Below are 57,241 nucleotides of genomic sequence, written 5' to 3'. Positions count from 1 at the left end.
CAGAATCGACAGGATCACCAGCGCCGGGTTCAGCTCACGGCCACGACCGGACATCAGCTTGATGGCGGTCCAGGAAATGAAACCGAAGGCGATGCCATTGGCGATGGAATAGGTGAACGGCATCGCCAGCGCGGTGATCACCACGGGCGCGGCGACGGTAATGTCGTCCCAGTCTATTTCGGCCAGGCCGGATGTCATCAGCACGGCGACGAACAGCAGGGCCGGTGCAGTGGCGAAGGCTGGAACACTGGCGGCCAGTGGCGAGAAGAACAGCGCCAGCAGGAACAGGATCGCGACGACGACGGCGGTCAGGCCGGTGCGGCCACCGGCACTCACGCCAGCGGCGGATTCGATGTAGCTGGTGGTGGTCGAGGTGCCCAGCAGGGAACCGGCCATGGCTGCGGTGCTGTCGGCGATCAGCGCGCGGCCCATTTTCGGCATGTGGCCGTCCTTGCCCATCAGGCCTGCACGCTTGGCAACGCCGATCAGGGTGCCGGAGTTGTCGAACAGGTCGACGAACAGGAAGGCGAAGATCACGCTGACCAGACCGATGTCCAGTGCGCCCTTGATGTCCAGTTGCAGGAAGGTCGGGGCCAGCGACGGCGGCATCGACATCACGCCGCCGAACGGGGTGAAGCCCATCACGATCGAAACGATGGTTACCACCAGAATGCCGATCAGCACCGCACCGCGTACGGCAAGGGCCTCAAGTGCGACGATCAGGGCAAAACCGAGGGTGGCGAGGATCGGAGCCGGTTGTTTCAGGTCGCCGAGGCCGACCATGGTCGCCTGGTTGCTGACCACGATGCCGGCGTTGTGCAGGGCGATCAGCGCCAGGAACAGGCCGATACCCGCAGCAATGGCCGAACGCAGTGGCAACGGGATGCTGTTGATGATCCATTCACGGATGCGGAAGATCGACAGCAGGAAGAAACACACTGCCGAGATGAATACCGCGCCGAGCGCCACTTGCCAGGTATGGCCCATGTGCAGGACCACGGTGTAGGTAAAGAAGGCGTTCAGGCCCATGCCCGGCGCGAGGGCGATCGGGTAGTTGGCGATCAGGCCCATGGTCGTCGAGCCGATGGCAGCTGCCAGACAGGTGGCGACAAACACCGCGCCCTTGTCCATGCCGGTCTCGCCGAGGATGCTCGGGTTGACGAACAGAATGTAGGCCATGGCCAAAAAGGTCGTGACGCCCGCCAGAATCTCGGTCCGCACGTTGGTGTTGTGTGCCTTGAGTTGAAACAGCCTTTCCAGCATGTCTGCTCCCCGTGGCGCGCCGGGCGCCGTGAATGTATCGACCTCAACAGCAAAGCACAGGCAGCAGAACGCGCCTGGAAATTACTGTGGGCCGGAAAAAGCCGCGCATCATACCAGTAGCTTGGGAATATGGCTGCTTATGGCGGTGATCGTCGTCGATGTTTTGCGACAAAGCCAAGTGCGCCATACTGCGCGCTGGTTTTTCGGGGTGGAAAGGACTGCATGAAAAGGCGTCTGGTTAGCGTGTTCGGCGTATTGATGGCGTTGCTTCTCGGGGCCCAAACGGCCACGGCGGCATCGGCCCCGCCATTGAGTCAATTGAAAGTGCTCAAAGTCGCGTCGCCTTCCTGTGGCGTTGAAAATATCGACGAAGGGCAAACCCGGACGCGCTGCGATCACAATGGCCCGAACATCACGGTGTACGTGCTGGAAGTGGGTTACGGGCGTGAGGCCCATGTCGCCCTGGACGGTTTTGAAGTGAATGGCACCCGCACACCGGTCTGCGCGTTCAAGAACGGCAACCTGACCAGTTGCACCCCCAGGGAAAAAACCGTTGGCTATTTGTATGCACTCGATCTGGCGGGTAAGCAGGAAGGCACATTGACCTTCAGCAATACCTCGATCAATGCGCCCGGCAATACGATGTCGACGCAGCTTTACATCCAGTAGCCACATGTCTCGAACAAGGCGCGGGAAAGCTGACTACGCTTAAAAGATCATTCCGTGGACAGTACCTGATGACCTTTAGAGCCTTGATTGCCCTCGCCGAGGGTACCGATGACCTGCAGACCGTGACCCTGATCGACGTACTGCGCCGCGCCAAAATAGAAGTGGTGGTGGCCAGTATCGAAGGGCGGCGCATGCTCACTTGCGCCCGCGGCACTCGGCTGACGTCCGATGCCATGCTGGTGGACTTGCTGGCGCAGCCTTTCGACCTGATTGTCTTGCCGGGTGGCGCCGTGGGGGCGCAGCACTTGGCAGCCCACCAACCGCTGCAACAATTGATCAAGGATCAGGCGGCCGCCGGCCGCCTGTTCGCCGGTATCGCCGAAGCGCCCGCCGTGGCGCTGCAAGCCTTTGGCGTTTTGCGTCAACGGCGCATGACCTGTCTGCCATCGGCCAGCCATCAACTGTTGGGCTGTAACTTCGTCGATCAACCGGTAGTGGTCGATGGCAACTGCATCACCGCCCAGGGCTCGGCTGGCGCATTGGCATTTGCCCTGGCGCTGGTGGAACAACTCTGTGGAAAAGCCACGCGTGCGGCGGTGGCGGGGGAGTTGTTGGTGTAGCCCGCTTAGACTTTCGCCTCTTGCTTCTCTTCATCTTTAGCCACGTGCATGCGATCGCGGCTGGCCAGGGTCGGGAATAGTTTGACCCACACCCCGGTCACCACCAGCGTGCCGATCCCGCCCATGACCACGGCTGGCACGGTGCCGAACCAGTGGGCAGTCAGGCCCGATTCGAATTCGCCCAACTGGTTCGAGGCACCGATGAACAGACCGTTCACAGCGCTGACCCGGCCGCGCATTTCGTCCGGGGTTTCCAGTTGAACGAACGAGGCGCGGATCACCATGCTGATCATGTCTGCCGCGCCCAACACCACCAACACCGCCAGGGAAAACCAGAACGAGGTCGACAGACCGAACGCGATGGTTGCCACGCCGAAGATGCCCACGGCGGTGAACATCACCCGCCCGACGTTGCGCTCCACGGCAAACCGCGCCAGGAACAGCGACATCAGCAGCGCACCCACTGCCGGTGCCGAGCGCAACAGACCCAGCCCCCACGGGCCGGTCAGCAGAATGTCCTTGGCGAACACCGGCAGCAGTGCCGTGGCACCCCCCAATAGCACCGCGAACAGATCGAGGGAGATCGCCCCGAGAATGTCCGGACGACTGCGGATGAAGCGGATGCCCGCGAGCAGTGAATCCAGCGTGGCCTTGCCCTTGTTCAGCGGCGTCTGCCGGGCCGGCAGGTTGAGCATCAGCGAACAGGCGATGACATACAGCAGCACCGTGGGGCCATACACCCAGACACTGCCGAAGGCGTAGAGCAAACCGCCGAGGGCCGGGGCGACGATGGTGGCTGATTGCTGGGCCGATTGTGCGGTGGCCACGGCCCGGGGAAACAGCGCGCTGGGTACGATGCTTGGCAGCAGGGCCTGGGTGGTCGGCATTTCAAAGGAACGCGCGGCGCCGAGCAGGAAGGCCAGGATAAAGATCATTTCCCGAGTGACATGGTCGGTCGCGCTGCCAATGGCCAGCGACAGGGCGATCAATGCCTGCAGGGACTGGCAGATCGCCGCGACCTTGCGCCGGTCATAGCGGTCGGCGACGTGCCCTGTGTGCAGCATGAACAGCACGCGCGGGGCGAATTCGACCAGGCCGACCAGACCCAGGTCGAGCACATTGCCGGTCAATTGATACAGGTTCCAGCCGATGGCCACGGTGAGCATCTGGAAGCCGCTGGCGGTAAAGATCCGGGCCAGCCAGAACGCGAGAAAAGGGCGATGGTGACGTAACAGCAAGGGCTCTTGGCTGGGCATCTGCGGGGAAATCTGGGGGGAGGGGAACAGCGAGATTATCACCAACCTGTAACAAGAAGTTGCCATGACTAAAAATTTAGTTAGCCAGACATCGATTTTCCTGTGGGAGCGGCGGTGCGACGATTCGACTTGCTCGCGAAGGGGGCATCAGCTTCAACATCAATGTTGACTGACACTCAGCCTTCGCGAGCAAGCCCGCTCCCACAGGAAATGTATTTCAGCTCGTGACCAAGGCCATGAGGCAACTTGTCACGCGGCAATAGACCACGCGGTTCATCCCCGAAATTGGGACTACTCTTTCAACGTTGATTGATCCAGATCAAAACCCGCAAAAGGAATTGATCCGGCGGCCGCAAGGCCAGACTCCCTGCGTAGTGATGCGTGCAAAAAAAGAACAAACAGAGATTCGCCACACTCCATTTCCGTGGGGGCCGTGGGTGCAGGCTTCCAGCCAGCAGCCGTACTACCTGACAGAGGAAGACTTATGTTCGGTTTAGAGGCACTTGATCTCGCCCGAATCCAGTTCGCGTTCACCATCTCGTTCCACATCCTGTTTCCGGCCATCACCATCGGCCTGGCGAGTTACCTGGCGGTACTCGAAGGCCTGTGGCTGAAAACCCATAACGACACCTACCGTGACCTCTACCATTTCTGGTCGAAGATCTTTGCCGTCAACTTCGGCATGGGCGTGGTTTCCGGCCTGGTCATGGCCTATCAGTTCGGTACCAACTGGAGCCGCTTCTCGGACTTCGCCGGATCGGTTACCGGGCCGTTGCTGACCTATGAAGTGCTCACGGCGTTCTTCCTCGAGGCGGGGTTCCTGGGGGTCATGCTGTTTGGCTGGAACAAGGTCGGGCGTGGCCTGCACTTCTTCGCCACCGTGATGGTGGCCATCGGTACGCTGATCTCGACCTTCTGGATTCTCGCGTCCAACAGCTGGATGCAGACCCCCCAGGGCTTCGAGATCGTCAACGGGCAGGTCATACCCACCGACTGGCTGGCAGTGATCTTCAACCCGTCGTTCCCCTATCGCCTGATGCACATGGCCACTGCGGCGTTTGTAGCCACGGCCTTCTTCGTGGGGGCCTCTGCGGCCTGGCATTTGCTGCGTGGCAAAGACAACCCGGCGATCCGCAAAATGCTCTCGATGGCCATGTGGATGGCATTGATTGTCGCGCCGATCCAGGCGGTCATCGGCGACTTCCACGGCCTCAATACACTTGAACATCAGCCGGCGAAAATCGCCGCGATCGAGGGGCACTGGGAAAACAAGGGTAACGAGGCGACTCCGCTGATCCTGTTCGGCTGGCCGGACATGAAGGAGGAAAAAACCAGGTTCGCCGTCGAGATCCCGTACCTGGGCAGCCTGATATTGACTCACTCGCTGGACAAGCAAGTCCCGGCGCTCAAGGAGTTCCCGCCTGAAGACCGGCCAAATTCGACCATTGTGTTCTGGTCGTTCCGGATCATGGTGGGCCTGGGTTTGCTGATGATCTTCACCGGTTTGTGGAGCCTGTGGCTGCGCAAGCGTGACACCCTCTACACCTCGCGGCCGTTCCTGTACCTGGCGTTGTGGATGGGGCCGTCAGGCCTGATCGCGATCCTCGCCGGCTGGTTCACCACCGAAATCGGCCGTCAGCCGTGGGTGGTCTACGGCCTGATGCGCACGGCGGATGCGTCGTCCAACCATAGCGTCATGCAGATGAGCATCACCCTGATCCTGTTCGTCGTGGTGTATTTCGCCCTGTTTGGCGCCGGTCTTGGCTACATGATGCGCCTGGTGCGCAAGGGGCCGAAGATCGACGAAGGCAAGGAAACCAACGACGGAGGCCCAGGCCAGAAACGCACACCGGCCCGTCCGCTGTCCGCAGCCGATGACGATCACACCGATGCCGGCCACAGCCTGACCAAGGAGATTTGAATCATGGGTATTGATCTTCCGCTGATCTGGGCCGTGATCATCATCTTCGGCATCATGATGTACGTGGTCATGGACGGTTTCGACCTGGGCATCGGCATTCTCTTCCCGTTCATTCCGGGCAAGACCGATCGCGATGTGATGATGAACACCGTCGCCCCGGTCTGGGACGGCAACGAGACCTGGCTGGTGTTGGGCGGCGCGGCATTGTTCGGCGCGTTTCCGCTGGCCTATTCGGTGGTGCTCTCGGCGTTGTACCTGCCGCTGATCCTGATGTTGATCGGGCTGATCTTCCGCGGTGTGGCCTTCGAGTTCCGCTTCAAGGCCAGGGACGACAAGCGCCACCTGTGGGACAAGGCGTTCATCGGTGGCTCGGTCACCGCGACGTTCTTCCAGGGCGTTGCGCTCGGTGCGTTCATCGATGGGCTGCCGGTGGTCAACCGGCAGTTCGCCGGTGGTTCACTGGACTGGCTGACACCGTTCACGATGTTCTGTGGCGCGGCACTGGTGGTGGCCTATGCGCTGCTCGGTTGCACCTGGCTGATCATGAAGACCGAAGGCAAGTTGCAGGAGCAGATGCATGACCTGGCACGGCCATTGGCCTTCGTACTGCTGGCGGTGATCGGCATCGTCAGCATCTGGACCCCGTTGGCCCACCCGGAAATTGCCGCACGCTGGTTCACCATGCCGAATCTGTTCTGGTTCATGCCGGTGCCGATTCTGGTGCTGGTGACGATGTACGGCCTGATCCGCGCCGTGGCCCGCAACGCGCACTACACGCCGTTCCTGTTGACCCTGGTGCTGATCTTCCTCGGTTACAGCGGGTTGGGCATCAGCTTGTGGCCGAACATCATCCCGCCGTCGATCTCGATCTGGGACGCCGCCGCGCCGCCGCAAAGCCAGGGTTTCATGCTGGTGGGCACGCTGTTCATCATCCCGTTCATCCTGGGCTACACCTTCTGGAGCTACTACGTGTTCCGCGGCAAGGTCACCCATGAAGACGGTTACCACTAGCCCTGTTGTGGGAGCGAGCTTGCTCGCGATGGCGTCCTGACAGACGCCATCGATCTAACTCGGAGGATTTATCAATGAACGGCAAACATTCTCTGCACGACATCGAAGAAGCCGAAAAAAAACCGCTGTGGCAGCGGCTTGGCTGGTTGGCCCTGATCTGGGTCGGTAGCGTGGGCGCCTTGTTCATCGTCGCCAGCCTGATGCGTCTGTTCATGAACGCGGCCGGCCTGACGACGCACTGACATCTCTCCCGCAGCCTCAAGGCGCGGATTTATAACCCTCCGAGCGGAGGGTTTTTTTTGCCTGTTACTTGCGCGCCTTGAAAATCACGAATTTCGGATTGGCCGCCACTTGCTCGACGCCACGGAACAATCGCGCCAGCTTGCTGTGGTAACCCAGGTGACGATTGCCGACGATGTACAGCGCGCCGCCCACAACCAGCGCTTCGCGCGCTTGCTGGAACATCCGCCAGGCCAGGAAGTCGCCCACGACCTGTTGCTGGTGAAACGGCGGATTGCACAGCACCACGTCAAGCGATTGCGCTTCCTGGCCGGCCAGTCCATCGCCGGCACGCACGATCACTTCCCGCTCACCCAACGCTGCGCGCCAGTTTTCGGCAGCCGATTGCACGGCCATGAACGATTCGTCCACCAGCGTGTAGTGGGCCTCGGGGTTTTGCAGGGCGCTGGCGATGGCCAGGACGCCGTTGCCGCAGCCGAGATCGGCAACCCGCGCCGAGCCAAGGTTTTTCGGCAGGTGTGGCAAAAACGCCCGGGTGCCAATGTCCAGGCCTTCGCGGCAAAACACATTGGCGTGGTTGAGCAGTTCGATAGCCGGTTCGTCGAGTCTGTAGCGTGTCGGGTAAGGCGACTCAACCGAGGGTTTGTCTTGCGCCGTGGCAATCAACAACCGCGCCTTCTTCACCGCCAGCGAAGCTTGTACGGGGCCGATGTAACGCTCCAGCAAATCGCCCGCTGCCCGAGGCAGGTGCTTGATCATGGCCGCGGCGACCACTTGGGCGCCGGGTGCCAGTTGGCCTTGCAGGCGGATCAGTTGCTCTTCCAGCAATGCCAGGGTTTTCGGTACGCGGATCAGCACGCAGTCGAATGGCCCGACGGGGGGCTCGCTGGCGGGGACGCTCGGTACCGCATCAAACGCCAGGCCGTTGCGCACCAGGTTCTTTTCAAGACCCTGCAAGGCCAGGAATGAATCACCGCTGCTGACTACCCGCACCTTGCCCGCCAGGCTGGCCGCCAAGGCGCCGAAACTGTCGTTGAGCACCAATACCCGGGTATCGGCCGTCGGTTGCTGTTCGGCCAGATGGTTAAGCAGGTATTCATCAGCCGCATCGAAAGCTTGCAACGGTTCGTTCTGCTGTTCAGGCTGGCGGATCAGGTCGAGGCTGGCGAAGGGTGTTTCGAGCAAAGGCATGGGGCGGGGCTCTGGGTAATCAACGGATGTCCCGCTGCCCTCAGGCGTTGGTGCGGGCGGAGCCGTCCGAGTGTACTGCGTCGTGAAGGTTTACACGCCATCACTCAGGAGGGACCGCAAATGGTACGTTTTTTTTGTCTGGATTACCCGCAGGTTTTCCCGCAGTCGGGCGTTTTCAGATGACTTTGGCCCGGACCGCGGCCATGACTGCCGCCATCTTGTTGTTGACGCCGAGCTTTTCGATAGCCCTGTGCACATGAAAGTTGACCGTGCGTTCACTCAAATTGAGGATCCTGGCAATTTCATAAGCCGTCTTGCCATCGGCCGACAGTTTCAATACTTCGATTTCCCGCCGTGACAAGGGGGGCGCTTGAGTGCGAACCGGTTTTTTCGGTTGCATCCCGATCGCCAGGGCGTGCAGGTGGCGACTGATGAACACCGAGAATCCAAGATTCTCGTACAGCTCATAGGCTGAAATCGGGCAATGGCTTCGGGCCAGGCTGAGAATGCTGCGCAGGCCGGTTTCTTCATCGTGGATTGCTTGCGACCAGCCATGCGCCAAGCCTTGCTGTTGCAGCAGTTGCCATAACCACGGGGTTGCGCAGAAGAGCTCTTTGCTCCAAAGCACGGGTAGCATGGAGTGATTGCAATAGGCCGCTACTGGGTCAATCTCGCTGGCATTGCTTTGTTCATACTGTGTGTTCCAGTTGTGTGGATAGTTGTTCAGGTTGACGGGGCAGCAATCAGTGCGACTGTTGGCTGAAATGGTTGAAAAGGCACAAAATTTATATCCAAGGTTCCTGACGAAATTCAGTGATATTCGATAGGCCGTATTAATGTCCTGTGTTTGAGAAAGCAGTTGAAGCTGTGACTCCTTCCAGATTTCCATATACGGGGTCTCCAACAGTATGTTCCCGGAGGGTGCCGGTTTTGGATCCGAGATCCGGCACGTGACGGAGTGTAGGACATTTCCGAAAACTGTAGTCCAACGAATTTGCTCTTTTAACTGCTGAAAAACTGTGTGCCGGGTTCTTAAGTCGTGCGTGAAATGTTAAATGCCATATGTCATTTTAAGTTGGCTGGTGTTTCTCGATTCGAATAATCAATAAGTTGCACATTCAATAACACTACAAAATGTCTGTGTTTATGCTGCCGTCTTTGCGGGACACTGAGGTATCTATTGATTGGAGCCTTCCATGTCCGTCAGCGAAGAAAAATTTACCCGTCAGACCTTGCTCGAGGTTCATCCGTTGACCCCGAACCTGTTTACCCTGCGTGCCACGCGGGATGCGGGGTTTCGTTTTCGGGCGGGGCAGTTTGCCCGGTTGGGCGTCACCAGGGCTGATGGCAGCACGGTATGGCGCGCTTACTCCATGGTGTCCTCACCCTTTGACGAGTTCCTCGAGTTCTTTTCCATTGTCGTACCGGGCGGTGAGTTCACCAGCGAGCTCAGCCGGTTGGTTGTTGGCGACAAATTGCTGGTCGACCGCCAAGCCTTTGGCTACCTGACGCCGGACCGTTTTGTCGATGGGCGCGATCTATGGCTGTTATCCACCGGGACCGGCGTGGCGCCGTTCCTGTCGATACTGCAGGACTTCGAAGTCTGGGAGAGATTCGAGCGGATTATCCTGGTCTACAGCGTTCGTGAAGCCCGGGAACTGGCTTATCAGGAGCTGATCGCGGGGCTGACGCAACGTGACTATCTGGCCGAGTACGCACACAAACTGCAATTGATCACCACGGTCACTCGTGAACAGCATCCTGGCTCATTGAACGGGCGTATCACCACACTGATTGAAAGCGGCGAACTGGAGCGCACCGCGGGTGTTGCGCTGACGCCTGAACACTCACGGGTCATGCTGTGCGGCAATCCGCAGATGATCGATGACACGCGCAAGCTGCTTAAACAGCGGGGCATGCACTTGAGCCTCAGCCGGCGACCCGGTCAGGTGGCGGTGGAAAACTTCTGGTAAAAAAAAACGGCGCCTCGGAAAGGCGCCGTTTTTATGCGGGTGCGGTCAAGGCCGGTTGTTCTGGACCTTGAGCAAGTCGCGGATCTCGCCCAGCAACTCTTCTTCCTTGGTTGGAACTGGCGGCAGGCTAGGGGCCACGGCCTCTTCGCGCTTCAGGCGGTTGATGGCCTTGACGCCCACGAAGATCGCGAGGGCGACGATGATGAAGTCGATGATGGTCTGGATGAATTTGCCATAGGCCAGCACCACCGCCGGAGTCGTACCCTCTGCTGCCTTGAGCGTTATGGCCAGATCACTGAAGTCCACGCCACCGATCAGCATCCCGATTGGCGGCATGACCAGGTCTCCGACAAACGATGTAACGATCTTGCCGAAGGCCGCGCCGATGATGATGCCGACGGCCATGTCGACCACGTTGCCTTTGACCGCGAAGGCCTTGAACTCGTTTAGCACGCCCATAGGTTATTTCCTTGTTACAGATGAGGTTGATGTGCGCAGTGTAAATCAGCCAATCGCATTCTGCTCGAGTCAACGGCGTGCCGTGCTTGCCGGCAATCGATCCGGGTGGTCATGGAGAACTCGCCGATTGATCTCATCTGTGGGCCGGTCAGCCCGTCTGCGGCGGTTCGCTTTTGGATTTTTTTCAGCGATATGACTTCGCTGTATGAGCGAACCAGGTTGAAGGACCATCCTTGAGTTGGGGTTTTGAAATTGTTCGGGTAGTTGTTAAACAAAAAGCCGCCATTGAAATTGACTGCAGTGCTGTTAACTGTTTTGTTAGTTTGGACTCGGTTTTGTTTGAGTGTTTTTAAGTTGTGCATCAGGTATGAAAGTGAATAAATCTTGTATAAGTTTTTAAGGCAGTAGTGAGGCTCGTATCAAGAGTTTTTTGAGTGTGTTGGGTGGAAACTTATACAAGGTTTTTGTATGGCGGTCGTGTTTCAACAAAACACGAATGTAATAAGGCTATTTGACATCATTCAAGGGATTATAAAATATCTGGCCGCACTCGCGAGCCTCAGCTGAGCTATCATCGCGTTTTTTTCCGGGAGTTCCGATGGCCAAGGCCAAGCGCATGTACGGCTGCACCGAGTGCGGCTCAACCTTCCCCAAATGGGCCGGCCAGTGTGGTGAATGCGGGGCCTGGAACACGCTCACCGAAACCATGGTGGAAAGCGGCGGGGCAGCCGCCCCCAGCGGTCGGACCGGCTGGGCCGGGCAGCAGGCGCAGATCAAGACGCTGGCCGAAGTCAGTGTCGAAGAAGTTCCTCGCTTCTCCACCGCTTCCAGCGAACTCGACCGGGTTCTGGGTGGTGGCCTGGTGGATGGCTCTGTGGTGCTGATCGGTGGCGATCCGGGCATCGGCAAGTCGACCATTCTGTTGCAAACGTTGTGTAACCTCGCCAAGAGCATGCCGGCGCTGTACGTCACCGGTGAAGAATCCCAACAGCAAGTGGCCATGCGTGCGCGACGCCTGGGTTTGCCTCAGGATCAACTGCGGGTCATGACCGAAACCTGCATCGAAGCCATCATTGCCACGGCCCGCCAGGAAAAGCCCCGGGTGATGGTGATCGACTCGATCCAGACGATCTTTACCGAGCAACTGCAATCGGCACCGGGTGGTGTATCCCAGGTGCGTGAAAGCGCGGCGTTGCTGGTGCGTTATGCCAAGCAGAGCGGTACGGCGATTTTCCTGGTGGGCCACGTCACCAAGGAAGGCGCGCTGGCGGGCCCTCGGGTTCTGGAGCACATGGTCGACACTGTGCTGTATTTCGAAGGCGAGTCCGACGGGCGTCTGCGTCTGCTGCGGGCGGTGAAGAACCGTTTCGGTGCAGTCAATGAACTGGGCGTGTTCGGCATGACTGACAAGGGCCTGAAAGAAGTCTCCAACCCTTCGGCGATTTTTCTGACCCGTGCCCAGGAAGAAGTCCCGGGCAGTGTGGTAATGGCGACGTGGGAAGGCACGCGACCGATGCTGGTGGAGGTGCAGGCGCTGGTGGACGATAGTCATTTGGCCAACCCGCGGCGGGTCACGCTGGGGCTGGATCAAAACCGGTTGGCGATGTTGCTGGCGGTGTTGCACCGTCATGGTGGCATTCCGACCCACGACCAGGACGTGTTTCTCAACGTGGTCGGCGGGGTCAAGGTGCTCGAAACCGCGTCCGATCTGGCGTTGATGGCAGCGGTGATGTCCAGTTTGCGTAACCGACCGCTGCCTCACGATCTGCTGGTGTTCGGCGAAGTGGGGCTTTCCGGTGAGGTGCGACCGGTGCCAAGCGGTCAGGAACGTTTGAAAGAGGCTGCCAAGCACGGCTTCAAGCGGGCCATCGTGCCCAAGGGTAATGCACCGAAGGAGGCGCCACCGGGGTTGCAGGTTATTGCCGTGACTCGCCTGGAACAGGCGCTAGACGCACTGTTCGAGTGACTTGCAGGTGGAACAAAAACCTGTGGGAGCGAGCTTGCTCGCGAAAGCATTGGTTCAGACAATCTCTTTATTGACTGAACAGCCGCCATCGCGAGCAAGCTCGCTCCCACAATGATTTTCGCTGATGGCTAGATCTCGATCGGCGCACCCAATTCTCGTTCCAGCTCCTGTGGATTAGCGAGGTTGAGTTCGATCAGCCGTCGCAGCCGTTCGATGGACTCCAGACTGATGTGCAGGCAGGCAAAGCCCAGTTGATCATGGTCATCGTGGGCCAGTTGCGCATCCATGGTGATGTCGACGTCTTCGCTCAGATGAATGTCGATCAGAAAATCCTGCTGCGGATTGCCCTGCCACGAATCGGGTCGCTCAATCAGCACCCCTTTGAACGACAGATCAACCAACTTCACCGACCAGGTGAACTCACCCTGACTCAGCTCGGTTCTGGCATCGAATGCAATACGTTTGAAGCGGCGACGGTCGGCGGGGTGCTCGCTCATGGCACGATCCTCGTAGATGTACGCTGACTATAGACCGGCATTCTTCAAGGCTGCCAGCGCTGGCGGGTGTCCAGACCTATGTCGGGGTATGGCCTTTGCCGTCAGGAGCGCTAAACTCGGTGTGGCTGTCTTTCTTGTCCACTCTGGCTGGAATAATAAAATGAAAAATAATAATAGCCCGCTACGCCATCTGCCCTGGCTGGTGCTGGCAATCGTAGGTGCGTGCGCCCTGGGTGTTGTGGCATTACGCCGAGGGGAGGCAATCAATGCCTTGTGGATTGTGGTCGCTGCCGTGGCCATCTATCTGGTTGCATACCGTTACTACAGTCTGTTCATCGCCAACAATGTCATGCAGCTCGATGCGCGACGGGCCACGCCGGCTGTGCTCAATAACGATGGTCTGGACTATGTTCCGACCAACAAACACGTGCTGTTCGGTCACCACTTCGCGGCCATTGCCGGTGCCGGTCCGCTGGTCGGTCCGGTACTGGCGGCGCAGATGGGCTACCTGCCCGGCACGCTGTGGCTGATCGCCGGCGTGGTGCTGGCCGGTGCCGTGCAGGACTTCATGGTCCTGTTCATGTCCACCCGCCGCAACGGCCGCTCCCTGGGCGACATGGTCCGTGAAGAAATGGGCCGCATCCCCGGCACCATCGCGCTATTCGGTTGCTTCCTGATCATGATCATCATCCTCGCGGTGCTGGCGCTGATCGTGGTCAAGGCCCTGGCCGAGAGCCCTTGGGGCATTTTCACGGTGATGGCGACCATCCCGATCGCGATGTTCATGGGCATCTACATGCGCTACATCCGCCCGGGTCGCATCGGTGAGATCTCGGTGATCGGCGTGCTGTTGCTGCTCGGTTCGATCTGGCTCGGTGGGCAGATTGCCGCGGATCCGGTGTGGGCCAAGGCGTTCAGCTTTACTGGCGTACAAATCACCTGGATGCTGATCGGCTACGGTTTCGTTGCCGCCGTGTTGCCGGTGTGGCTGATCCTGGCACCGCGTGACTACCTGTCGACCTTCCTGAAAATCGGCACCATCGTGGCTTTGGCCATCGGTATCCTGGTGACCATGCCCGAGCTGAAAATGCCGGCCATGACCCAGTTCATCGACGGCACCGGCCCGGTATGGAAGGGCGGTCTGTTCCCGTTCCTGTTCATCACCATCGCCTGTGGCGCGGTCTCGGGTTTCCACGCGCTGATCTCTTCCGGTACCACACCGAAGCTGCTGGATAACGAAACCAATGCCCGCTACATCGGTTACGGTGGCATGCTGATGGAATCGTTCGTGGCCATCATGGCGATGGTCGCGGCGTCGGTGATCGAGCCTGGCGTGTACTTCGCCATGAACAGCCCGGCGGCCGTGGTCGGCGGTGATGTTGTGGCCGTTGCGACAGTCGTCAGTAACTGGGGCTTCGCGATCACGCCGGAAGCCCTGCAAGCAGTGGCCCATGACATCGGGGAAACCACCATCCTGGCCCGTGCCGGTGGTGCGCCGACCTTGGCGGTGGGGATCGCACAGATCCTGCACAGTGTTCTGCCGGGCGAGAACACCATGGCTTTCTGGTACCACTTCGCGATCCTGTTCGAAGCGCTGTTCATCCTGACCGCAGTCGACGCCGGTACCCGTGCCGGGCGCTTCATGCTTCAGGATCTGCTCGGTTCGTTCGTGCCGGCCCTGCGCCGCACCGAATCCTGGACCGCCAACCTGATCGCCACCGCCGGTTGCGTGGCCATGTGGGGTTATCTGCTGTACCAGGGCGTGATCGACCCGCTGGGTGGCATCAACACCTTGTGGCCGCTGTTCGGTATCTCCAACCAGATGCTGGCCGGTATCGCGCTGATGCTCGGCACCGTGGTGCTGATCAAGATGAAGCGCCAGCGCTACATTTGGGTGACACTGGTGCCAGCCATGTGGTTGCTGATCTGCACCACCACCGCCGGTTTCATCAAGCTGTTCGATGCCAACCCGGCGATCGGCTTCCTCGCCCTGGCGAAAAAATACAGCGATGCATTGGCTAACGGCCAGATCCTCGCCCCGGCCAAGGACATCACGCAGATGCAGCACGTGATTTTCAACGCCTACACCAACGCCGCGCTGACCGCGCTGTTCCTGTGCGTGGTGTTCAGCATCCTGTTCTATGCGCTCAAGGTCGGTATTTCCGCCTGGGGCAGCAAAGAGCGTACGGATAAAGAAGCGCCATTCCAGGCGCTGCCGGAAGCGTGATCGAGGATTTGCATCATGTTCAATGACCTGAGTCGCCTCGGTAAATACCTCGGTCAGGCCGCGCGCCTGATGGTCGGCATGCCCGACTACGACAACTACGTCGAGCACATGCAGACCAAGCACCCGGACAAACCGGTGATGAGCTACGAGATGTTCTTTCGGGAGCGTCAGGAAGCCCGTTACGGTGGCAAGGGTGGGCCGAAGTGCTGTTGATCTTGTGGGAGCGAGCTTGCTCGCGATGGACGTCAACGATAACGCGTGCTGTCTGAATGCTCGCGTTATCCTTGCGTCCATCGCGAGCAAGCTCGCTCCTACAGTTGTTTTTGCGTTTCCATTTCCAAGGAGAACCCGTTTGTCCTCCCCCATCCCGGTCACGATCCTCAGCGGCTTCCTCGGCGCCGGCAAGACCACCCTGTTGCGCCACCTGCTCAAAGCCGAGCACGGGCTGAAAATCGCCGTGATCGAGAACGAATTCAGCGACGCCGGCATCGATACCCAGTTGTTGGGTGATGAACCGGTCCAAGTGATGACGCTCTCCAACGGCTGCGTCTGCTGCACCATCCATACCGACCTGACCAAAGCGCTTTATCTGCTGCTCGAACGTCTGGACCAGGGCGACATTGCCTTCGACCGACTGGTGATCGAATGCACCGGCCTGGCCGACCCAGCACCGGTGGCGCAAACCTTCTTCATCGATGAAGAACTGCGCGAGCGCTATATCCTCGACGGCATCATCACGCTGGTCGACGCGGCACATGCCGACTCGCACCTGACCCAGACCATCGCCCAGGCGCAGATCGGTTTCGCCGACCGCTTGCTGGTGAGCAAGCGCGATCTGGTAGACGAACCGACCTTCACCGCGTTGAGCAACCGCCTGACCCGCATCAACCGTCGTGCGCCGATCCGCGTGGTCGACCACGGCAAGATCGACCTGGCCGAATTGCTGGACGTACGCGGTTTCAATCTCAACGCCGACCTCGGTGGTGGTGTGAGTTTGCGACCGGTCAGCCAGGCACCGTCCATCGATCGTATTTCCAGTCTGGTCCTGCGCACTGAAAAGCCGCTGGATATCGACAAGCTCAGCGAGTTCATGAACGAACTGCTGGAAGCGCATGGCAAGCAGTTGCTGCGCTACAAAGGCGTGTTGAGCATCCTCGGCGAACCACGGCGCATGGTGTTTCAGGGGGTACTGAAACTTTATGGCTTCGACTGGGATACCGAATGGGCTGAAGACGAAGTGCGCGAGAGCGTGATCGTGTTCATTGCTGACGATTTGCCGGAAGAGAAAATTCGTGAGGGGTTTGCACGGGTGGCGGCGGTCTGAGGTTTTTATGGTGTCTTTGAGGACGCCATCGCGGGCAAGCCCGGCTCCCACAGGTTTCTGGTTGAACACAATGTCTGTGCTCATCCTCGAACACTGTGGGAGCGGGCTTGCCCGCGATGCGATCTAGCCGGCAACACAATGTTCACGGGCTGTATTGAGCAGTGTCTGTTCCAGAAGATCCAGATGCCGGTTAATCAGCATGGTCGCTGTCGCAGTATTTCCACGTTCAACAGCATCAACAATCGCCAAATGATCCTGCCAGGCACAACAGCTGTGCATCTGCTCCTCACACTGCGCAATCGCCAACGAAGTCAGTGGTACCAGGCTTTCAAGAAAATGCGCTAGCGGTGCATTTCCCGCCATTTGTGCCAACTGCAAATGAAACTCTCCCGACAAACGAATCGCCCGGCCACGCTCGGCGCATTGACGCTCGTTTTCGACCAGTGTCCGCAGGCGCTTCAAGTCTTGCGCGCTCGCTCGCTGACCGGCCAGCCGCACCAGCATGACCTCGGCCAGCCGCCGGGCATGCAGTGTCTGTCGGGTCTGCTCGGCATCAGGCTCGGCGACGCGGGGGCGATGGTTGGCGCGAAGGAGGATGATGTGCTGATGGGACAGTCGCATCAGCACCTCCCGCATGTCGCTGCGCCTTGCACCGAACATCTGCGCAAGGCTTTCTTCCGTAAAGCGACTGGCCGAATGGATGCGCTGCTCGAAAATGGCCTCGAGGACCCGTGAGTACAGATCATCCACTGAAGGGCGGACGGGCAGGGTGGCGAGTGTTTGTGGCGAGGCGAAGCGGTTCATGGCCGATCTCCAGTTCGAAGAGGTTTCAACTGCCGAGGTTGTCTTCCGGGATGTTCAGTTCGATACCCATGCGTTGACCTTCGCGCAGTATGTGCCGGCGCATCTCGGCGCTGGCCTGGGCGCTGTTCTTGCTGCGGATTGCCCGCACCACGGCTTCGTTTTCTTCAAGTCGCTCGGCCAGATGCTCCGGGGAGTTGCGCAACACTTCGGCGCTTTGCTTGAGGGCATTGCTGGTTTGCTGCACCACACTCTGGAAGATCGGGTTCGACGTCAGCGTGAACAGCTCTTCGTGGAACGCAATGTAGGCGTTTACGCCGGCTTCACTGTCATTGGCCTCCAGGGCTTCGCGCATGTCCATCAAGGTCAGGCGCAGTTGCCCGACTTCCTTGCTGCTGATGGACTGCGCGACAAGGCCGACGATGAATGGCTCAAGGGTGTAGCGCAGTTGCAGCACGTCTTCCAGGCTCGCTGCGGCCACCGCGTTGTCATGGGCCTGGCTGTCGGCGAGATTGGCTTCGAGCACCACCACGCCTTTGCCCGGCATCGAGCGCACCAGTCCGAGGGTTTCCAGAACGATGACGGCTTCACGCAGGCTCGGACGGCTGATACCCAGTTGTTCGGCCAGCTCACGTTGCCCAGGCAACATTTCGCCGGAGCGCCACTGACCTCGGGCCAAAGCGGCCCGAAGTTTTTCTACCACTGAGTTGACGACGGTTGATGAGGTAATCACTTGTTCGCTCCACGAGCCGTGCCTGCGGTCGGCAGGCACGGCGATCATTCAGAATTCTTTGGCTGCCGCTTGAGCAACCGGTTTTCTTGGCTGAAAGGTATAACCCGCCTGGCCGGAAAGTACCTTGTTCGCCCGCTGCACATCGATGTCCTTTTCCCACCGCGCGATGGCCACGGTCGCCACACAGTTGCCAATCAGGTTGGTCAGCGCCCGGCCGATGCCCATGAACCAGTCCACGGCCAGCACCAGTACCAGGCCCACCACCGGAATTGCCGGAACGGCTGTCAGGGTGGCCGCCAGAATCACCAGCGCCGAGCCAGGAATACCGTGGGCGCCTTTGGATGTGATCAGCGACACCAGCAGAATGGTCAGCAGGTCAGTCATGGCCAGCGGCGTGCCGGTGGCGTTGGCGATGAACACGATGGCCAGGGTCAGGTAGATCGAGAAACCGTCGAGGTTGAACGAGTACCCCGTTGGAATCACCAACCCGACCGTCGAACTGCCGATGCCCAGGTGCTCAAGCTTGCGCATGATTTGTGGCAGCACCGCGTCGGACGAAGCGGTGCCCATGACGATCAGCAGTTCTTCGCGCAGGTACTTGAGCAACGGCCACATCTTCAAGCCGGAAAGGCGCATCACCAGGCCGAGAATCAGGGCCACGAAGGCAACGCAGGTCAGGTAGAAGAGGCCGACCAGACTGCCCAGGTGCTGCAGCGAGTCCAGGCCATATTTGCTGGTGGTGAAGGCGATCGCACCGAATACACCGATCGGTGCCAGTCGCACGATCATGCCCATGATGCGGAAGATCACATGGCTGAGTTCGTTGATCAGCCGCGAAATACCCGATGCCGCCTCGCCCACCAGATTCAGTGCACTGCCGAACAACACTGAAAACAGCAGGACCTGCAGGATATTGTTATCGGCAAAGGCACCGATCACCGAAGTCGGAATCAGGTTCATCAAGAACTGCGCAGTGGTGTGCATGTGCTGACTGCGCTGGGCAATATCGCCCATGTCGGCTGCGGAAAGCTGCTCCAGGTGAATGTTCGCACCGCTGCCGATGCCGGTGCTGAAGGCGAGCACCAGGCCGATCACCAGGGCGATGGTGGTCAGCACTTCGAAGTAGATCACCGATTTCAGACCGATGCGCCCGACCTTTTTCAGGTCGCCAGCGCCGCTGATGCCGCTGACCACCACGCAGAACACGATCAAGCCGATGAGCATCTTGATCAGCTTGATGAAACCGTCGCCGAGGGGTTTGAGTTGGGCGGAGTATTCGGGAAGGGTCAGCCCGCAGACGATGCCGAGCACCAGTCCGAGAACCACTTGGAGGAAGATTGAACGCGAGCACCATCTGAGCATGGGAGGAATCCTGGTCGGTGTCCTGGCTGCCGTGTGCGGAGCACATCAGATTCAGGACTTAATTATTGTGGTCTTACCGGTATGTCCAGTGCAGGCGCAGTCTACGCTGGATTTTTTCTCGATTACAAGTGGAAAACATAAAATTGGCATGACCGGTCTGACCAGTGGCCTACAGGGAAATCGCGGGCGAAAAAAAACCGGCCAATCACTTGGCCGGTTTTTCATGTTGCGGATTTAACGTCGCATTAAGCGCCGTACACCGGCAGCTTCTTGCAGATGGCCTTGACCTTCTCACGAACGGCGTCGATCACCGCTTCGTTGTTCAGGTCAGCCAGGATGTCGCAGATCCAGCCGGCCAGCTCCTTGCACTCTGCTTCCTTGAAGCCACGAGTGGTCACAGCCGGAGTGCCGAAGCGCAGGCCGGAGGTGACGAACGGGGAGCGTGGATCGTTTGGCACGGAGTTCTTGTTTACGGTGATGAACGCTTTGCCCAGAGCGGCGTCGGCGTCTTTACCGGAGATTTCCTGCTTGATCAGCGACAACAGGAACAGGTGGTTCTGAGTACCGCCGGAAACCACGTCGAAGCCGCGCTCGATGAATACGCTGGCCATGGCCTGGGCGTTTTTCACCACTTGTTGCTGGTATGCCTTGAACTCAGGCTGCAGCGCTTCCTTGAAGCAGATCGCCTTGGCTGCGATCACGTGCTCCAGCGGGCCGCCCTGGGCACCCGGGAATACCGCGGAGTTCAGCTTCTTCTCGATGTCGGCGTTGGCGCGAGCCAGGATCAGGCCGCCACGCGGACCGCGCAGGGTCTTGTGGGTGGTGGTGGTCACGACGTCAGCGAATGGAACCGGGTTCGGGTAGACGCCAGCGGCGACCAGACCGGCCACGTGGGCCATGTCGACGAACAGGTAGGCACCTACCTTGTCGGCGATTGCACGGAAGCGCGGGAAGTCGAGGATCTGCGAGTAGGCAGAGAAACCGGCCACGATCATTTTCGGCTTGTGCTCAACGGCCAGGCGCTCGACTTCGTCGTAGTCGATCAGGCCATTGGCGTCGATGCCGTACTGGATGGCGTTGTACAGCTTGCCCGAGGACGAAACGCTGGCACCGTGGGTCAGGTGACCGCCGTGGGCCAGGCTCATGCCCAGGATGGTGTCGCCAGCGGACAGCAGGGCCAGGTAAACGGCGCTGTTGGCTTGCGAGCCGGCGTGCGGCTGAACGTTGGCGTAGTCGGCGCCGAACAGCTCTTTGGCGCGATCGATAGCCAATTGCTCGACGATGTCGACGTACTCGCAACCACCGTAGTAGCGCTTGCCCGGGTAGCCTTCGGCGTACTTGTTGGTCAGTACCGAGCCTTGAGCTTCCATCACGGCAGGGCTGGTGTAGTTTTCCGAAGCGATCAGCTCAATGTGCTCTTCCTGGCGCTGAGCTTCTTGCTCCATGGCGGCAAAGAGATCGGCGTCGTACTTGGCAATAGTCAAATCACGGCTGAACATGGCGGTCCTCAGGGATCGGGGGCGGAAAAGGGGGGCATTCTAACCCAATGGGTTTTAGATGGCATATGAAACGGCATCATGTCGCAGACAAGTGGGCTTCATGACGGGATCAGCGGTGATCGTGCCGGCCTCATCGCGAGCAAGCTCGCTCCCACAGTAGATCTTTGGTATTCACACATGGTGCGTACACCCCAAAAACCTGTGGGAGCGAGCTTGCTCGCGATGAGGCCAATTGCCGCGCCGCAAACCTCAGTCGAACATGAAGAGGGCATCATTGCTGAACTGCCCTTCGAACCGCCCCGCCGGCATCGGCCGGCCGAACAGGTAGCCCTGCACCTCGTCGCAACCGTGTTCCCTTAGAAAATCAAGCTGCTCGTGGGTTTCCACACCCTCGGCGATCACGGCCAGGTTAAGACTGTGGGCCATGGCGATGATCGCCCGGGCGATCTGTGCATCCTGTTCGCCCGAAGGCAATCCGTCGACGAAGGTACGGTCGATTTTCAGTACGTCGATCGGGAACTGCTTGAGGTAGTTGAGCGATGAGTAACCGGTACCGAAATCGTCGACTGCAATGCTCAGGCCGAGGTTCTTCAGGCCGGCGAGTATCTGCATCGCCTCGCTGACTTCGCGCATCAGGATACTTTCGGTGAGTTCCAGCTCCAGACACGCCGGCGGCAGGCCGGTATCCTTGAGGATGGTGGCGATTCGCGTACCGAGCTGCCCGTCGGAGAACTGCCGCGCCGAGATGTTCACCGACACCTTCGGCACCCGTACCCTGGCCTGATGCCAGGCCTTGAGTTGACGGCAGGCTTCGCTGATCACCCAGTCGCCGACATCCACCACCAGCCCGAGCTCTTCGAGCACCGGAATGAAATCTCCCGGCGGCACCAGCCCGCGGCGGGGATGACGCCAGCGCAACAGCGCCTCGGCACCAGTCAGGCGCTTGCCGTCGCCGCTGAACTGCGGCTGGTAGTACAGCACGAATTCGTTCTGTTCCAGGGCATGGCGCAAATCGCTTTCCAGTTCCAGTCGCTCCAGGGCGCTGGCGTTCATGTCCGCCTGATAGAACTGGAAGTTGTTCTTGCCACGCTCCTTGGCGTGGTACATCGCCGTGTCGGCGTTCTTCATCAACTGGCTGAGTTCGTTACCGTCCTGCGGACTCAGGGCGATGCCGATACTGGCAGTGACGAAGAACTCGCGGCCCTCGAGCACAAAGGGTTTCACCAGGCTGGCGAGAATCTGTTCGGCCACATGAATGGCCCGGTTCAGGGCGATTCCACGGTTGGCGCGCGGTTGCAGGAGCAAGGTGAATTCGTCACCGCCCATGCGCGCCACCGTGTCGTCATCGTCGACACAACCGAGCAGGCGCGTGGCCATCTCCTTGAGCATGCGGTCGCCGGCGGCGTGGCCCAGGGAGTCGTTGATCGGTTTGAAGCGATCGAGATCGAGGAACATCAGCACCACCCACGACTTCTGCCGTTCGGCCGATTGCAGTGCCGTGTGCAGACGATCCTGGAACAGCGTGCGGTTGGGCAGGTGGGTCAGGGCGTCGTAGTAGGCGAGGCGATGAATCCGCTGCTCGCTGGCCTTGCGCTCGCTGATGTCGCTGAAGAAACACACATAACTGGCCAGGTCGCCTTCGTCGTCGAGTACGGCGGTAATCCCGACCCAGGCCGGGTAATGCTCGCCGTTGCGGCGCTTGAGCCAGACTTCGCCTTCCCAGGTACTGTGCTGGCCCAATTGCTTGAGCACATAGCGCAGGTGTGCTTCCTGCTGCTCGTCGACGGTCAGCATGTTCGGCAACTGGTCGAGCACCTGTTCCACGGCATAGCCGCTGACACGGCTGAAGGCTTCGTTGGCCTGGACGATGTAGCCGGCCGGGTCGGTGATCAGGATCGCCGAGGTCGAGTGCTCGAATACCGTGGCGGCCATGCGCAAGTCTTTTTCGGCCCGGCGTTGCTGGCTGATGTCGCGGCCGACGCCGAGCACGCCTTCGAATGTCCCGTGTTCGTCCCAGACCAATACCAGGCGCAGTTCGATCGGGATCTTGCGCCCGTCGGCCCGCAGGCAATCGAACAGGAACAATTGGGTTTGTACCTGGCTGCGTAACACCGCCAGTTGGTCCGGCTTATCCAACGCCTTGCTGACCCGGTCCATCAGGTGGTAGATGCCGGTCAGTTGTTGCGGGTTGGCGATGGTCGATTGCCAGCCGTTCTGGAAGATCCACTCGGCGTCATAGCCCAGCACGGCTTGCACCGAAGGGCTGACGTAATTGAGGTTGAGGCGGCTGTCAGTGGAGAAAATCACGTCGCTGATGCTTTCGGCGAGCATGCGGTAGCGCTGCTCGCTGTCGCGCAGGGATTCGCTGGCTTCGATCTGGTCGGTGATGTCCTTGGCCACGCCGATGATCCGCGTGACCTGGTCCTCGTTGTCCCGCGCCAGTGCCTGCTCGCGAATCTCGAAGCGTCGCCACTGGCCGTCCCGATGGCGGAAGCGCAACTGACACTGCATCAACTGGCGATAACCGGCCTGGCGCTGGACCTGGCGGGAGCGGTGGTAATAGTCGGCGTCTTCGGGGTGCAGGAGGATTTCCCAGAAATATTCGCCCATCTGGTGCAGTTCGGTGCGGTTGTAACCCAGCGTCTGGCCCAGATGGTGGTTGCTGAAGATCATGCGCTGGCTGATCACATCCTGCACATACAGATGATCCGGTACGGTACGCACCACGTCCGACCAAAAGCCTTCGCGCTCCTGCAACGACAGCTCGGTGAGCTTGCGGCTGGTGATATCGGTGATGCTCAAAATCACCGATTTATAGTCGTCCTGGGTCTGCGGCAGGCGCAGTACCAGCCACAGGTGCTGGTCGCGACCGCCGGCATCCTGCAATTTGATTTCCAGCTCAAGCTGTTGCTGCTGATTGAGCACCGCGTCGAGCACCTGGTTACCGATGGCGGTGCCGTCCAGCGGATGGCCATCGATCAGCAGCTTCCAGGCTTTATTGGCGTTATCGACATTGAGCAACTGCAGTGCGACCTGGTTGACCTCGGTGATCCGCAGTTCCTGCACCAGTTGTCGGCGTTTTTCCGGGATCGCCAGCCACGCTTGCAGTTGTTCGCTGTCCTGCAGGTGTGCCTTGTCGAAAAAGCTCTTCAGCCCGGACATGTCAAGGACGCACAAGGCCACACCGGTGCCTTCGAAAATGTCCTGATAACGCCGACGGCCCTCATGCAATTGGCGTTGACGCCGGCGCATGTTCAGCAAAGCGATGAACGGCAGCATGGACAACGCCAGGCCCAGCAGGCATTTGCCGATGAACGCCGGCAGCAGTTCCTCCAGTACGCGCTGACGGTCAAACAAGCCGCGCAATTGCCAATCGCTGCTGCTCAGCGGAACCGTCAGCACACTGTTGGCGACATCGTCCTCGGTCAGTGTGCCCGGATTGACCGAGGGCAATCCTTCGTCACGGCTGATGATCTGATGATTGATGCGGTTTTCCACCAGCCACAACGGACGGCTGCCGGCCTCGTTTTGCTTGGTCAAGGACGAAAAGAAGGTCGGTGTCAGGCGCAAGGCCCAGTAGCCCCGGGAACTGCCGCTGGCCTGATGCAACAATAAATGCACCACGGAACCATCGGTGGCGTTGCTGAAGTAGTGCACCTGGGCGTGGCTGCGGCGTACCAGTTCACCCAGGTAGTCGCTGTCATCGCTGTCGGGAGCGCTGTCACGGATGATTTTCCCTGAGGGGCTGAGCAAGGCCAGGCTGCGCAGTTCCGGCAGCGACTGTTGCAGCTTGCGTAGCAGGGCCTGCAGCTCGTCGGCATTATGCGGTTGCTCGACGATGGGCAACAGGTTGAGGGCAATCTGGGCGTTGAGTGCCATGTTCAGGCTGACCTGAGCGGCCAGATCGGCGGTGTAGTCGATGGTGTACTGGCGCTGTTTTTTCTGGGTTTCGCGCAACTGATCGAGCAACTGCCAGAACAGCAATGCCAGCAACAACAATGCAAGTGTCGCCAAGGTGCCCTTCAAAGTCCCGCGCAGGGGGGAGCCGGGCGCTATGGTCGGCGCACTGGAAGTCAGGGGCGGAGGGACATTGGACAAGCTGTAATCCTGCGGTTTGGCTGGACTGGCGCGACGTGCACTATAAGCCGGACGCCCGAAGGGCGGCTAGCATGCCTTGAGTTGTGGCGAAGTGCCAGCCCCAGCCCGTCGGCTGGACTGCCATCGGTCATTAAGGTAGCTTTGCCGGTTACGCGGGAGCGTTCCAGCTCCGGGGGGGCGTTCTCAATTAGTTTCCGCACCGCGCCGGGTCTGCTGTTGTGCAGGGCAAGGCGCGAGAAGCGTGGTTTGGTCATTCCAAATAAGCTTCGAGCAACGCAGCCCTGCACAACAGCAGACCCGGCCCTTCGGGTTGTGCCTTAAAGCGGGCCAGGCTGCGTTGCAGGCCTTGGAAAGGGAGCGACCATTTCCAGCGGCCTGCGCCTTGCCTGGCCCGCTTTAAGGCGACAACGCGGCGTGGAAACTAATTGAGAACGCCCCCATACTCAGGCTTTTTCAGCGCGCCTATATTGAAAGCTCTCAATCGGGTGACGCGCACAGCCTGGCCAGGCTTCGCCTGTGCCCTAATCATTCATCAGTCACTGACCCTAGGTTCTCCATGGCTCAATACGTATTCACCATGCATCGGCTGGGCAAAGTTGTTCCGCCGAAGCGGGAAATCCTGAAAAACATTTCTCTGTCGTTCTTCCCCGGCGCCAAGATCGGTGTACTCGGCCTCAACGGTTCGGGTAAGTCCACGCTGCTGAAAATCATGGCTGGCGTCGACACCGAGTTCGAGGGCGAAGCCCGTCCGATGCCGGAGCTGAACATCGGCTACCTGCCGCAGGAACCACAACTGGATCCGACCAAGACCGTGCGTGAAGTGGTCGAGGAAGCGGTCAGCGTGATCAAGGACGCCCAGGCACGCCTGGACGAGGTCTACGCGGCCTACGCCGATCCGGATGCCGACTTCGACAAGCTGGCCGCCGAACAGGCCAAGCTCGAAGCCATCCTGCAAGCCAGCGACGGCCACAACCTGGAGCGCCAGCTGGAAGTCGCCGCCGATGCGTTGCGCCTGCCGGCCTGGGATGCCAAGGTCGAACACCTGTCCGGTGGTGAAAAGCGTCGTGTGGCCCTGTGCCGCCTGCTGCTGTCCGCACCGGACATGCTGCTGCTCGACGAACCGACTAACCACCTGGACGCCGACTCCGTTGCATGGCTCGAGCATTTCCTGCACGACTTCCCGGGTACTGTGGTTGCGATCACGCACGACCGTTACTTCCTGGACAACGTCGCTGGCTGGATTCTGGAACTCGACCGCGGCGCGGGCATTCCGTACGAGGGCAACTATTCGGGTTGGCTGGAAGCCAAGTCCGATCGTCTGGCTGCCGAATCCAAGCAGCAGTCGGCTCATGAAAAGGCCATGAAGGAAGAACTGGAGTGGGTGCGCAAAGGCGCCAAGGCCCGCCAGTCGAAATCCAAGGCTCGTCTGCAACGCTTCGAAGAGATGCAATCGCAGGAATTCCAGAAGCGCAGCGAAACCAACGAGATTTACATCCCGGCCGGTCCGCGCCTGGGCGACAAGGTCATCGAATTCAAGAACGTCACCAAGGGCTACGGCGACCGCGTGCTGATCGACAACCTGTCGTTCTCCATGCCTAAAGGCGCCATCGTCGGCGTGATCGGCGGTAACGGTGCTGGTAAATCGACCCTGTTCCGCATGCTGATGGGCAAGGAAACGCCGGACTCTGGCAGCATCGAAGTCGGCGAAACCGTGCAACTGGCTTGCGTGGATCAGAGCCGCGAAGACCTGGACGGCAGCAAGACCGTGTTCCAGCAGATTTCCGACGGTTCCGACCAGATCCGCATCGGCAACTACGAGATCCCGTCGCGCACCTACGTTGGTCGCTTCAACTTCAAGGGCGGCGATCAGCAGAAGTTCGTCAAGGACCTGTCCGGTGGTGAGCGTGGTCGCTTGCACCTGGCCCTGACCCTGAAAGAGGGCGGCAACGTCCTGCTGCTCGACGAACCGTCCAACGACCTCGACGTTGAAACCCTGCGTTCCCTGGAAGAGGCCCTGCTGGACTTCCCGGGCGCCGCCATTGTGATCTCCCACGACCGGTGGTTCCTTGACCGCGTCGCGACGCACATCCTGGCGTACGAAGACGACTCGCAAGCGGTGTTCTTCGAAGGCAACTACACCGAGTACGAAGCCGACCGTAAAAAGCGTCTCGGCGAAGCGGCTGCCCAGCCGCATCGTGTACGGCACAAGAAACTGGCCTGATGTCGGGGCAGTGTTTTGAACAGCGAAGCCCCCAAGGGCAGGCAGTCAAGAGGTAAAGCCTGACTGCTGTTTGCGCCAAAAAAAATCCGATGCCTTGCAAGGCATCGGATTTTTTTTTGGCCGTTTATTACGTGAAGTGTCGATTTTGTTCACGTGTTTGTAATGGGTGTAATTAAATTATTAGAGTTTGTTTAGGGGCTCTAGCATTATTCGTAACAAAAAACCTCGTGTTGTGATGTGCCTCGTGGCTTAAGTGCATTGTGTGTTGAGAATGCTTCTGTGTGTTTTGTGGTCGTCGGGTTTGTATGTTGTATTGGTGGTGTTGGTTTATTCAAATTGTTGTATTGCTGTGTCGTGCTTCAGCTGTTAATGCGGTTGTGCTATTTATATTGTGTAATAATTGGGCGGTTTCAGGTTCGGTTTGTTGCGATATGGTGTGGCGGTGTGCTCGTAGTGTGAAAGGAATCTCTTTGATAGTGTTGTGTTGTTTGTGGTTTTTAATTGAGGTCGTCACTGTCGATGTCACTTTGTAACACTACCGGAAATCAAACTGAATGGATCGTCAAGAATGATAATAGCTGAAGATAATGTTCGTGTTGAAAAGTGCCCAGAATACATAACGGGTACCGCCCAGCAAAACTATTTAACAGCCGAGCACGGCATACTCGAGGCTGCAAAACAAGGCTACAGCCACTGGTATATCGATGGCAGTTTGCCGGGAGAGCGCCCTTCCGACTGGACGGAAAACAGGATTGCGGCCTTGCGTGAGTCCATCTCGAATATTGGCGTAAAGCCTGTTTATCATGGGAACTTCAAGGCCCCGCTTGGAAGTGACGTTCGAGAATTAGGGGGGGCAGCACTTGACTATATAAAACGAGAGGTTGATTTAAGTTCTGCACTGGGAGGCGCACCCGTCATCGTTCATGGGGGGGGAATCGTAGAGCCACGCCTGGTTATCGAGGCTCGCCGTCTGGGACTGAATACCTTGATTGATAACCTGGGTGAGCTTGTTGAGTACGCACGTGAGCGGAATGTAGAAATATGGTTGGAAAATCTTAGCAACTATACGAAGTTCCATCCGTTCTACTATATCTGTGTTGCCGAGGACGAATATGCTGAGGTGCTGGAAAATGTTCCGGGGCTAAAGTTTTTTTGGACGTGTCTCATGCCCATGTTAATGACGGTGACCCGGTTAAAGTCTTCGAACGGCTGCATCAGCATGTCGTTGGGATGTCCTTCAGTGACAATAAAGGGGAGCGTGATTCCCACTTTCCATTGGGAAGAGGAACCCTGGATTATCCCGGGTTGATCAAAGCGATATTGAAGCATGAGTGGCACGGCCTGGTAGGCTTCGAGACGCGTGGCAGCACGTTGTCCGATAGTCTTGCCTACCTCAATGCAGTAGGCAGCAGACTCTCCGATAAAGTTGCTTGATACAACATCGTCTTTCAGGTCGCTTGGCTGAAGCGACCTGATAAAGTTTGCTGTGCTGACTCTCCGTTGAATAGAAGGTGGCCTCCGTGAGCGCTTCTCGAGAAAAGTTTTGCCTTGGTAGTGATGATTTTATAAAGGGTTGTATTGATTCGATCCCTGTTTGCCTGGCTTTTTTGTTCATGTTTTTCTCTATCGGCGTTTTATTGGCATCTGCAGGTTTTTCTCTGATGCAGTCGATAGTCATGACACTTGCCGTACACGCTGCCCCGCTTCAGGTGTTCATTGGGCAGTCTGATGGGGGGATCACCATTGGAGCGTTAATCATGATCACGCTTCTGGTGAATTTCCGGTTCATGATCATGTCTTCGGTTCTTTGTGAGCAATTCAAGTCAATATCGTTAACGAAGATGATGTGGTCGGTGCAGTTACTCTCAGTATCGACCTTCACCCTTGCCAACTCAAACAAAGGCAGCGCTCTGGATAGTTATCGCTACTATTTGGGGTGCGGTATTACCAGTTTGTTTGTGGCTGTTTTGGCAACCGTCATGGGCTATCTCATACGCGCTGATTTGGGTGTCATGGCCTATGCGGTAATCGCGATGATATTGCCTATCCACTTTACTGCATTGGTTGGAATGTCTTGGCCGAAATGGCGACCTGTCGTGGCTACCGCTATCGGGTTTGTTGCTACGCCAATCGTTGGATCCTGGTTGGGTGCATACCACGTTTTTATTGTTCCCTTGGTACTGGGTGCTGTGTTTCTTTCTGCTGATCGCCTGAGTGGTAAGACTTCATGAGTAACTGGATGTTGATTTTGGTTGCTGCAAGCGTTTCATATGTCCTGCGTTTTTTGCCAGTCTTGATATTCCGGAAATATAAAATCAATGGGGATGGAAATGTTTATGTGTTTTTGAGTTATTCCGCCTGTGCAGTGATGGGCGGGATCATTTACACCATCGCATTCGGCGAGGCATTGTTTCAGGATTGGCTGGGGCATTTCGAAGGGGGGCAGCTTATAAAACTTATCATGATCCTGTTGTCATTCTTTATTGCAGCGTTTACGCGCAGCGTCATCAAGTCGTTGATGTGTTGTGCTTCGATATATGCCGGTGCGTTGTATTTGCTTTGACGATGTTTCCTTCTTCAGATAGCTAAAGAGAAATGCAGATGAATGTATTCGCAGGCTTCGATAATCGTCCTGGCGAGCTGACTCGCCAACAACTTGAGATCTGCTATTCCCGAGTCACGGATAACCCGCTTGATATCAATATGAGTCGAGGATTGCCTTCGCCCGAGCAATTGAATCTGGCTGATTCATTTCTGTCGCTACCCGGGCAATCATGCTTCGCATCTGCCGCTGCTGGTGATTGGCGAAATTATGGCGGCTTACAGGGAATGCCGGAGATACGGGAGCTCGTCGCGGAAATATTGCTGGGATTGCCGGCCGATCAGATCGCCGTGGGGGAAAACTCCAGCCTCGCCTTGATGCATGAGACGCTGGGTTACGTATTCAGTCATGGCCTCCGGGGCAGTCCGGGTCCATGGGGAAAAGAATCGTCGATAAAGTTTCTTTGCCCGGTGCCGGGCTACGACCGGCATTTTGCGATGTGTGACGCATACAACATTGAAATGGTGCCGGTGCCCATGCTCGAAACCGGTCCGGACATGGACATGATCGAGCGCTTGGTAGCCTCGGACCCGACGATAAAAGGTATGTGGTGCGTACCCAAGTACAGCAACCCATCGGGCACGGTTTACTGTGGTGAAACGGTGGCGAGACTCGCCAGGATGCCAACGGCCGCAGAGGATTTCGTACTGTTTTGGGACAATGCCTATGCAGTACATCATCTGACTGATGATGAGGTGCCGAACCAGCCCATTGCTCGGTTATGTGAAGAGGCGGGAAATGGTGACCGCGTATTTGTTTTCGCTTCGACGTCGAAGATTGTTTTGCCGGGAGCCGGTTTGGCTTTTATCGGGTCATCTGCGGCGAATCTCGCTTGGTGGTTGGGCCATCGAAAGTACCGCACCATCGGTCCCGACAAAGTCAATCAACTGCGCCACCTGCTGTTCTTCCGCGACAGCAAAGGTGTTACGGATCACATGAAGAAACACCGTGAGTTGCTGGCGCCCAGGTTCGAGCGACTTGAGAGCGAATTGTCACACGGATTTGCCGGGGTCAGCCGCGTGCACTGGACAAAGCCGAAAGGCGGGTATTTCGTCAGCCTGGATTTACCTGAAGGGTGCGCGCGCAGGGTCGTGGAGCTTGCGCTACAAGCGGGTGTCGCCCTGACTCAGGCGGGTGCTACCCATCCGAATGAACTGGACCCCCGTGACAGCAATATCCGGCTGGCGCCCACTTACCTGGATCTTGAAACGCTCGGCGTTGCTGCTCAAGTACTGGTGCTATGCGTGTTGCTTGCGCTTGCGCAGCGGGAGTGCTCTCGATAACGACGTTGATCAGGCCCCTCGCGGAAGGTGAGGGGCTGGGTCATCAGAGACGGTCTCTATTGTGGTGCGGGTGTTGATTTTTCGGGCCGCTCGCATCTTGCTGCGCAATGGCTGCATCTGTGTGACTGAAGGGGCGAACATGCCGACCACCCTTGAAGTGGTCGACCTGTTCAACGAGGCGGACATTCTGTTTGCACCGGGCAAGGCATCCAACGCCGGTGGTGTGGTGGTGAGCGAGCTGGAGATGTCGCAGAATGCCATGCGCCTTGCCTGATCGCCGCTCGGCAAGTTTTCGCACGAAGCCTACGTTGGTTCGATACGAATCACTTCAATCAATTGATCCCCGGCGGGGCGCTGCCACAGCACTTCGTCATTGAGTCGTGCACCGAGCAGTGCCCGGCCCAGCGGCGAACCCCAATTGATCAGGCCGTGGGCGGCATCGGCCTGATCTTCGCCCACCAGTTGTACCCGGCGTTCGGTGGCGTGTTCGTCGGCGTAGGTCACCCAACTGCCGATCTGCACTTTCTCGGTCGACGTCGCGGCGGGTACCACCTGAGCGCTGCCCAGGCGCTGCTTGAAGTAACGCAGGTCACGTTCGAGATCGGCCAGGCGCTGCTTGTCGGCCTGCTCGCCTTTTGCCGATTGTTCGGCGTGCAGGCTTTGCAGTTCGGCGACTTTACCCTGCAACAGGCTAAGGCCTTGCGGCGTGACGTAATTGGGCTGCGCGCTGACCTGTCGTTCGACTGGCTGATCGGCTTGCGCGGCGGCGTTATCTTCATTGACGAAGGCACGGCTCATGAAATTCTCCCGATATAGAATTTGGGCCATGGTCGCAGGCATTTGGTTTCACTGGATGTCTGAAAGCGACTTACGGCGAGTGACAGGCCTGGGCAGCGAGCAGGTCGTCGTGGGTTGACTGGCACCCAACCATCCCGCATACCGCCACGTCTCACGCTCTCAAGCCGATACGCGGCCCATAGAGAAAGTCTAGAGGTGGATTCGCCGGGGGATGTGAAAGGTGTGCATGCACTTTGTCGAACGCCACATAACCCCCAGGGGAGCGAGCCTGCTCGCGATGGCGGTTAGTCAGTCCAATAAATATTGGCTGACACTACGTCTTCGCGAGCAGGTTCGCTCCCACAGGGATTTTCGTTACGTTCGGGTCAGTAGTGATACCACTTCAGCTCAAGCATCACTTCGTTCTCGGCCGACGCCAAATGGCTGAACTCCCGCTGGGCGCTCAAGCGCAGTCCGAGATTGCGGGAGATTTCCCATTGCTGATTCAGACTCAGGCTGCGGCGCACTTCACCATTGGTGAAAAAATCGCCCTTGGCTTCCAGGCTCAAATTGCCCAGCGGGTTTTTCCACAGCACCCCACTGTTGAAACCGGCGGCCGGCGCGATGAATTCGGCGAAGTCGTTGTTGTGCTCGATACGCACAGTGCCCAGGACAAATCCGAGCATGTCCTCGCTCAGTTGCCAGGTTCCACCACCACCGCCGTTGACATGGCTGACCAGGGTTTGGTCATCGTTGCGGCCCGGCACCCGTTCCAGGCCACCTGTGACTTGCCATGACAGCGGTTGCAGCAATTCGTTACGCGGGGTCAGGGAGCGAATGGTTGCCAGGTCCAGTTGCTGTACCTGCCAGTCGTTGCCTTCGTACTGGCGAAGTTTCAATTGCAGGATTTCGATCTGCGCGCCAAGGGGAAAGCTTTCGCTGTTGTCATTGAGGTCGTGATAAGCCATGCGCAAGCCGTACTCGCCAAAGGCTTTGTCTCCACGGGTGCCGAGACCGAGCTGCCAGGTGCGCGACTCGTGACCGTCTTCAGGCAGGCCGGGTTGCAGGATATTCAGCTCCGGCGCCGGGTTATGGTTGATCGCCCGCAGCAGTTCGAAGCTGCGCTGGGCGCGCGCCGGATCGCGTTCCTGGCCGTTGGCGCGATAGCGCTCCAGGCGATAAGCGGCATCGATGATCAGCGCCTGGCGGTCGCGGGGTTGTGCCTTGAACGCCGGGTCTTGCAGTTGTTTCTGGTCGGCGCTGACTTTCAGCACCCATTGCTGCTCTTCAGGGTTCAATGACTCGGCGCGACTGAGCAATTCGCGCTCCCGGGACGGGCGATACTGGATCGATTCCACCAGCCCGGCCGCTTTCACGGCCTTGACGGTGTCGGTGGGGATGGCCGTGAGCGGAAATTGCCCGGTCAGGCGCAGGCTCGGTCGGGCCACTTGCAGCAGTTCCAGCAAGCGGTATGAGCAGTTTTCGTCGAAGAAGAAATAGTCGAATTTGATCTGCTTCAGCTCCCAGACGTGCTCGACCATGCGCGCGGTTTCTTGTTGCGTCAGGTTAAGGCGGTACTCCCACAGGTCGCGGTTTTCCAGGCTGCGGTATTCCGAGAGCTTTTCCTGATAGGGCACCATCGCGAACAGGCCGGGATACCCGCCCATCAGGCCTTTCCAGGCATAGATGATGCTGTTGTCCGAGCCCTCTATGTAGGCACCGAAGTTGATCGCGTAACTGAGCAGCGAAGTCTTGTCGCTCTTCACTTCGGCCTGGTCGATGCGCAGCAGGGTATGGCCGAACATCGAGGAAGGGCTGTTCAGGTAGGCCGCCGGGAAGATCATCACTGCGCTGTCGGGCGAGACGTCCTTGAACCATTGTTTGAACGCTGCGCAGTCCGGCGTTGGCAGACCGGTCAGGTCGAGTTGTTCCTTCAGCCAGCGGGTGCGCGCCGGGTAGACGCATTGCGCGTGTTGTTCACCGGCACTGGCCGGGGCATACAAGGCTTGTACAGTCGCCGCCAGTTCATGGTCCGGATGTTCATTGCCATCGGCGGCGAGGAAGAATTTCCGGTCGCTGACATAGCTGCGCCAGCCGCCGAGCTTGGCGGTTTCGTAATGGCCCAGGGATATCCAGAAAGGGTCGTTGGCCAGTTGCTGCAAGCGTTGTGGGTCGATGTGAGGCGCGGCGGACAGTGGGGCGCAGACACAGAGCGCCAGCCAGGCAAGGCGTTTGAACATAGATGGCAACTTAATCGATAGAAACTGAGCCCCGACCAGGATTGTGCCAGTCAGTCAAACCCATTCCATGTGGGAGCGGGCTTGCTCCGGGCGGCGATCCGACGAAAGCAGTGGGTCAGTCAACATAATGGTCAATTGATACACCGCATTCGCGAGCAAGCCCGCTCCCACAGGTTTTGCGTGTTGACTTACCGACGCTCCCAAAGAGGGGCAGATCCAAAAAACAAAACCCGCTTCCCGAAAGAAGCGGGGCGGGTCGAGCTTAAGCTTGAGTTGCGTACTTGGCCAGACGAGGGTCGGCTTTGAGCACGGCCAGGGTGTTGGTATGCACATCTTCGGCAGTCACGTCAGCCTTGCTGAAGATCTGCTGGAAGTGCTCATGAGTGACAGCGGCGAAGTGCGCACGGTCTTCCGGCGCTACGCCCAGTACCACGGCATAGGTGGTCAGCGCTTCGCCCTGACCCTTGGCCATGTCTTCGGACAGTTCGTTCATCATGCCGTTCATGGCAAACCAGGATTTGCCGCCGTAGGTCAGCGACGCATTGGTTGCGCAACCGTTGGTGCCGGATGTCATGCCGAAGGTTGCGTTGCCGGAAGTGCCGTTGGTGGTGGATGCCAGGAAGTGAGCCGGAGTACCACGCTGGCCTTCGAACAGCATGTTGCCCCAACCGCAATCCGGGCCGCCTGGCGCCTGAGCCATGGCGTTGATGGATACAGCGGTGAAGAGAGTACCAAGAAGAATCCGTTTCATAGCTTTGTTCTCTTTATGTGCATACCAGTTTGACAAGGAGTTCTGGCCCGTCTGGTGCCAGTGGGCCGGTCATTAGTCCAGCCGCGCAGTTTGGAGTTTAGGCACGATCGCGGGGTTCCGTGATTTTTTGCAAAAACAATCGTCGCAAACAGTGATTTGGCGCGGCTCTACGTCGGGGTTTCGGCTTGTCTATGCTTTGGCCTGCGGCACTCCTTGCCAGTCGGGTATGGGCAGCGCCAGAATGCTGCCATCTGCCCCGCCTGATTGTTAAGGAAGCCCGATGCCTGATCCTGTTGCTGCCAGCTTGCGTCTAGCGCCCGAAGCGCTGACCCGTCCGTTTTCCGCTGAACAGTTCAGCTTCTCTACCACCAATGATCTGGAGCCCTTTCGCGGTGTGCTTGGCCAGGAACGTGCGGTCGAAGCCTTGCAGTTCGGTGTGGCCATGCCACGCCCCGGTTACAACGTATTCGTCATGGGCGAACCCGGGACTGGCCGGTTCTCGTTCGTCAAACGCTACCTCAAGGCCGAAGGCAAGCGCCTGCAGACTCCGGCGGACTGGGTCTACGTCAACAATTTCGATGAGCCGCGCGAGCCGCGCGCACTGGAACTGCCGTCGGGCACCGCCGGTGCCTTCATCGGTGACATCAACGGCTTGATCGACAACCTGCTGGCGACGTTTCCGGCTGTCTTCGAGCATCCGTCCTACCAACAGAAAAAAAGTGGCATCGACCGCGCCTTCAACCAGCGCTACGACAAGGCCCTGGACGTCATCGAGCGTCTGGCGCTGGAGAAGGACGTCGCGCTCTACCGCGACGCCAGCAATATCGCCTTCACCCCGATGGGCGACGGCAAGGCGTTGGACGAAGCTGAATTCGCCCAGTTGCCGGAAGCCGAACGCGAGCGCTTTCACGAGGATATTTCGGCACTGGAAGAGCGCCTGAACGAAGAGCTCGCCAGCCTGCCGCAATGGAAGCGTGAGTCGAGCAACCAGTTGCGTCATCTGAACGAAGAAACCATCACCCTGGCCTTGCAGCCCTTGTTGTCGCCACTGTCGGAGAAGTATGCCGAGAACGCGGCGGTTTGCGGTTATCTGCAAGCGATGCAGGTGTATTTGCTCAAGACCGTGGTCGAGCAACTGGTGGACGACAGCAAGACCGACGCTGTCGCCCGCAAGTTGCTGGAAGAACAATACGCGCCGAGCCTGGTGGTCGGTCACTCGGCCAGCGGCGGTGCGCCGGTGGTGTTCGAGCCGCACCCGACCTACGAAAACCTCTTCGGTCGTATCGAATACAGCACCGACCAGGGCGCGCTGTACACCACCTACCGCCAACTGCGGCCGGGGGCCTTGCACCGGGCCAACGGTGGTTTCCTTATCCTTGAAGCGGACAAAATGCTCAGCGAGCCATTCGTGTGGGACGCGCTGAAACGCGCCCTGCAATCGCGCAAGCTGAAAATGGAATCACCGCTGGGCGAGCTGGGCCGTCTGGCCACCGTGACCCTGACACCGCAACACATTCCGCTGCAGGTCAAAGTCGTCATCATCGGTGCCCGTCAGCTGTATTACACGCTGCAAGACCTCGATCCGGATTTCCAGGAGATGTTCCGCGTCCTGGTGGATTTCGACGAAGACATCCCGATGGTCGACGAGAGCCTGGAGCAGTTCGCCCAGTTGCTGAAAACCCGTACTTCCGAAGAAGGCATGGCACCGCTGACCGCCGATGCGGTGGCGCGTCTGGCGACTTACAGCGCCCGCCTGGCCGAGCACCAGGGGCGCTTGTCGGCGCGAATCGGTGACTTGTTCCAGCTGGTCAGCGAGGCCGATTTCATCCGCCACCTGGCCGGTGATGAAATGACCGACGCCGGGCACATCGAACGGGCACTCAAGGCCAAGGCCACGCGAACCGGGCGGGTTTCGGCGCGGATTCTCGACGACATGCTGGCCGGGATCATCCTGATCGACACTGATGGCGCAGCGGTCGGCAAGTGCAACGGCTTGACTGTGCTGGAGGTCGGCGACTCGGCTTTCGGTGTACCGGCGCGGATTTCCGCCACGGTGTACCCGGGTGGCAGCGGTATTGTCGACATCGAGCGCGAGGTCAACCTCGGCCAGCCGATCCACTCCAAGGGCGTGATGATCCTCACGGGGTATCTGGGCAGCCGCTACGCCCAGGAATTCCCGCTGGCGATTTCCGCGAGCATCGCCCTGGAGCAATCCTATGGTTATGTCGATGGCGACAGTGCGTCCCTGGGCGAGGCCTGCACCCTGATCTCGGCCTTGTCGAAAACCCCGCTCAAACAGTGCTTTGCCATCACCGGTTCGATCAACCAGTTCGGCGAAGTGCAGGCGGTCGGCGGGGTCAACGAGAAGATCGAGGGCTTCTTCCGTCTGTGCGAAGCCCGCGGGTTGACTGGCGAGCAGGGGGCAATCATTCCTCACGCCAACGTCGCCACGCTGATGCTCGACGAGAAGGTGCTGGCTGCGGTGCGTGCGGGGCAGTTCCATGTGTACGCGGTCCGTCAGGCCGACGAAGCCTTGAGTTTGCTGGTCGGCGAGCCGGCCGGCGAACCGGACGAAAATGGCGAGTTCCCTGAAGGCAGCGTGAACGCGCGGGTGGTGGAGCGCTTGCGGGTTATCGCGGAAATGATCAGCGAGGATGATCTGAAGGAAGCCGAGAAGGAGTTGGCGCAAGAGGCGTTGGCGGAAACCAAGCCTGCGTGATGCATCGTTGATCTGAAACTGTGCAATCCCTTGTGGGAGCGAGCTTGCTCGCGATAGTGGAATTTCATTCGACCAATATGTTGAATGTTCGACCGCCATCGCGAGCAAGCTCGCTCCCACAAGTTTTTTTGTGGTGGGCATCGGAAAGCGTCGTCGAAATGACGTCAATATTCACACTATGACCATTCGGCGCCTTTCGGTCTCGCCTCGGCCTGCAAGCCAGACTTTTCTTCTATTCTCTGCTCAGGGATATCGACAGTAATCACAGGATCGAAACAGCCTTCACATGGGGGCTGAATACCGGATCTACCGAGGGTCGCCGCCATGTCGCGCAACCTCTGCCTCACCCGTCAATGCCTGGGCCTTGTGACCCGTATCGAGTGTGCCATCCGTCCGCTGGCGGGAGACACGGGCATGTGGACTCTGTTGTTCGCCGCCGGAATGGCCGGTGAACAACCTTCGGCCATCAAGGCCCAAGGCCCGTTTCACGGTCCAATCGCCGCTGAATCAATCCTCGACACAATCGTTGAAAGCCTGACCTTGCACGGCTACGAATTGGCCGACGATCCGCAAATCTGGTGCCTGCACCTGCAAGCCCAGTTGCGGGAAATCAACGGTGGTCGCTGCCGTCACCTGGGCGGCTTCGAGTTTCACCCCGAGCACTGAGTCGCACTATTGATCAAGGCGTGTCATGTCGGCCTTGTCGAGTTTGACCTCGAAACCATATTGCACAGTGGCGAGGTCAGTGCGCTGATAGGTTTCCAGGCGCGTAGGCTGCCCGTAGAAGTAATGCACGGCAAATTGCGCCCGGCCTTGTGCGTTCGCGCCATGGCTGACCGATAGAATTTCCTTCAAGTAATTGCCACTGTCGTCCTTGGCGAAAAAGCGCCAGTCCTGGGCGGGAAATGCCTTCAGATTCACTATCAGAGCATTGTCCTTGAGCTCAAGGCCTTTGGGCAGTTGACGGGTATCGAGGGTTTTTTGCTCGATCGTGGCCAGGAACAGTGGCATCGAGCCCACTGCGTAGGCCGGCGTTTCCGGAAACAGATTCAGATCGTAGGTGATGGTGCCGCGCAGTGGATCGATCTGGTAGGCCTCCGGTGACAGCTCGATCGGTTCGTCGCGTTTGCCAAGAGTGTCTTCGGTAAAGAAGCTCACCGGGCTTTCACCGGGGTTGAGTGATGTGCCCAGCAGTTCATCGTTGAAGCTGCGCAGATGGGTGAATTCGATTCGAGCAGCGCTGGGGTCGTCGACCGACTGGCTGATGCTGACGTTCTTTTTCAGTTGATCCTCGCTCAGCGTTGCCCCTTTTAGCCAGGTTGCGGCCTGGTCGTCATAGACCACCACAGGCAGGTTCAAGGGCTGAATGCCCTTGTCCGGGGTCTCGGCATCGAAGCGCCGGACCGGCAGGTCAAGGTCCTTGCGGGTGACCGTGACGGCGGAAAAATCCAGCATGCTGACTTCGAGTGTTTCGATCGTCCCGTTGAAATATACCTTTGAATAGCGTCGGGTCTGGCGTTTCTCAAAGGAACGTTGTTCTTCGTCGAGTTGCTTTTCCAGCGCCTCGCTCCAGCTCTTTTGTTGCTGCATCTTGGCCAGTTGCTGCCGATAGAAGGCAATTTGTGTCGCCGTTTCGTTGATCGAGCCTGCGCGCGTGATGTATTGCCCGGTACTGTCCCTGGCCTGGACGATCAACGGGTTCAGTGGTGTTTCACTGACTTCAGGCGCCAGCGGCGCGCTGTTGTTGTATTCGATTTCCGCGTAGTTGTTCGTCAGTGTGAGCAAGGTGACGCTCAGGTTGTCATTGGTGCGGGTCTGGCCGATGTCCTTTTTCGTCAGGTCGAAACTGTAGAGCCTGCGGGGCGCGATGACTTCGACCTTACCCTGCAGGCTCACGGGCTGCGGCTGATTTTTTTTGTCGATGTCGAGGCCTTCGATGAAGGGGTAAGACACTGTCAGGTCATCGGGGTTGGTCAGGTTGGAACTCGATGGGCTGAGTTGAATGCCGGGGTCGGTTTCCGACCATTCCGGCTGGAAGGCAATGACCCGTTTATTGCTCAGGGTGACGGACTGCCACTCCAGGCCGTGGGGAAACAAAAACGCGGCAGGAACGCTGAACGTGAAGGGAAACACCGGTTGCAGATCGGTCAGGTAGTCGGAACTGGAATCCTTTTGCAGCACGAACAACCCGTTGATGTAGGTGTCGACCAGGGCTTGCGGGGTCGGGTAGTGCTTGAGCATGGCAAGGGCGTCTTCGCCGTATTCGGTTTCCGCCGGCTTGCTGTCGAGCTTGAGTTGCGCGCGCTCGAGCAGCAGCAGTGAGCCACCCAGCTCCGCCACGGCATCCTTGAGCTTCTGATCCTGGATGGCGTCCAGCGACTTTTCGAACTGCGCGGTTTTTTCTTCGAGGCTGACCTGGCGCTTTTCATCGCTGGGTGAGCAGCCACTTAGCAGCAGTGCCAGGCAAATTCCGGCACTCGTCAAAGGCAATCGCACATCCATTTCCAGTCTTCCTGTCCAATATCACTGAGCGTTCAATGATTTGGACACTAGCAGAAAAACCTTGATACACAGGTGCAGGTGGCGGATTTTTCGACGTTTTCTGGCAGCTTCTGGATAGGGGCGGGCGACTGATATACTCGCCGCCATTTACAGTCCACATGTGAGATTCAATGGAACGCTTTATCGAAAATGCAATGTACGCCTCGCGCTGGCTGCTGGCGCCGATCTATTTCGGCCTGTCCCTCGGGCTGTTGGCGCTGGCACTGAAATTCTTCCAGGAAGTCTTCCACGTCATCCCGAACGTGTTCTCGATGGCCGAATCGGACTTGATCCTGGTGCTGCTGTCGTTGATCGACATGGCGCTGGTGGGCGGTTTGCTGGTGATGGTGATGATTTCCGGCTACGAGAACTTCGTCTCGCAACTGGACATCGACGACAGCAAGGAAAAGCTCAACTGGCTTGGCACCATGGACTCTTCTTCGCTGAAGATGAAGGTGGCCGCGTCGATCGTGGCGATCTCGTCCATTCACCTGCTGCGCATCTTCATGGACGCCAAGAACGTCGACCCCGAACATCTGCAGTGGTACGTGATCATCCACATGACCTTCGTGGTTTCGGCATTTGCCATGGGTTACCTGGATAAAGTCACCAAGCACTGATTTCAACTTCCATTGTGGGAGCGTGGCTTGCCCGCGATGGCATCACCTCGCTCTAACGAGGTACCGCAGTGATGCCATCGCGGGCAAGCCACGCTCCCACAGGGTTGCAAAACAGACGGGCGGCGCCGTTTGTGGCTTGTGCTTTGATGTGCTGAAGCCTATCCCTGTAAGTATGTTGGCTCGCCATTGCGTGAGGTGCGTTCATGAACCTGCAAGAATTGAATGCCTATGCCGTCGCCGGGAAGGTCGATGAGCTGAACCTGATCTCCATGGAGGGCGGCATCTACCTGCTTGAGGCTCGGATGCACGGCGCGGCGTATCCATTGAGCGATGCGCACGGGCACATGATGAGCCTGCGTTCGGTGGAGCATGCCCGTGATGTGCTGCGCTCCTTTCCCAAGCTGCACTTCAACCTTGTGCACACCGTCGTGCATGACGAGATGTGCGGGCTGGTTGCCGATGTGCAGGATACCCTGAAGGTGCCGATCGCCTGACGTCCCTCATCAATGGCATGACATCTGTGCTAGTCTGCTGGCCCTTTTGGTTCCGGGCGCTCCGGGACGCGCTGTGCACGCACGGCAAGTTCCAGGCCGTCCGCACAGCGGAGCAGTGTCATGTCCGAAGTAAATCTGTCCACCGACGAAACCCGCGTCAGCTACGGCATTGGCCGTCAGCTGGGCGACCAGTTGCGTGACAACCCGCCACCGGGTGTCAGCCTGGACGCGATCCTGGCGGGTCTGACCGACGCATTCGCCGGCAAGCCAAGCCGTGTGGGTCAGGAAGAAATGTCCGCCAGCTTCAAGGTCATCCGTGAAATCATGCAGGCCGAAGCTGCAGCCAAGGCTGAAGCGGCCGCTGGCGAAGGCCTGGCTTTCCTGGCTGAAAACGCCAAGCGTGAAGGCATCACCACTCTGGCTTCCGGCCTGCAGTTCGAAGTTCTGACTGCTGGCGAAGGCGCCAAGCCATCCCGTGAAGACACCGTGCGTACTCACTACCACGGCACCCTGATCGACGGCACCGTGTTCGACAGCTCCTACGAGCGCGGCCAGCCTGCAGAATTCCCGGTTGGCGGCGTGATCGCCGGCTGGACCGAAGCCCTGCAACTGATGAACGCCGGCAGCAAATGGCGCCTGTACGTGCCGAGCGAACTGGCTTACGGCGCTCAAGGCGTTGGCGGCATCCCGCCGCACAGCGTACTGGTGTTCGACGTCGAGCTGCTTGACGTTCTGTAACACCGATTACCTGTAGGAGCGAGCTTGCTCGCGATGGGCGTCAACGATTACGCGGGCATTCTTAATGAACGCGTGTCTTTGAGTTTTTCGCGAGCAGGCTCGCTCCTACAGAGTCTTGCGACGTTTCTCATAGTTCGATTTTGTGGTGCAGTTCACTGTGCGGGCGCAACGCCCGGGCATAGCAGAACAGAAACAGATTGCGCACCAGTTCCTTGAGCACCACCGGCTCGCTTGAACTCAGGCCGCTGACGTCCAGGTCACCCTGGTCCTGCAGCTCGTTCAAGGCTTCCTCTTCCAGCACGGCACATACTTCCCCGGTTTCCCGATGCAGGATCCTGAGGTAAGGGTGTGGGCGGTCCAGCCAGGCATCGATCAAATAAGTCATGGTTCTCATCTCCACTGAAGGTTTGATGAGAATAATTCTTATTCATCAAATAGCAAGGGCCTATTGGCGGTTTGCGCTTTTTTCCGGGTCAAGATTGCGTCAGGTCAAAAGGACTGGCGTCTGGCTATTACATGGATTGACCGGGCGAAGCGGGGGGGGGGCTCCATCCCGTGCGGGGCGCGGGATGGATAACAGCAGGATCAGACTTTTCTGACGAACTCGGACTTGAGTTTCATCGGGCCGATGCCGTCGATCTTGCAATCGATGTCGTGATCGCCATCGCACAGGCGGATGTTCTTGACCTTGGTGCCGACCTTGACCACCAGGGACGTACCCTTGACCTTGAGGTCCTTGATCACGGTGATGGTATCGCCGTCCTGCAGGACATTGCCGACCGAATCCTTTTTCACTGTGTCATCGGACGCCGCTTCGGCTTCACCGCTGGCGGACCATTCGTGGGCGCATTCGGGGCAGATCAGCTGGGTGCCGTCTTCGTAGGTGTATTCGGAATTGCATTTTGGGCAGGGTGGCAGCGTGCTCACTAAGGCTCCTTGGATTCAGGATCATTAAAAAGCGCACATTATATAGGGTTTTAGGCGGGAGAGGGCACGGCGCAGGAAAACCTGTGGGGAACATACCTGTGGGAGCGAGCTTGCTCGCGATGGCGTCCTTTCAGTCAACAACAATGTTGAATGTAAGTGCCTAATCGCGAGCAAGCTCGCTCCCACAGGGTTTTGCAGTATTGTCAGTGCGTGCGGGCTACCGCGAACTCACTCAGTTCAACCAGCGCATCGCGGTATTCGCTGGCGGGCAGCGCTTCGAGGCACTTGATCGCGCGGGCCACATAATCGCGGGCCAGTTGCGCGGTGTACTCCAGCGAACCCGAGGCTTCCACGGCTTCGCGGATGCTTTCCAGATCTTCGATTCCGCCTTTCTGGATCGCCTTGCGCACCAGGGCGGCCTGTTCCGGCGTGCCTTCGCGCATGGTGTAGATCAGCGGCAGGGTCGGCTTGCCTTCGGCCAGATCGTCACCGACGTTCTTGCCCAGGGTCTCGGCGTCGCCTTTGTAGTCAAGGAGGTCGTCGACCAGCTGGAAGGCCACCCCCAGGTGATCACCGAATGTACGCAGGGCTTCGGCCTGTTCCGGCGTGGCTTCGCACAGAGCGGCGGCACTGTGGGTCGAGGCTTCGAAGAGCATCGCGGTCTTGCCGCGGATGACTTCCATGTAGGTTTCTTCGGTGGTGCTGGCGTCACGCACCTTCGACAGCTGCAACACTTCGCCTTCGGCGATGATGCGCGTGGCTTGCGAAAGGATCTTCATCACTGGCATGGAACCCAGCTCGACCATCATTTCGAAGGAGCGCGAATACAGGAAGTCACCGACCAGCACGCTTGGCGCGTTGCCCCACATGGCATTGGCGGTCGAGCGGCCACGGCGCATGCCGGACATGTCGACCACGTCGTCATGCAGCAGGGTGGCGGTGTGCAGGAACTCGATGGTGGCGGCCAACAGGCGCAGATCATCGCCTTCACGGCCCAGGGCCTTGCCACACAGCAGCACTAACAAGGGGCGCAGGCGTTTACCGCCGGCCGAGGTGATGTAATCGCCGATTTTCGATACAAGCGGCACCCGCGAAGTCAGCTGCTTCTTGATGATGCCGTCGACGGCGCTAAAATCGTCCGCCACCGCGCGGTAGAAAGCTTGGGGTTGCATCAGCGACAGTCGCTCCAGAAGGGTTGCGCGGCATGCTAGGACCCACGCCAGCAGGTGTCAAGGCGCGATGGACGGCCCCTTGCAAGGCGCTCGTGCCTTGCGTACAATCGCGCACCCTGAACTTCCTGGGCAGCACCTGCCTTACGCAATTGCAAGCGGGCCTTCCAGCCCCATGCAGCCATGCCAGCCAATACCTCTTCTTATAAAGAGCTGGGTGAGCAGGATTATCGGAGAAATACCATGTCTTATGCAGTAATCGTTACTGGCGGCAAGCAGTACAAAGTCGCCCCAGGTGAATACCTGAAGATCGAAAAACTGGAAATCGCTACCGGCGAATCCGTTACCTTTGATCGCGTTCTGTTGGTTGCCAACGGTGACGACGTGAATATCGGCGCTCCAGTTGTTGCTGGCGCTACCGTTGTGGCTGAAGTGATCTCCCAAGGTCGTCACGATAAAGTCCGCATCATCAAGTTCCGTCGCCGTAAGCACCACATGAAGCGTATGGGCCACCGCCAGTGGTACACCGAGATCAAAATCACCGGTATTCAGGCTTAATTTCAGCCTAATTCCTCACTAGGAGAATTGAACTCATGGCACACAAAAAAGCTGGTGGTAGTACCCGTAACGGTCGCGACTCAGAAGCCAAACGCCTTGGCGTGAAGATGTATGGCGGCCAGGCTATCAAAGCAGGCAACATCATCGTGCGTCAGCGCGGTACCCAATTCCACGCTGGCTACGGCGTTGGCATGGGTAAGGATCACACCCTCTTCGCTAAAGTCGAAGGCGTGATCAAGTTTGAAGTAAAAGGCGCCTTCGGTCGTCGTTACGTGAGCGTAGTCGCAGCTTAATTGCGCGATCGCTGGAAAAGCCCTGTCTCGCGACGGGGCTTTTTCGTTTGTGGGGTGAGTCTCTTGCAAAGCTGTTTGTATGGGCTGTCGGCGTACGATGTAGGTGTCGTGGTTTGGGGTCGCTGCGCTCATTTTTGCAAGAGTCTTATGTCTTGATTGTTTTTCGGCTCGTCCGTATGGCGAGAGGCGTTTGTTATGAAGTTTGTTGATGAAGTATCGATTCGAGTAAAGGCCGGTGACGGCGGCAATGGCTGCATGAGTTTCCGTCGCGAAAAGTTCATCGAAAACGGTGGTCCGAACGGTGGTGACGGTGGTGATGGCGGTTCCATCTACATGATGGCCGACGAAAACCTCAATACCCTGGTGGACTACCGTTACACCCGGCACTTCGATGCCGAGCGTGGCTCCAACGGCGGCAGCACCGACTGCACCGGCAAGAAGGGCGAGGATCTGATCCTGCGTGTACCGGTGGGTACTACGGTGATCGACTCGGCCACTCAGGAAGTGATCGGCGACCTGACCAAGGCTGGCCAGAAACTGCTGGTTGCACATGGCGGCTGGCACGGCCTGGGCAACACCCGTTTCAAATCCAGCACCAACCGTGCGCCACGCCAGACTACGCCAGGCAAGCCGGGCGAGCAGCGTGACCTGAAGCTGGAAATGAAAGTACTCGCGGACGTCGGCCTGCTGGGCTTGCCGAACGCCGGTAAAAGTACCTTTATCCGTTCGGTATCGGCCGCCAAGCCGAAAGTGGCCGACTACCCGTTCACCACGCTGGTGCCGAACCTGGGTGTGGTCAGCGTCGATCGCTGGAAAAGCTTCGTGGTCGCGGACATTCCGGGTCTGATCGAAGGTGCTTCCGACGGTGCGGGCCTGGGGATTCGCTTCCTCAAGCACTTGTCGCGTACTCGCTTGCTGTTGCACCTCGTCGACATGGCGCCGCTGGATGAAACCAGTGCTCCGGACGCTGCTGAAGTCATCGTCAGCGAGCTGACCAAGTTCAGCCCGTCCCTGGCGGAGCGCGATCGCTGGTTGATCCTGAACAAGTGCGACCAGATTCTTGATGAGGAGCATGATGCTCGCGTCAAGGAGATCGTCGATCGCCTGGAGTGGACCGGTCCGGTCTACGTGATCTCGGCGATTGCCAAGCAGAACACTGAGCGCCTGTGCCACGACATCATGCGTTACCTGGAAGATCGTGCCGATCGTCTGGCTAACGATCCTGCCTACAAGGAAGAGCTGGCCGAACTCGATCAGCGCATCGAAGATGAAGCCCGTGCCCAGTTGCAGGCGCTGGACGACCAGCGTGCGCTGCGTCGCAGCGGCGTGAAGTCGGTCCACGACATCGGTGACGATGATTGGGACGAAGAAGATGTGGATGACGAAGACGGTCCGGAAATCATTTACGTGCGTGACTGATTCGTTGCGATAAACTTAAGCGCCGCTCAATCGAGCGGCGTTTTAGTATCTGTAAATCGTTGGTCGCGAATAGCCACGAATAACGTCACGGGCAGTGCCAGGTCGCGCTGTCCTCAAGCTAAGGTTGAAGATGATGCGGAGCAAGGTGACAGGTGCGCAGCGTTGGGTCGTGAAGATCGGCAGCGCTTTGCTGACGGCGGACGGCAAGGGCCTGGATCGCGCGGCAATGGGTGTCTGGGTTGAGCAGATGGTGGCCTTGCATGAGGCGGGTGTCGAGCTGGTGCTGGTGTCCTCCGGGGCGGTGGCGGCCGGTATGAGCCGCTTGGGCTGGACTTCGCGACCCAGTGCGATGCACGAGCTTCAGGCCGCTGCTGCAATCGGCCAGATGGGGCTGGTGCAGGCCTGGGAGTCGAGCTTTGCCGAGCACGGTCGGCATACTGCGCAGATTCTCCTGACTCACGACGACCTGTCCGACCGCAAGCGCTACCTGAACGCCCGCAGTACCTTGCGCGCATTGGTCGAGCTCAAGGTTATTCCGGTCATCAACGAGAATGACACCGTGGTTACCGACGAAATCCGTTTCGGCGATAACGACACCCTGGCGGCGCTGGTGGCGAACCTGGTCGAGGCGGATTTGCTGGTGATCCTGACGGATCGCGATGGCATGTTCGACGCTGATCCGCGCAACAATCCGGATGCCCAGCTGATTTACGAAGCGCGTGCCGATGATCCGGCGCTCGATGCGGTGGCGGGCGGTACGGGCGGGGCGCTGGGGCGTGGTGGTATGCAGACCAAGCTGCGTGCGGCGCGTCTGGCGGCCCGTTCCGGCGCTCACACCATTATCGTGGGTGGGCGGCTTGAGCGTGTGCTGGATCGCCTCAAGGCGGGCGAACGTATCGGTACCCTGCTGTCGCCGGAGCGTGGCATGCTGGCGGCGCGCAAGCAGTGGCTGGCCGGTCATCTGCAAACCCGTGGCACCCTGGTGCTGGATGCCGGTGCGGTGACTGCGTTGTCCGAGGGCAACAAGAGCTTGCTGCCGGTTGGGGTCAAATTGGTGCAGGGCAGCTTCCGTCGCGGCGAGATGGTCGTCTGCGTGGCGCCGGACGGTCGTGAGATTGCCCGCGGCCTGGCCAACTACAGTGCGCTGGAAGCGCAAAAAATCATCGGTCAGTCGTCCGAGGCGATTGTCGGTCTGCTGGGTTACATGGCGGAACCGGAACTGGTTCATCGCGATAACCTGATCCTGGTCTGAAGGAATACCTGAATGCGCGTGGCAAAAGGATTATTGGGATTGCTGTTGGCGATGCCGCTGTTGGCTTCGGCCGAGGAAATCGGCCAGGTGTCGACGGTGTTCAAGTTCGTCGGGCCAAATGACCGGATCGTGGTCGAGGCCTTTGATGATCCTAAGGTCGAGGGTGTGACCTGCTACCTGTCGCGCGCCAAGACGGGCGGGGTCAAGGGTGGTCTTGGGCTGGCCGAAGATCGTGCCGAGGCGTCCATCGCCTGCCGGCAGGTCGGGCCGATCAGCTTCAAGGGTGAGCTCAAGGATGGCGACGAGGTATTCAAGGAGCGCACGTCCCTGGTGTTCAAGACCATGCAGGTGGTGCGCTTCCTCGACAAGAAGCGCAATACGCTGGTGTACCTGGTGTACAGCGATCGCTTGATCGAGGGCAGTCCGCAGAATGCGGTGACGGCGATTCCGATTCTGCCGTGGGCGCACGCCCAATAAGCTAGCGCAGATCCAGATGTGGGAGCGGGCTTGCTCGCGAAAGCGTTGAATCAGTCAATATTGATGTCGACTGACATGCCGCCTTCGCGAGCAAGCCCGCTCCCACAGTTTTTTGTGTGTTCATTAAATCGCGGGCAATAAAAAACCGACCCTGAGGTCGGTTTTTTAATGAGCGTGTCGCTTAGGCAGCAGCGGCAACGTTCAGGGCCTTGACGTGGCCATTCAGGCGGCTCTTATGACGAGCGGCCTTGTTCTTGTGGATGATGCCTTTATCGGCCATACGGTCGATAACTGGCACAGCCAGAACGTAAGCGGCTTGAGCTTTGGCAGCGTCTTTTGCGTCGATGGCCTTAACTACATTCTTGATGTAGGTACGAACCATGGAACGCAGGCTGGCGTTGTGGCTGCGACGCTTCTCAGCCTGTTTTGCACGTTTTTTGGCGGAAGGTGAGTTGGCCACCGTCGAGCTCCTCGAAAGACTTTTTAGGAAATAGCAAACAAAATAGGCCGCGAATCATGCCGATGAGTTGAAGTCTTGTCAAGGGCGCTTGAAACGTTCCGCTAAGTGGTAGGCGTGGTGCGACGGGATATTTCTTTCCGGCGTGTGACCTGTAAACTCGCGAGCTTTGGCTCTGTGCTGTTGCGGCGCGGAGTATCGCACAAGTAGGCGCTTAGTTCGCCTGCTGTTTATCGACAGGCACAAACTCTTTCCATGAATCTGCTCAAATCGTTGGCCGCCGTCAGCTCTATCACGATGCTTTCCCGGATTCTGGGATTTGTCCGAGACACCCTCATCGCGCGCACATTTGGCGCAGGAATGGCAACTGACGCCTTCTTTATCGCCTTCAAATTACCCAATCTGCTGCGGCGAATCTTTGCCGAGGGGGCGTTTTCCCAGGCGTTCGTGCCGATTCTTGCCGAATATAAAAGCCAGCAGGGCGAAGAGGCGACGCGTACCTTCATTGCCTACGTTTCGGGCCTGCTGACGCTGGTACTGGCGCTGGTCACGGTGTTGGGCATGATCGCCGCGCCATGGGTCATCTGGGTCACCGCGCCGGGTTTCACCGACACGCCGGAAAAATTCGAACTGACCTCCAGCCTGTTGCGGGTGACCTTTCCCTACATCCTGCTGATTTCCCTGTCGTCGTTGGCCGGCGCGATCCTCAATACCTGGAACCGCTTTTCGGTGCCCGCCTTCGTGCCGACCCTGCTGAACGTCAGCATGATCATCTTTTCGGTGTTTTTGACGCCGTACTTCGATCCGCCCGTCATGGCGCTCGGCTGGGCGGTACTGGTCGGCGGCCTGGCGCAGTTGCTCTATCAGCTGCCGCACCTGAAAAAGATCGGCATGCTCGTACTGCCGCGTCTGAACCTGCGTGACAGCGGTGTGTGGCGCGTCATGAAGCAAATGTTGCCGGCCATTCTCGGTGTCTCGGTGAGCCAGATTTCGCTGATCATCAACACTATCTTCGCGTCTTTCCTGGTTGCCGGTTCCGTGTCGTGGATGTACTACGCCGACCGTTTGATGGAGCTGCCGTCCGGAGTGTTGGGCGTGGCGTTGGGGACGATTTTGCTGCCGACCCTGGCCAAGACCTACGCCAGCAAGGATCGCCACGAATACTCGCGCATCCTCGATTGGGGCCTGCGTCTATGCTTCGTGCTGGTATTGCCTTGCGCCCTGGCGCTGGGGATTCTGGCCGAACCGCTGACGGTTTCCCTGTTCCAGTATGGTCAGTTCGATGCCCATGATGCGGCCATGACCCAGCGTGCGTTGATCGCCTATTCCGTGGGGTTGCTCGGGATTATCGTGATTAAAGTGCTGGCGCCGGGCTTTTATGCGCAACAAAACATCCGCACGCCGGTTAAAATCGCAATTTTCACTCTGGTCGTCACTCAGCTGTTTAACCTGTTGCTGATCGGTCCTTTGGCTCACGCGGGCCTGGCGCTCGCCATCAGTGCTGGCGCCTGCCTCAATGCGGGGTTGCTCTTTTATCAACTGCGTAAACAGCAGATGTACCAGCCGCAACCAGGCTGGACAAAGTTCGGCTTCAAGCTGGTGATTGCGGTGGCGGTGATGTCTGGCGTGTTGCTGGCAGGGATGCATTTCATGCCGGCCTGGGGTGAAGGGCAGATGCTTGAGCGTTTCCTGCGTCTGGGTGCCTTGGTTGTTGCCGGTGTGGTGGCTTATTTCGGCATGTTAGTGTTGATGGGTTTCCGTTTGCGCGACTTCAATCGCAAGACGCTTGGCTGAGGTTTTGGCCTCGATAAACACGGGCGGGCCGGCGGTTTTGTCGGCTTGATCACTTTGGGTTACGGTGTTGCCTGTCGTCGGCCGCCGGGTGTGGTTATAATCGACCACTTTATGAGCAAGAAGCGCGTTATGCAGCTGGTTCGAGGCCTCCACAATCTGCGCCCCCAGCATCGGGGCTGTGTCGCCACTATTGGCAACTTTGACGGTGTACACCGTGGCCACCAGGCTATCCTGGCGCGGCTGCGTGAGCGTGCGCTCGAGTTGGGTGTGCCCAGTTGCGTGGTGATTTTCGAGCCGCAACCGCGCGAGTTCTTCGCTCCGGAGACCGCACCGGCCCGTCTGGCCCGTCTGCGGGACAAGCTGCAATTGTTGGCCGCCGAAGGCGTCGACCGCGTTCTGTGCCTGGCTTTCAACCAGCGCCTGAGCAAACTCAGCGCCAGCGAGTTCGTCGATACCATTCTGGTCGATGGCCTGGGTGTCCAGCACCTGGAGGTCGGTGATGACTTCCGTTTCGGTTGTGACCGCGCGGGAGATTTCGATTTCCTGCTACAGGCCGGCATCCTTCAGGGATTTACCGTCGAAGCGGCGCAAACCGTCGAGCTGGATGGCATCCGGGTCAGCAGCACGCAGGTCCGCAATGCCCTGGCCGCCGCGGATTTCGCCCTGGCCGAACGCCTCCTCGGGCGGCCGTACCGGATCGCCGGTCGCGTATTGCATGGCCAGAAGCTTGCTCGGCAGTTGGGTACGCCCACGGCCAACATACAACTCAAGCGCCGTCGCGTACCGTTTACCGGGGTTTACCTGGTGGATGTCGAGATCGATGGCAAGACCTGGCCCGGCGTCGCCAATATCGGCGTGCGGCCCACGGTTCAAGGTGATGGCAAAGCCCACCTGGAAGTGCATCTTTTAGATTTTGCCGGCGATCTGTATGACCGGCGTTTAACGGTGGTTTTCCACCACAAGCTGCGTGAAGAGCAGCGTTTCGCCTCTCTGGAGGCACTGAAAACGGCGATCAGCGCGGATGTCGCCGCCGCCCGTGCACTAGCCGCACCTAGCGCCCATCGCTAATGAAGAGCCTTAAATGACCGACTATAAAGCCACGCTAAACCTTCCGGACACCGCCTTCCCAATGAAGGCCGGCCTGCCACAGCGCGAACCGCAGATCCTGCAGCGCTGGGACAGTATTGGCCTGTACGGAAAGTTGCGCGAAATTGGCAAGGATCGTCCGAAGTTCGTATTGCACGACGGCCCTCCGTACGCCAACGGCACGATTCACATCGGTCATGCGCTGAACAAGATTCTCAAGGACATGATCATCCGCTCGAAGACCCTGTCGGGCTTCGACGCACCTTATGTCCCGGGCTGGGACTGCCACGGCCTGCCGATCGAGCACAAGGTCGAGGTGACCCACGGCAAGAACCTGGGCGCGGACAAGACCCGCGAACTGTGCCGCGCCTATGCCACCGAGCAGATCGAAGGGCAGAAATCCGAGTTCATCCGTCTGGGCGTGCTGGGCGACTTCGCCAACCCGTACAAGACCATGGACTTCAAGAACGAGGCCGGGGAAATCCGTGCCCTGGCTGAAATCGTCAAGGGCGGTTTCGTGTTCAAGGGCTTGAAACCCGTGAACTGGTGCTTCGACTGCGGTTCGGCCCTGGCTGAAGCGGAAGTCGAGTACGAGAACAAAAAGTCCTCGACCATCGACGTGGCCTTCCCGATTGTCGACGAAGCCAAGCTGGCCGCCGCCTTCGGTCTGCCTGCCCTGGGCAAGCCGGCCTCGATCGTGATCTGGACCACCACCCCGTGGACCATCCCGGCCAACCAGGCGTTGAACGTCCACCCGGAATTCAACTACGCCCTGGTCGATGTCGGCGACAAGCTGCTGGTGCTGGCTGAAGAGCTGGTCGAGTCGTGCCTGGCGCGCTACTCGCTGGAAGGTTCGGTGATCGCTACCGCCGCTGGTTCGGCGCTGGAACTGATCAACTTCCGTCACCCGTTCTACGACCGCCTGTCGCCGGTATACCTGGCTGACTACGTCGAGCTGGGCGCAGGCACTGGCGTGGTTCACTCCGCACCGGCCTATGGCGTGGACGACTTCGTGACCTGCAAGAAGTACGGCATGGTCAACGACGATATTCTCAACCCGGTACAAAGCAACGGCGTGTACGTGCCTTCGCTGGAGTTCTTCGGCGGCCAGTTCATCTGGAAGGCCAACCCGGCCATCGTCGACAAATTGACCGAAGTCGGTGCGCTGCTGCACACCACCGTCATCGAACACAGCTACATGCACTGCTGGCGCCACAAGACTCCGCTGATCTACCGCGCTACCGCGCAGTGGTTCATCGGCATGGACAAGCAGCCGACCACCGGCGACACCCTGCGCCAGCGCTCGCTCAAGGCCATTGAAGACACCCAGTTCGTCCCGGCCTGGGGCCAGGCGCGCCTGCACTCGATGATCGCCAACCGTCCGGACTGGTGCATCTCCCGTCAGCGTAACTGGGGCGTGCCAATCCCGTTCTTCCTGAACAAGGAAAGCGGCGAACTGCACCCACGCACCGTCGAGCTGATGGAAGAAGTTGCCAAGCGCGTCGAAGTCGAAGGCATCGAAGCCTGGTTCAAGCTGGACGCCGCCGAGCTGCTGGGCGCCGAAGCGCCGCAGTACGACAAGATCAGCGACACCCTGGACGTCTGGTTCGATTCGGGCACCACGCACTGGCACGTCCTGCGCGGTTCGCACCCGATGGGCCACGAAACCGGCCCGCGTGCCGACCTGTACCTGGAAGGCTCGGACCAACACCGCGGCTGGTTCCACTCGTCGCTGCTGACCGGTTGCGCCATCGACAACCACGCGCCGTACCGCGAGCTGCTGACCCACGGCTTCACCGTCGACGAGTCCGGCCGCAAGATGTCCAAGTCCCTGGGCAACGTGATCGCGCCGCAGAAAGTCAACGACACCCTGGGCGCCGACATCATGCGCCTGTGGGTTGCCTCGACCGATTACTCGGGTGAAATGGCCGTTTCCGAGCAGATCCTGCAACGCAGTGCGGACGCCTACCGGCGTATCCGTAACACCGCGCGCTTCCTGCTGTCGAACCTGACCGGTTTCAACCCGGCCACCGACCTGCTGCCGGCTGAAGAAATGCTGGCGCTGGACCGTTGGGCCGTGGATCGCACACTGCTGCTGCAACGCGAGCTGCAAGAACACTACAGTGAATACCGCTTCTGGAACGTGTACTCGAAGATCCACAACTTCTGCGTGCAGGAGCTCGGTGGCTTCTATCTCGACATCATCAAGGATCGCCAGTACACCACCGGCGCCGACAGCAAGGCCCGCCGTTCGTGCCAGACTGCGCTGTTCCACATCTCCGAAGCGCTGGTGCGCTGGATCGCGCCGATCCTGGCGTTCACCGCCGACGAACTGTGGCAGTACCTGCCGGGCGAGCGTAACGAGTCCGTCATGCTCAACACCTGGTACGAAGGCCTGAGCGAACTGCCGGAAGGCTTCGAGCTGGGTCGCGCCTACTGGGACCGCATCATGGAAGTGAAGGTCGCGGTCAACAAAGAGATGGAAATCCAGCGTGCTGCCAAGGCTGTCGGTGGCAACCTGCAAGCCGAAGTGACGCTGTTCGCCGAAGACGCGCTGACTGCCGACCTGGCCAAGCTGAGCAACGAACTGCGTTTCGTGCTGATCACCTCGACTGCCAGCGTTGCACCGTTTGTGAAGGCACCAGAGGACGCGGTCGCTACTGAAGTCAGCGGCCTGAAGCTGAAGATCGTCAAGTCGGCCCACGCCAAATGCGCTCGTTGCTGGCATTGCCGCGAAGACGTCGGCGTGAACCCGGAGCATCCGGAAATCTGCGGTCGTTGCGTGGACAACATCAGCGGCGCTGGCGAGGTCCGTCACTATGCCTAATGCCGTTGGCCGTTTCGGACGGCTGAGCTGGCTCTGGTTGAGTTTGCTGGTACTGGTCATCGACCAGGCCAGCAAGTTCTACTTCGAAGGCAAGCTCCAGATGTACCAGCAGATCGTGATCATCCCCGATTACTTCAGCTGGACCCTGGCCTACAACACTGGCGCGGCGTTCAGCTTCCTGGCTGACAGCTCCGGCTGGCAGCGCTGGTTGTTCGCCTTGATCGCGGTGGTGGTCAGTGCGGTGCTGGTGGTATGGCTCAAGCGTCTGGGGCGCAACGAGACCTGGCTGGCGGTCGCGCTGGCGCTGGTGCTCGGCGGCGCGCTGGGCAATCTGTATGACCGCGTTGCCCTGGGGCATGTGATCGATTTCATTCTGGTGCACTGGCAGAACCGCTGGTATTTCCCGGCGTTCAACTTTGCCGACAGTGCAATCACGGTAGGTGCTGTCATGCTGGCACTGGATATGTTCAAAAGTAAAAAGACCGGAGAAACCGTTCATGACTGAACAGGTATTGGCTGAGCAACGCATCGGCCAGAACACGGAAGTCACCTTGCATTTCGCATTGCGCCTGGAGAATGGCGACACGGTGGACAGCACCTTCGACAAAGCCCCTGCGACCTTCAAGGTCGGTGACGGCAACCTGTTGCCAGGTTTCGAAGCAGCCCTGTTCGGTTTCAAGGCCGGTGACAAGCGTACACTGAGCATCGAGCCGGAAAACGCTTTCGGCCAGCCGAACCCGCAAAACGTGCAGATCATTCCGCGCTCGCAGTTTGCAGACATGGAACTGTCGCCGGGTTTGCTGGTGATCTTCAACGATGCGGCCAATACTGAACTGCCGGGCGTGGTGAAAGAGTTCGACGACGCGCAAGTGACCATCGACTTCAACCACCCGCTGGCGGGCAAGACGCTGACCTTTGACGTCGAGATCATCAACGTCAAAGCGCTGTAACTGACCGGACAGGGTCAAAGTGTGGGAGCGAGCCTGCTCGCGAAGGCTGACTGACATTCAATATTGATGTCGTCTGACACACCGCTTTCGCGAGCAGGCTCGCTCCCACAGTGTTTTTCATTGTTTTCGCGCGTAAGACACGAGGCACAGCATGCAAATCAAACTCGCCAACCCCCGTGGCTTCTGCGCCGGTGTGGACCGGGCGATCGAAATCGTCAACCGCGCCCTGGAAGTTTTCGGGCCGCCGATCTATGTGCGTCACGAAGTGGTCCACAACAAATTTGTCGTCGAAGACCTGCGCTCCCGTGGCGCGATCTTTGTCGAAGAATTGGATCAGGTGCCGGACGACGTCATTGTGATCTTCAGTGCACACGGCGTCTCCCAGGCCGTGCGCAGCGAAGCGGCTGGTCGCGGGCTGAAAGTGTTCGATGCCACGTGCCCGCTGGTGACCAAAGTCCACATCGAAGTGGCGCGCTACAGCCGTGACGGCCGAGAGTGCATTCTCATCGGCCACGCCGGTCACCCGGAAGTCGAAGGCACCATGGGCCAGTACGATGCCAGCAACGGTGGCGCGATCTACCTGGTCGAAGACGAGAAAGATGTCGCGGCGTTGCAGGTGAACAACCCTGAAAAGCTCGCCTTCGTGACCCAGACCACCTTGTCGATGGACGATACCAGTCGTGTTATCGACGCTCTGCGTTCGCGTTTCCCTGCCATCGGTGGACCGCGCAAGGACGACATTTGCTACGCCACGCAGAACCGTCAGGACGCGGTCAAGCAACTGGCCGACGAGTGTGATGTGGTGCTGGTGGTCGGCAGCCCGAACAGCTCCAACTCCAATCGCTTGCGCGAACTGGCAGAGCGCATGTCCACTCCGGCCTACCTGATCGACGGTGCCGAAGACCTGCAAAAGAGCTGGTTCGACGGCGTCGAGCGTATCGGCATCACCGCTGGCGCATCCGCCCCGGAAGTCCTGGTGCGCGGCGTGATCCAGCAGTTGCAGGCCTGGGGTGCCACCGGTGCCGATGAGCTGGCCGGTCGCGAGGAGAACATCACGTTCTCGATGCCTAAAGAACTGCGCGTTCGCTCGTTGCTCTGAATTCAGTCCTTTTTTCGCATAACGCCTGCTCAACCTTGTTGTTGCGCAGGCTGACGCGACCGGTCCGTGCCAACACCACTTGATGTTGGCTTACCGGTTCGCGAACCGCGCAAATGTGTAACGTCCCTCCAAACAGTGCTTCGCCCTGACCTTTGAATCGTATTGAGCTTTCGACCTGACCGTTCCCCGCAATCGATATGCGTGCGCCGCTCTGGCGTTCGGCCAGCAGTGGATTGTCGCTGTCCATCTCCCCTTTGCCGCTGATATCCAGGATCATCCGCCAGCCTTGGCTCCAGTCGCCATTGATGCCGTGAATCACCACGGCCTGGTTGCGGACGATGGCTTCGCTCCGGGCGGTGCGAATACCACTGAAAAGAGCCTGCGCCGCTTGCTGTCTTTGGTTCGACTCGATCAGCGTTGCGAACGCCGGAGTGACCAGAAGCAGAACAATTCCTGTAATTGCCAGTCCCATGAGCAGTTCGATCAGGCTGAAGCCGTGTTGTCGCATGATATTTCCCTCCGTGGCGTGCTGTGGCTCGCGCAATCCGTGCGCGAGAAATGGCAACGCACAGCATCGTTCGAACGTTGTGCTGCGCAACAGCAGGTATAGCCGAAGGAAACAGAAGGGCCCGATGGAGCATCGTACAAAAGGTTTCACGCTGATCGAGTTGTTGGTCGCGCTCGCGATTCTTCTGATCCTGCTGACTATGGCCGTCCCGGCGTTTACCCGCTCGACGCAGACAACCAGGGCTGATACCGAAATCGCGGACCTGAAACGAGCGTTGAATGTTGCCCGGCTCGAAGCCATCGATCGGGGCAATACCACGCGTGTGCGGC

At 58.8% G+C, this 57,241-nt stretch carries 52 protein-coding genes and 2 pseudogenes (2 of these 54 running past the window's edge); 34 read left to right on the top strand and 20 right to left on the bottom strand.

Annotated elements, in window-relative coordinates:
* Positions 1–1,263, bottom strand: the 5' portion of a protein-coding gene (locus PPUTUW4_RS23935; RefSeq protein ID WP_007975781.1) for an NCS2 family permease. It extends 33 nt beyond the left edge of the window; only the first 1,263 of its 1,296 coding nucleotides appear in the window; the start codon lies at positions 1,261–1,263; the stop codon falls past the left edge of the window.
* 222 nt (positions 1,264–1,485) lie between these two features.
* On the opposite strand from PPUTUW4_RS23935, the gene PPUTUW4_RS23930 reads away from it, so the two are divergent.
* Positions 1,486–1,932 (top strand): DUF4879 domain-containing protein, encoded by a 447-nt coding sequence (locus PPUTUW4_RS23930; RefSeq protein ID WP_015096921.1) that lies wholly within the window; start codon positions 1,486–1,488, stop codon positions 1,930–1,932.
* 68 nt (positions 1,933–2,000) lie between these two features.
* On the top strand, positions 2,001–2,552 hold the full coding sequence (locus PPUTUW4_RS23925) for a DJ-1 family glyoxalase III (RefSeq protein WP_015096920.1): 552 nt from the start codon (positions 2,001–2,003) through the stop codon (positions 2,550–2,552).
* A gap of 5 nt (positions 2,553–2,557) precedes the next feature.
* On the opposite strand, the gene PPUTUW4_RS23920 is transcribed toward PPUTUW4_RS23925, so the two are convergent.
* Positions 2,558–3,808 (bottom strand): MFS transporter, encoded by a 1,251-nt coding sequence (locus PPUTUW4_RS23920; RefSeq protein ID WP_015096919.1) that lies wholly within the window; start codon positions 3,806–3,808, stop codon positions 2,558–2,560.
* A gap of 484 nt (positions 3,809–4,292) precedes the next feature.
* Between PPUTUW4_RS23920 and PPUTUW4_RS23915 the strand changes: the two genes are divergently transcribed.
* The 3 genes from PPUTUW4_RS23915 to PPUTUW4_RS28455 all read left to right on the top strand — a co-directional run bounded on the left by PPUTUW4_RS23915 (position 4,293) and on the right by PPUTUW4_RS28455 (position 6,982).
* Entirely contained in the window at positions 4,293–5,729 is a 1,437-nt protein-coding gene (locus PPUTUW4_RS23915) for a cytochrome ubiquinol oxidase subunit I (protein ID WP_015096918.1), read from the top strand.
* Positions 5,730–5,732: 3 nt separating this feature from the next.
* The gene (gene cydB / locus PPUTUW4_RS23910) at positions 5,733–6,740 is read left to right on the top strand and encodes a cytochrome d ubiquinol oxidase subunit II (protein WP_015096917.1); all 1,008 of its coding nucleotides are present in this window, start codon (positions 5,733–5,735) and stop codon (positions 6,738–6,740) included.
* Positions 6,741–6,814: 74 nt separating this feature from the next.
* Complete coding sequence (locus PPUTUW4_RS28455) at positions 6,815–6,982, top strand: DUF2474 domain-containing protein (RefSeq protein ID WP_015096916.1); 168 nt, start codon at positions 6,815–6,817, stop codon at positions 6,980–6,982.
* A 64-nt stretch (positions 6,983–7,046) separates the two neighbouring features.
* Here the strand turns inward: PPUTUW4_RS28455 and PPUTUW4_RS23905 are convergent, their stop codons facing one another.
* Positions 7,047–8,171, bottom strand: a complete 1,125-nt coding sequence (locus PPUTUW4_RS23905) for a methyltransferase (protein WP_015096915.1) — start codon at positions 8,169–8,171, stop codon at positions 7,047–7,049.
* A gap of 175 nt (positions 8,172–8,346) precedes the next feature.
* Positions 8,347–9,060, bottom strand: a complete 714-nt coding sequence (locus PPUTUW4_RS23900; RefSeq protein WP_015096914.1) for a LuxR family transcriptional regulator — start codon at positions 9,058–9,060, stop codon at positions 8,347–8,349.
* A gap of 307 nt (positions 9,061–9,367) precedes the next feature.
* On the opposite strand from PPUTUW4_RS23900, the gene PPUTUW4_RS23895 reads away from it, so the two are divergent.
* The gene (locus PPUTUW4_RS23895; RefSeq protein ID WP_015096913.1) at positions 9,368–10,144 is read left to right on the top strand and encodes a ferredoxin--NADP reductase; all 777 of its coding nucleotides are present in this window, start codon (positions 9,368–9,370) and stop codon (positions 10,142–10,144) included.
* Positions 10,145–10,189: 45 nt separating this feature from the next.
* On the opposite strand, the gene mscL is transcribed toward PPUTUW4_RS23895, so the two are convergent.
* A complete protein-coding gene (mscL, locus tag PPUTUW4_RS23890) occupies positions 10,190–10,603 on the bottom strand; it encodes a large-conductance mechanosensitive channel protein MscL (RefSeq protein ID WP_015096912.1) in 414 nt (137 codons plus the stop codon).
* 598 nt (positions 10,604–11,201) lie between these two features.
* Here mscL and radA point away from each other — a divergent pair.
* Entirely contained in the window at positions 11,202–12,569 is a 1,368-nt protein-coding gene (gene radA / locus PPUTUW4_RS23885) for a DNA repair protein RadA (RefSeq protein WP_015096911.1), read from the top strand.
* Between the two features lie 128 nt (positions 12,570–12,697).
* Here the strand turns inward: radA and PPUTUW4_RS23880 are convergent, their stop codons facing one another.
* Positions 12,698–13,066 (bottom strand): PilZ domain-containing protein, encoded by a 369-nt coding sequence (locus tag PPUTUW4_RS23880; RefSeq protein WP_015096910.1) that lies wholly within the window; start codon positions 13,064–13,066, stop codon positions 12,698–12,700.
* Between the two features lie 160 nt (positions 13,067–13,226).
* On the opposite strand from PPUTUW4_RS23880, the gene PPUTUW4_RS23875 reads away from it, so the two are divergent.
* The 3 genes from PPUTUW4_RS23875 (at position 13,227) to yjiA (ending at position 16,617) form a co-directional block, all read left to right on the top strand.
* Positions 13,227–15,293, top strand: coding sequence for a carbon starvation CstA family protein (locus PPUTUW4_RS23875; protein WP_015096909.1), 2,067 nt, complete (start codon positions 13,227–13,229; stop codon positions 15,291–15,293).
* A 15-nt stretch (positions 15,294–15,308) separates the two neighbouring features.
* Positions 15,309–15,506 (top strand): YbdD/YjiX family protein, encoded by a 198-nt coding sequence (locus tag PPUTUW4_RS23870; RefSeq protein WP_007895266.1) that lies wholly within the window; start codon positions 15,309–15,311, stop codon positions 15,504–15,506.
* 139 nt (positions 15,507–15,645) lie between these two features.
* Positions 15,646–16,617, top strand: coding sequence for a GTPase (yjiA, locus tag PPUTUW4_RS23865; protein WP_015096908.1), 972 nt, complete (start codon positions 15,646–15,648; stop codon positions 16,615–16,617).
* A 123-nt stretch (positions 16,618–16,740) separates the two neighbouring features.
* Here the strand turns inward: yjiA and PPUTUW4_RS23860 are convergent, their stop codons facing one another.
* From PPUTUW4_RS23860 to PPUTUW4_RS23840, 5 genes are all read right to left on the bottom strand, one after another.
* A complete protein-coding gene (locus tag PPUTUW4_RS23860) occupies positions 16,741–17,421 on the bottom strand; it encodes a GntR family transcriptional regulator (RefSeq protein WP_015096907.1) in 681 nt (226 codons plus the stop codon).
* A 25-nt stretch (positions 17,422–17,446) separates the two neighbouring features.
* A complete protein-coding gene (locus PPUTUW4_RS23855; protein WP_041475084.1) occupies positions 17,447–18,151 on the bottom strand; it encodes a FadR/GntR family transcriptional regulator in 705 nt (234 codons plus the stop codon).
* 48 nt (positions 18,152–18,199) lie between these two features.
* Entirely contained in the window at positions 18,200–19,513 is a 1,314-nt protein-coding gene (locus PPUTUW4_RS23850; RefSeq protein ID WP_015096905.1) for a C4-dicarboxylate transporter DctA, read from the bottom strand.
* Positions 19,514–19,758: 245 nt separating this feature from the next.
* Positions 19,759–21,012 carry a serine hydroxymethyltransferase gene (gene glyA / locus PPUTUW4_RS23845; protein ID WP_007970889.1) on the bottom strand — a complete coding sequence of 418 codons (1,254 nt, stop codon included), beginning with the start codon at positions 21,010–21,012 and terminating at the stop codon, positions 19,759–19,761.
* Between the two features lie 249 nt (positions 21,013–21,261).
* Complete coding sequence (locus PPUTUW4_RS23840; protein ID WP_015096904.1) at positions 21,262–25,110, bottom strand: bifunctional diguanylate cyclase/phosphodiesterase; 3,849 nt, start codon at positions 25,108–25,110, stop codon at positions 21,262–21,264.
* A 556-nt stretch (positions 25,111–25,666) separates the two neighbouring features.
* Here PPUTUW4_RS23840 and ettA point away from each other — a divergent pair.
* The 7 genes and pseudogenes from ettA to PPUTUW4_RS23810 form a co-directional block, all read left to right on the top strand.
* Positions 25,667–27,331 carry an energy-dependent translational throttle protein EttA gene (gene ettA / locus PPUTUW4_RS23835; protein WP_007970893.1) on the top strand — a complete coding sequence of 555 codons (1,665 nt, stop codon included), beginning with the start codon at positions 25,667–25,669 and terminating at the stop codon, positions 27,329–27,331.
* 568 nt (positions 27,332–27,899) lie between these two features.
* A pseudogene (locus PPUTUW4_RS30540) lies at positions 27,900–28,430 on the top strand (TIM barrel protein); the annotation flags it as partial.
* A 59-nt stretch (positions 28,431–28,489) separates the two neighbouring features.
* Positions 28,490–28,765, top strand: a complete 276-nt coding sequence (locus tag PPUTUW4_RS30535) for a sugar phosphate isomerase/epimerase (protein ID WP_265102315.1) — start codon at positions 28,490–28,492, stop codon at positions 28,763–28,765.
* A gap of 86 nt (positions 28,766–28,851) precedes the next feature.
* Complete coding sequence (locus PPUTUW4_RS23825; protein ID WP_015096902.1) at positions 28,852–29,562, top strand: AzlC family ABC transporter permease; 711 nt, start codon at positions 28,852–28,854, stop codon at positions 29,560–29,562.
* Positions 29,559–29,894: an AzlD domain-containing protein gene (locus PPUTUW4_RS23820; RefSeq protein ID WP_049810816.1), complete on the top strand. Its 336-nt coding sequence runs from the start codon at positions 29,559–29,561 to the stop codon at positions 29,892–29,894. Before PPUTUW4_RS23825 ends, PPUTUW4_RS23820 begins: the two co-directional genes overlap by 4 nt.
* A gap of 38 nt (positions 29,895–29,932) precedes the next feature.
* Positions 29,933–31,216 carry an aminotransferase class I/II-fold pyridoxal phosphate-dependent enzyme gene (locus tag PPUTUW4_RS23815; protein WP_015096900.1) on the top strand — a complete coding sequence of 428 codons (1,284 nt, stop codon included), beginning with the start codon at positions 29,933–29,935 and terminating at the stop codon, positions 31,214–31,216.
* Between the two features lie 88 nt (positions 31,217–31,304).
* Positions 31,305–31,484 (top strand): annotated as a pseudogene (locus PPUTUW4_RS23810) (glutamate dehydrogenase); the annotation flags it as partial.
* Between the two features lie 35 nt (positions 31,485–31,519).
* Here the strand turns inward: PPUTUW4_RS23810 and PPUTUW4_RS23805 are convergent.
* The 3 genes from PPUTUW4_RS23805 to PPUTUW4_RS23795 form a co-directional block, all read right to left on the bottom strand.
* Complete coding sequence (locus PPUTUW4_RS23805; RefSeq protein WP_007970897.1) at positions 31,520–32,014, bottom strand: GreA/GreB family elongation factor; 495 nt, start codon at positions 32,012–32,014, stop codon at positions 31,520–31,522.
* Between the two features lie 365 nt (positions 32,015–32,379).
* Positions 32,380–34,233: a DUF4105 domain-containing protein gene (locus PPUTUW4_RS23800; RefSeq protein WP_015096899.1), complete on the bottom strand. Its 1,854-nt coding sequence runs from the start codon at positions 34,231–34,233 to the stop codon at positions 32,380–32,382.
* A gap of 262 nt (positions 34,234–34,495) precedes the next feature.
* Positions 34,496–34,984 (bottom strand): DUF3015 domain-containing protein, encoded by a 489-nt coding sequence (locus tag PPUTUW4_RS23795; RefSeq protein WP_007970900.1) that lies wholly within the window; start codon positions 34,982–34,984, stop codon positions 34,496–34,498.
* Positions 34,985–35,264: 280 nt separating this feature from the next.
* On the opposite strand from PPUTUW4_RS23795, the gene PPUTUW4_RS23790 reads away from it, so the two are divergent.
* Positions 35,265–37,703, top strand: a complete 2,439-nt coding sequence (locus PPUTUW4_RS23790) for an ATP-binding protein (RefSeq protein WP_007970901.1) — start codon at positions 35,265–35,267, stop codon at positions 37,701–37,703.
* A 324-nt stretch (positions 37,704–38,027) separates the two neighbouring features.
* Positions 38,028–38,369, top strand: coding sequence for a hypothetical protein (locus PPUTUW4_RS23785; protein ID WP_015096898.1), 342 nt, complete (start codon positions 38,028–38,030; stop codon positions 38,367–38,369).
* Between the two features lie 6 nt (positions 38,370–38,375).
* Here PPUTUW4_RS23785 and PPUTUW4_RS23780 read toward each other — a convergent pair whose 3' ends face one another.
* Positions 38,376–40,205 (bottom strand): hypothetical protein, encoded by a 1,830-nt coding sequence (locus PPUTUW4_RS23780; protein WP_015096897.1) that lies wholly within the window; start codon positions 40,203–40,205, stop codon positions 38,376–38,378.
* A gap of 170 nt (positions 40,206–40,375) precedes the next feature.
* Here PPUTUW4_RS23780 and PPUTUW4_RS23775 point away from each other — a divergent pair, with 170 nt between their 5' ends.
* From PPUTUW4_RS23775 to PPUTUW4_RS23765, 3 genes are all read left to right on the top strand, one after another.
* Entirely contained in the window at positions 40,376–40,864 is a 489-nt protein-coding gene (locus tag PPUTUW4_RS23775) for a TIGR00645 family protein (RefSeq protein WP_007970904.1), read from the top strand.
* 203 nt (positions 40,865–41,067) lie between these two features.
* Entirely contained in the window at positions 41,068–41,358 is a 291-nt protein-coding gene (locus PPUTUW4_RS23770; RefSeq protein WP_015096896.1) for a DUF6482 family protein, read from the top strand.
* A gap of 120 nt (positions 41,359–41,478) precedes the next feature.
* Complete coding sequence (locus PPUTUW4_RS23765) at positions 41,479–42,096, top strand: FKBP-type peptidyl-prolyl cis-trans isomerase (RefSeq protein WP_007970907.1); 618 nt, start codon at positions 41,479–41,481, stop codon at positions 42,094–42,096.
* Between the two features lie 127 nt (positions 42,097–42,223).
* Here the strand turns inward: PPUTUW4_RS23765 and PPUTUW4_RS23760 are convergent, their stop codons facing one another.
* From PPUTUW4_RS23760 to PPUTUW4_RS23750, 3 genes are all read right to left on the bottom strand, one after another.
* A complete protein-coding gene (locus PPUTUW4_RS23760; protein WP_007970910.1) occupies positions 42,224–42,481 on the bottom strand; it encodes a hypothetical protein in 258 nt (85 codons plus the stop codon).
* Between the two features lie 200 nt (positions 42,482–42,681).
* Entirely contained in the window at positions 42,682–43,023 is a 342-nt protein-coding gene (locus PPUTUW4_RS23755; protein WP_007970912.1) for a zinc ribbon domain-containing protein YjdM, read from the bottom strand.
* 203 nt (positions 43,024–43,226) lie between these two features.
* The gene (locus PPUTUW4_RS23750; protein WP_015096895.1) at positions 43,227–44,195 is read right to left on the bottom strand and encodes a polyprenyl synthetase family protein; all 969 of its coding nucleotides are present in this window, start codon (positions 44,193–44,195) and stop codon (positions 43,227–43,229) included.
* Positions 44,196–44,435: 240 nt separating this feature from the next.
* Here PPUTUW4_RS23750 and rplU point away from each other — a divergent pair, with 240 nt between their 5' ends.
* The 5 genes from rplU (at position 44,436) to PPUTUW4_RS23725 (ending at position 48,191) form a co-directional block, all read left to right on the top strand.
* Positions 44,436–44,750: a 50S ribosomal protein L21 gene (gene rplU / locus PPUTUW4_RS23745; protein ID WP_003176051.1), complete on the top strand. Its 315-nt coding sequence runs from the start codon at positions 44,436–44,438 to the stop codon at positions 44,748–44,750.
* Between the two features lie 35 nt (positions 44,751–44,785).
* Positions 44,786–45,043, top strand: coding sequence for a 50S ribosomal protein L27 (gene rpmA / locus PPUTUW4_RS23740; protein ID WP_003281574.1), 258 nt, complete (start codon positions 44,786–44,788; stop codon positions 45,041–45,043).
* A gap of 195 nt (positions 45,044–45,238) precedes the next feature.
* Positions 45,239–46,462 (top strand): Obg family GTPase CgtA, encoded by a 1,224-nt coding sequence (gene cgtA, locus PPUTUW4_RS23735; protein WP_007970919.1) that lies wholly within the window; start codon positions 45,239–45,241, stop codon positions 46,460–46,462.
* A gap of 133 nt (positions 46,463–46,595) precedes the next feature.
* Entirely contained in the window at positions 46,596–47,714 is a 1,119-nt protein-coding gene (gene proB, locus PPUTUW4_RS23730; protein WP_033052220.1) for a glutamate 5-kinase, read from the top strand.
* Positions 47,715–47,726: 12 nt separating this feature from the next.
* Entirely contained in the window at positions 47,727–48,191 is a 465-nt protein-coding gene (locus tag PPUTUW4_RS23725) for a CreA family protein (protein WP_015096894.1), read from the top strand.
* 181 nt (positions 48,192–48,372) lie between these two features.
* Here the strand turns inward: PPUTUW4_RS23725 and rpsT are convergent, their stop codons facing one another.
* A complete protein-coding gene (gene rpsT, locus PPUTUW4_RS23720; RefSeq protein WP_007970922.1) occupies positions 48,373–48,651 on the bottom strand; it encodes a 30S ribosomal protein S20 in 279 nt (92 codons plus the stop codon).
* A gap of 252 nt (positions 48,652–48,903) precedes the next feature.
* Here rpsT and murJ point away from each other — a divergent pair, with 252 nt between their 5' ends.
* The 6 genes from murJ (at position 48,904) to ispH (ending at position 56,404) form a co-directional block, all read left to right on the top strand.
* Entirely contained in the window at positions 48,904–50,442 is a 1,539-nt protein-coding gene (gene murJ, locus PPUTUW4_RS23715; RefSeq protein WP_015096893.1) for a murein biosynthesis integral membrane protein MurJ, read from the top strand.
* A gap of 129 nt (positions 50,443–50,571) precedes the next feature.
* Positions 50,572–51,510 carry a bifunctional riboflavin kinase/FAD synthetase gene (gene ribF / locus PPUTUW4_RS23710; RefSeq protein ID WP_007970925.1) on the top strand — a complete coding sequence of 313 codons (939 nt, stop codon included), beginning with the start codon at positions 50,572–50,574 and terminating at the stop codon, positions 51,508–51,510.
* 13 nt (positions 51,511–51,523) lie between these two features.
* A complete protein-coding gene (gene ileS, locus PPUTUW4_RS23705) occupies positions 51,524–54,355 on the top strand; it encodes an isoleucine--tRNA ligase (protein ID WP_015096891.1) in 2,832 nt (943 codons plus the stop codon).
* Positions 54,348–54,860: a signal peptidase II gene (lspA, locus tag PPUTUW4_RS23700; RefSeq protein ID WP_015096890.1), complete on the top strand. Its 513-nt coding sequence runs from the start codon at positions 54,348–54,350 to the stop codon at positions 54,858–54,860. Before ileS ends, lspA begins: the two co-directional genes overlap by 8 nt.
* Before the next feature lie 7 nt (positions 54,861–54,867).
* Positions 54,868–55,305 (top strand): FKBP-type peptidyl-prolyl cis-trans isomerase, encoded by a 438-nt coding sequence (gene fkpB / locus PPUTUW4_RS23695; protein WP_173900849.1) that lies wholly within the window; start codon positions 54,868–54,870, stop codon positions 55,303–55,305.
* 151 nt (positions 55,306–55,456) lie between these two features.
* Positions 55,457–56,404 (top strand): 4-hydroxy-3-methylbut-2-enyl diphosphate reductase, encoded by a 948-nt coding sequence (gene ispH / locus PPUTUW4_RS23690; protein ID WP_015096888.1) that lies wholly within the window; start codon positions 55,457–55,459, stop codon positions 56,402–56,404.
* Here the strand turns inward: ispH and PPUTUW4_RS23685 are convergent.
* Positions 56,373–56,912 (bottom strand): GspH/FimT family protein, encoded by a 540-nt coding sequence (locus PPUTUW4_RS23685; protein ID WP_015096887.1) that lies wholly within the window; start codon positions 56,910–56,912, stop codon positions 56,373–56,375. The genes ispH and PPUTUW4_RS23685 overlap by 32 nt on opposite strands.
* 124 nt (positions 56,913–57,036) lie before the next feature.
* On the opposite strand from PPUTUW4_RS23685, the gene PPUTUW4_RS23680 reads away from it, so the two are divergent.
* On the top strand, positions 57,037–57,241 hold the 5' portion of the coding sequence (locus PPUTUW4_RS23680; protein ID WP_015096886.1) for a GspH/FimT family pseudopilin. Its footprint extends 269 nt past the window's final position; 205 of the gene's 474 nt are visible here — the first part of the coding sequence; it begins with the start codon at positions 57,037–57,039; the stop codon falls past the right edge of the window.

The sequence above is a fragment of the Pseudomonas sp. UW4 genome (genome assembly GCF_000316175.1).
GTDB lineage: Bacteria > Pseudomonadota > Gammaproteobacteria > Pseudomonadales > Pseudomonadaceae > Aquipseudomonas > Aquipseudomonas laurylsulfatiphila.
The sequence above is the reverse complement of the archived record's forward strand: the minus strand, read 5'-3'. Positions and strand labels throughout refer to the sequence as shown.

Coding starts and splice junctions, on each gene's coding strand:
- PPUTUW4_RS23725 (WP_015096894.1), top strand. CDS start 47,727: ATGCGCGTGGCAAAAGGATTATTGGGATTGCTGTTGGCGATGCCGCTG.
- PPUTUW4_RS23930 (WP_015096921.1), top strand. CDS start 1,486: ATGAAAAGGCGTCTGGTTAGCGTGTTCGGCGTATTGATGGCGTTGCTT.
- PPUTUW4_RS23770 (WP_015096896.1), top strand. CDS start 41,068: ATGAACCTGCAAGAATTGAATGCCTATGCCGTCGCCGGGAAGGTCGAT.
- ispH (WP_015096888.1), top strand. CDS start 55,457: ATGCAAATCAAACTCGCCAACCCCCGTGGCTTCTGCGCCGGTGTGGAC.
- radA (WP_015096911.1), top strand. CDS start 11,202: ATGGCCAAGGCCAAGCGCATGTACGGCTGCACCGAGTGCGGCTCAACC.
- murJ (WP_015096893.1), top strand. CDS start 48,904: ATGAATCTGCTCAAATCGTTGGCCGCCGTCAGCTCTATCACGATGCTT.
- glyA (WP_007970889.1), bottom strand. CDS start 21,012: ATGTTCAGCCGTGATTTGACTATTGCCAAGTACGACGCCGATCTCTTT.
- mscL (WP_015096912.1), bottom strand. CDS start 10,603: ATGGGCGTGCTAAACGAGTTCAAGGCCTTCGCGGTCAAAGGCAACGTG.
- lspA (WP_015096890.1), top strand. CDS start 54,348: ATGCCTAATGCCGTTGGCCGTTTCGGACGGCTGAGCTGGCTCTGGTTG.
- PPUTUW4_RS23785 (WP_015096898.1), top strand. CDS start 38,028: ATGTCGCGCAACCTCTGCCTCACCCGTCAATGCCTGGGCCTTGTGACC.
- PPUTUW4_RS23765 (WP_007970907.1), top strand. CDS start 41,479: ATGTCCGAAGTAAATCTGTCCACCGACGAAACCCGCGTCAGCTACGGC.
- PPUTUW4_RS23895 (WP_015096913.1), top strand. CDS start 9,368: ATGTCCGTCAGCGAAGAAAAATTTACCCGTCAGACCTTGCTCGAGGTT.
- PPUTUW4_RS23915 (WP_015096918.1), top strand. CDS start 4,293: ATGTTCGGTTTAGAGGCACTTGATCTCGCCCGAATCCAGTTCGCGTTC.
- PPUTUW4_RS23800 (WP_015096899.1), bottom strand. CDS start 34,233: ATGTTCAAACGCCTTGCCTGGCTGGCGCTCTGTGTCTGCGCCCCACTG.
- PPUTUW4_RS23900 (WP_015096914.1), bottom strand. CDS start 9,060: ATGGAAATCTGGAAGGAGTCACAGCTTCAACTGCTTTCTCAAACACAG.
- proB (WP_033052220.1), top strand. CDS start 46,596: ATGCGGAGCAAGGTGACAGGTGCGCAGCGTTGGGTCGTGAAGATCGGC.
- ileS (WP_015096891.1), top strand. CDS start 51,524: ATGACCGACTATAAAGCCACGCTAAACCTTCCGGACACCGCCTTCCCA.
- PPUTUW4_RS23685 (WP_015096887.1), bottom strand. CDS start 56,912: ATGCGACAACACGGCTTCAGCCTGATCGAACTGCTCATGGGACTGGCA.
- rplU (WP_003176051.1), top strand. CDS start 44,436: ATGTCTTATGCAGTAATCGTTACTGGCGGCAAGCAGTACAAAGTCGCC.
- PPUTUW4_RS23870 (WP_007895266.1), top strand. CDS start 15,309: ATGTTCAATGACCTGAGTCGCCTCGGTAAATACCTCGGTCAGGCCGCG.
- PPUTUW4_RS23875 (WP_015096909.1), top strand. CDS start 13,227: ATGAAAAATAATAATAGCCCGCTACGCCATCTGCCCTGGCTGGTGCTG.
- PPUTUW4_RS23880 (WP_015096910.1), bottom strand. CDS start 13,066: ATGAGCGAGCACCCCGCCGACCGTCGCCGCTTCAAACGTATTGCATTC.
- PPUTUW4_RS23920 (WP_015096919.1), bottom strand. CDS start 3,808: ATGCCCAGCCAAGAGCCCTTGCTGTTACGTCACCATCGCCCTTTTCTC.
- PPUTUW4_RS23925 (WP_015096920.1), top strand. CDS start 2,001: ATGACCTTTAGAGCCTTGATTGCCCTCGCCGAGGGTACCGATGACCTG.
- PPUTUW4_RS23820 (WP_049810816.1), top strand. CDS start 29,559: ATGAGTAACTGGATGTTGATTTTGGTTGCTGCAAGCGTTTCATATGTC.
- PPUTUW4_RS23795 (WP_007970900.1), bottom strand. CDS start 34,984: ATGAAACGGATTCTTCTTGGTACTCTCTTCACCGCTGTATCCATCAAC.
- PPUTUW4_RS23850 (WP_015096905.1), bottom strand. CDS start 19,513: ATGCTCAGATGGTGCTCGCGTTCAATCTTCCTCCAAGTGGTTCTCGGA.
- cgtA (WP_007970919.1), top strand. CDS start 45,239: ATGAAGTTTGTTGATGAAGTATCGATTCGAGTAAAGGCCGGTGACGGC.
- PPUTUW4_RS23760 (WP_007970910.1), bottom strand. CDS start 42,481: ATGACTTATTTGATCGATGCCTGGCTGGACCGCCCACACCCTTACCTC.
- ettA (WP_007970893.1), top strand. CDS start 25,667: ATGGCTCAATACGTATTCACCATGCATCGGCTGGGCAAAGTTGTTCCG.
- PPUTUW4_RS23805 (WP_007970897.1), bottom strand. CDS start 32,014: ATGAGCCGTGCCTTCGTCAATGAAGATAACGCCGCCGCGCAAGCCGAT.
- PPUTUW4_RS23750 (WP_015096895.1), bottom strand. CDS start 44,195: ATGCAACCCCAAGCTTTCTACCGCGCGGTGGCGGACGATTTTAGCGCC.
- rpmA (WP_003281574.1), top strand. CDS start 44,786: ATGGCACACAAAAAAGCTGGTGGTAGTACCCGTAACGGTCGCGACTCA.
- PPUTUW4_RS23815 (WP_015096900.1), top strand. CDS start 29,933: ATGAATGTATTCGCAGGCTTCGATAATCGTCCTGGCGAGCTGACTCGC.
- PPUTUW4_RS23790 (WP_007970901.1), top strand. CDS start 35,265: ATGCCTGATCCTGTTGCTGCCAGCTTGCGTCTAGCGCCCGAAGCGCTG.
- PPUTUW4_RS28455 (WP_015096916.1), top strand. CDS start 6,815: ATGAACGGCAAACATTCTCTGCACGACATCGAAGAAGCCGAAAAAAAA.
- PPUTUW4_RS23860 (WP_015096907.1), bottom strand. CDS start 17,421: ATGAACCGCTTCGCCTCGCCACAAACACTCGCCACCCTGCCCGTCCGC.
- ribF (WP_007970925.1), top strand. CDS start 50,572: ATGCAGCTGGTTCGAGGCCTCCACAATCTGCGCCCCCAGCATCGGGGC.
- cydB (WP_015096917.1), top strand. CDS start 5,733: ATGGGTATTGATCTTCCGCTGATCTGGGCCGTGATCATCATCTTCGGC.
- PPUTUW4_RS23780 (WP_015096897.1), bottom strand. CDS start 40,205: ATGGATGTGCGATTGCCTTTGACGAGTGCCGGAATTTGCCTGGCACTG.
- PPUTUW4_RS23775 (WP_007970904.1), top strand. CDS start 40,376: ATGGAACGCTTTATCGAAAATGCAATGTACGCCTCGCGCTGGCTGCTG.
- PPUTUW4_RS23905 (WP_015096915.1), bottom strand. CDS start 8,171: ATGCCTTTGCTCGAAACACCCTTCGCCAGCCTCGACCTGATCCGCCAG.